General features: G+C 41.4%; 53 protein-coding genes and 2 pseudogenes (2 of these 55 running past the window's edge). 19 read left to right on the top strand and 36 right to left on the bottom strand.

From position 1 onward, the window contains the following. The 9 genes from NST39_RS04510 to NST39_RS04470 form a co-directional block, all read right to left on the bottom strand. Positions 1-484: the 5' portion of a hypothetical protein gene (locus NST39_RS04510; RefSeq protein WP_341027295.1), read on the bottom strand. It extends 83 nt beyond the left edge of the window; 484 of the gene's 567 nt are visible here — the first part of the coding sequence; its start codon is at positions 482-484; its stop codon lies beyond the left edge, outside the window. 248 nt (positions 485-732) lie between these two features. Further along, a complete protein-coding gene (locus NST39_RS04505; protein WP_341027294.1) occupies positions 733-1,917 on the bottom strand; it encodes a DUF1835 domain-containing protein in 1,185 nt (394 codons plus the stop codon). A 237-nt stretch (positions 1,918-2,154) separates the two neighbouring features. After that, on the bottom strand, positions 2,155-2,985 hold the full coding sequence (locus NST39_RS04500; RefSeq protein ID WP_341027292.1) for a DNA alkylation repair protein: 831 nt from the start codon (positions 2,983-2,985) through the stop codon (positions 2,155-2,157). A 137-nt stretch (positions 2,986-3,122) separates the two neighbouring features. After that, positions 3,123-4,310, bottom strand: a complete 1,188-nt coding sequence (locus NST39_RS04495; protein WP_341027290.1) for an MFS transporter — start codon at positions 4,308-4,310, stop codon at positions 3,123-3,125. A 26-nt stretch (positions 4,311-4,336) separates the two neighbouring features. Beyond that, positions 4,337-5,164 carry a MerR family transcriptional regulator gene (locus tag NST39_RS04490; RefSeq protein WP_106067571.1) on the bottom strand — a complete coding sequence of 276 codons (828 nt, stop codon included), beginning with the start codon at positions 5,162-5,164 and terminating at the stop codon, positions 4,337-4,339. A 139-nt stretch (positions 5,165-5,303) separates the two neighbouring features. After that, a complete protein-coding gene (locus NST39_RS04485; RefSeq protein WP_341027287.1) occupies positions 5,304-5,816 on the bottom strand; it encodes a hypothetical protein in 513 nt (170 codons plus the stop codon). A gap of 4 nt (positions 5,817-5,820) precedes the next feature. After that, on the bottom strand, positions 5,821-6,231 hold the full coding sequence (locus NST39_RS04480) for a DUF6508 domain-containing protein (protein WP_341027286.1): 411 nt from the start codon (positions 6,229-6,231) through the stop codon (positions 5,821-5,823). A gap of 112 nt (positions 6,232-6,343) precedes the next feature. Next, on the bottom strand, positions 6,344-7,729 hold the full coding sequence (gene rlmD, locus NST39_RS04475) for a 23S rRNA (uracil(1939)-C(5))-methyltransferase RlmD (RefSeq protein ID WP_341027284.1): 1,386 nt from the start codon (positions 7,727-7,729) through the stop codon (positions 6,344-6,346). Between the two features lie 98 nt (positions 7,730-7,827). Further along, positions 7,828-8,697 carry a DNA-3-methyladenine glycosylase family protein gene (locus NST39_RS04470; protein ID WP_341027283.1) on the bottom strand — a complete coding sequence of 290 codons (870 nt, stop codon included), beginning with the start codon at positions 8,695-8,697 and terminating at the stop codon, positions 7,828-7,830. A gap of 432 nt (positions 8,698-9,129) precedes the next feature. Here NST39_RS04470 and NST39_RS04465 point away from each other — a divergent pair, with 432 nt between their 5' ends. The 3 genes and pseudogenes from NST39_RS04465 (at position 9,130) to NST39_RS04455 (ending at position 11,257) form a co-directional block, all read left to right on the top strand. Further along, entirely contained in the window at positions 9,130-9,642 is a 513-nt protein-coding gene (locus tag NST39_RS04465; protein WP_044139727.1) for a hypothetical protein, read from the top strand. Between the two features lie 132 nt (positions 9,643-9,774). After that, positions 9,775-10,734 carry a magnesium/cobalt transporter CorA gene (gene corA / locus NST39_RS04460; protein ID WP_126741129.1) on the top strand — a complete coding sequence of 320 codons (960 nt, stop codon included), beginning with the start codon at positions 9,775-9,777 and terminating at the stop codon, positions 10,732-10,734. 116 nt (positions 10,735-10,850) lie between these two features. Then, positions 10,851-11,257: pseudogene (locus tag NST39_RS04455) on the top strand (DUF2716 domain-containing protein). 60 nt (positions 11,258-11,317) lie between these two features. Here NST39_RS04455 and NST39_RS04450 read toward each other — a convergent pair. From NST39_RS04450 to NST39_RS04440, 3 genes are all read right to left on the bottom strand, one after another. Next, positions 11,318-12,468, bottom strand: a protein-coding gene (locus NST39_RS04450; protein WP_341027282.1) for an IS3 family transposase whose coding sequence is annotated in 2 segments (ribosomal slippage) — positions 11,318-12,195 and positions 12,195-12,468 — 1,152 coding nt in all. Because the reading frame shifts where the segments join, the coding sequence is not laid out codon by codon here. 112 nt (positions 12,469-12,580) lie between these two features. Then, positions 12,581-13,372, bottom strand: coding sequence for a delta-lactam-biosynthetic de-N-acetylase (pdaA, locus tag NST39_RS04445; protein WP_341027280.1), 792 nt, complete (start codon positions 13,370-13,372; stop codon positions 12,581-12,583). Between the two features lie 101 nt (positions 13,373-13,473). Continuing rightward, positions 13,474-13,665 carry an SE1561 family protein gene (locus NST39_RS04440; protein WP_044139757.1) on the bottom strand — a complete coding sequence of 64 codons (192 nt, stop codon included), beginning with the start codon at positions 13,663-13,665 and terminating at the stop codon, positions 13,474-13,476. Positions 13,666-13,811: 146 nt separating this feature from the next. Between NST39_RS04440 and yfkAB the strand changes: the two genes are divergently transcribed. The 3 genes from yfkAB to NST39_RS04425 all read left to right on the top strand — a co-directional run bounded on the left by yfkAB (position 13,812) and on the right by NST39_RS04425 (position 16,753). Then, a complete protein-coding gene (yfkAB, locus tag NST39_RS04435) occupies positions 13,812-14,933 on the top strand; it encodes a radical SAM/CxCxxxxC motif protein YfkAB (RefSeq protein WP_044139731.1) in 1,122 nt (373 codons plus the stop codon). A gap of 7 nt (positions 14,934-14,940) precedes the next feature. After that, positions 14,941-15,777 (top strand): mechanosensitive ion channel family protein, encoded by an 837-nt coding sequence (locus NST39_RS04430; RefSeq protein WP_003218032.1) that lies wholly within the window; start codon positions 14,941-14,943, stop codon positions 15,775-15,777. 256 nt (positions 15,778-16,033) lie between these two features. Then, positions 16,034-16,753, top strand: a complete 720-nt coding sequence (locus NST39_RS04425; RefSeq protein ID WP_012009270.1) for a YebC/PmpR family DNA-binding transcriptional regulator — start codon at positions 16,034-16,036, stop codon at positions 16,751-16,753. 351 nt (positions 16,754-17,104) lie between these two features. Here NST39_RS04425 and NST39_RS04420 read toward each other — a convergent pair whose 3' ends face one another. From NST39_RS04420 to NST39_RS04410, 3 genes are all read right to left on the bottom strand, one after another. After that, positions 17,105-17,887, bottom strand: a complete 783-nt coding sequence (locus tag NST39_RS04420; protein ID WP_044139733.1) for a YfkD famly protein — start codon at positions 17,885-17,887, stop codon at positions 17,105-17,107. 67 nt (positions 17,888-17,954) lie between these two features. Next, positions 17,955-19,022: a calcium/proton exchanger gene (gene cax / locus NST39_RS04415; protein WP_044139734.1), complete on the bottom strand. Its 1,068-nt coding sequence runs from the start codon at positions 19,020-19,022 to the stop codon at positions 17,955-17,957. Positions 19,023-19,086: 64 nt separating this feature from the next. Continuing rightward, entirely contained in the window at positions 19,087-19,464 is a 378-nt protein-coding gene (locus NST39_RS04410; RefSeq protein ID WP_044139735.1) for an OsmC family protein, read from the bottom strand. A gap of 75 nt (positions 19,465-19,539) precedes the next feature. Between NST39_RS04410 and NST39_RS04405 the strand changes: the two genes are divergently transcribed. Beyond that, on the top strand, positions 19,540-20,703 hold the full coding sequence (locus NST39_RS04405) for an MFS transporter (RefSeq protein WP_003218010.1): 1,164 nt from the start codon (positions 19,540-19,542) through the stop codon (positions 20,701-20,703). Positions 20,704-20,719: 16 nt separating this feature from the next. Beyond that, complete coding sequence (locus tag NST39_RS04400) at positions 20,720-21,220, top strand: GNAT family N-acetyltransferase (protein ID WP_044139736.1); 501 nt, start codon at positions 20,720-20,722, stop codon at positions 21,218-21,220. A gap of 214 nt (positions 21,221-21,434) precedes the next feature. On the opposite strand, the gene NST39_RS04395 is transcribed toward NST39_RS04400, so the two are convergent. Genes NST39_RS04395 through NST39_RS04385 form a run of 3 tightly spaced genes read right to left on the bottom strand, consistent with a single transcriptional unit; the run spans position 21,435 to position 23,095 of the window. Further along, positions 21,435-22,253, bottom strand: coding sequence for a YihY/virulence factor BrkB family protein (locus NST39_RS04395; RefSeq protein WP_044139737.1), 819 nt, complete (start codon positions 22,251-22,253; stop codon positions 21,435-21,437). Positions 22,254-22,271: 18 nt separating this feature from the next. Then, complete coding sequence (locus tag NST39_RS04390; RefSeq protein WP_003218013.1) at positions 22,272-22,604, bottom strand: YtxH domain-containing protein; 333 nt, start codon at positions 22,602-22,604, stop codon at positions 22,272-22,274. Between the two features lie 20 nt (positions 22,605-22,624). Then, on the bottom strand, positions 22,625-23,095 hold the full coding sequence (locus NST39_RS04385) for a low molecular weight protein-tyrosine-phosphatase (protein WP_050944791.1): 471 nt from the start codon (positions 23,093-23,095) through the stop codon (positions 22,625-22,627). Positions 23,096-23,269: 174 nt separating this feature from the next. On the opposite strand from NST39_RS04385, the gene NST39_RS04380 reads away from it, so the two are divergent. After that, on the top strand, positions 23,270-24,625 hold the full coding sequence (locus tag NST39_RS04380; protein WP_065097474.1) for an alanine/glycine:cation symporter family protein: 1,356 nt from the start codon (positions 23,270-23,272) through the stop codon (positions 24,623-24,625). Between the two features lie 77 nt (positions 24,626-24,702). After that, positions 24,703-24,918: a DUF1128 domain-containing protein gene (locus NST39_RS04375; protein WP_003214000.1), complete on the top strand. Its 216-nt coding sequence runs from the start codon at positions 24,703-24,705 to the stop codon at positions 24,916-24,918. Between the two features lie 114 nt (positions 24,919-25,032). On the opposite strand, the gene NST39_RS04370 is transcribed toward NST39_RS04375, so the two are convergent. Continuing rightward, positions 25,033-25,551 carry a type 1 glutamine amidotransferase domain-containing protein gene (locus tag NST39_RS04370; RefSeq protein ID WP_003214211.1) on the bottom strand — a complete coding sequence of 173 codons (519 nt, stop codon included), beginning with the start codon at positions 25,549-25,551 and terminating at the stop codon, positions 25,033-25,035. Between the two features lie 254 nt (positions 25,552-25,805). On the opposite strand from NST39_RS04370, the gene NST39_RS04365 reads away from it, so the two are divergent. Further along, positions 25,806-30,086, top strand: a complete 4,281-nt coding sequence (locus NST39_RS04365) for a multifunctional 2',3'-cyclic-nucleotide 2'-phosphodiesterase/3'-nucleotidase/5'-nucleotidase (RefSeq protein WP_341027273.1) — start codon at positions 25,806-25,808, stop codon at positions 30,084-30,086. Positions 30,087-30,151: 65 nt separating this feature from the next. Here NST39_RS04365 and NST39_RS04360 read toward each other — a convergent pair whose 3' ends face one another. The 7 genes and pseudogenes from NST39_RS04360 to NST39_RS04330 form a co-directional block, all read right to left on the bottom strand. Beyond that, positions 30,152-31,144, bottom strand: a complete 993-nt coding sequence (locus tag NST39_RS04360; RefSeq protein ID WP_341027270.1) for a Two component regulator three Y domain-containing protein — start codon at positions 31,142-31,144, stop codon at positions 30,152-30,154. A gap of 458 nt (positions 31,145-31,602) precedes the next feature. After that, positions 31,603-32,331: a trehalose operon repressor gene (treR, locus tag NST39_RS04355; RefSeq protein WP_341027269.1), complete on the bottom strand. Its 729-nt coding sequence runs from the start codon at positions 32,329-32,331 to the stop codon at positions 31,603-31,605. A gap of 19 nt (positions 32,332-32,350) precedes the next feature. Beyond that, complete coding sequence (gene treC, locus NST39_RS04350; protein WP_341027267.1) at positions 32,351-34,051, bottom strand: alpha,alpha-phosphotrehalase; 1,701 nt, start codon at positions 34,049-34,051, stop codon at positions 32,351-32,353. 15 nt (positions 34,052-34,066) lie between these two features. Next, positions 34,067-35,503 carry a PTS system trehalose-specific EIIBC component gene (treP, locus tag NST39_RS04345; RefSeq protein WP_341027265.1) on the bottom strand — a complete coding sequence of 479 codons (1,437 nt, stop codon included), beginning with the start codon at positions 35,501-35,503 and terminating at the stop codon, positions 34,067-34,069. Between the two features lie 164 nt (positions 35,504-35,667). Then, positions 35,668-36,047 (bottom strand): annotated as a pseudogene (locus NST39_RS04340) (DnaJ family domain-containing protein). Positions 36,048-36,125: 78 nt separating this feature from the next. Then, entirely contained in the window at positions 36,126-37,850 is a 1,725-nt protein-coding gene (locus tag NST39_RS04335; protein WP_003214104.1) for a methyl-accepting chemotaxis protein, read from the bottom strand. Between the two features lie 31 nt (positions 37,851-37,881). Further along, positions 37,882-39,540 carry a pyridoxal phosphate-dependent decarboxylase family protein gene (locus NST39_RS04330; protein ID WP_003213862.1) on the bottom strand — a complete coding sequence of 553 codons (1,659 nt, stop codon included), beginning with the start codon at positions 39,538-39,540 and terminating at the stop codon, positions 37,882-37,884. A 578-nt stretch (positions 39,541-40,118) separates the two neighbouring features. On the opposite strand from NST39_RS04330, the gene NST39_RS04325 reads away from it, so the two are divergent. Both NST39_RS04325 and NST39_RS04320 read left to right on the top strand, forming a co-directional pair. Further along, positions 40,119-42,101 (top strand): LTA synthase family protein, encoded by a 1,983-nt coding sequence (locus NST39_RS04325; RefSeq protein ID WP_341027260.1) that lies wholly within the window; start codon positions 40,119-40,121, stop codon positions 42,099-42,101. 307 nt (positions 42,102-42,408) lie between these two features. Further along, on the top strand, positions 42,409-42,996 hold the full coding sequence (locus NST39_RS04320) for a YjgB family protein (RefSeq protein ID WP_341027258.1): 588 nt from the start codon (positions 42,409-42,411) through the stop codon (positions 42,994-42,996). Between the two features lie 46 nt (positions 42,997-43,042). Here NST39_RS04320 and NST39_RS04315 read toward each other — a convergent pair whose 3' ends face one another. Further along, on the bottom strand, positions 43,043-43,546 hold the full coding sequence (locus NST39_RS04315; RefSeq protein ID WP_003214123.1) for a DoxX family protein: 504 nt from the start codon (positions 43,544-43,546) through the stop codon (positions 43,043-43,045). A 194-nt stretch (positions 43,547-43,740) separates the two neighbouring features. Between NST39_RS04315 and NST39_RS04310 the strand changes: the two genes are divergently transcribed. Continuing rightward, complete coding sequence (locus NST39_RS04310; RefSeq protein WP_003214429.1) at positions 43,741-44,499, top strand: DUF817 domain-containing protein; 759 nt, start codon at positions 43,741-43,743, stop codon at positions 44,497-44,499. Between the two features lie 18 nt (positions 44,500-44,517). Here NST39_RS04310 and nagE read toward each other — a convergent pair whose 3' ends face one another. Further along, the gene (gene nagE, locus NST39_RS04305) at positions 44,518-45,882 is read right to left on the bottom strand and encodes an N-acetylglucosamine-specific PTS transporter subunit IIBC (protein ID WP_341027255.1); all 1,365 of its coding nucleotides are present in this window, start codon (positions 45,880-45,882) and stop codon (positions 44,518-44,520) included. A 187-nt stretch (positions 45,883-46,069) separates the two neighbouring features. Between nagE and map the strand changes: the two genes are divergently transcribed. From map to NST39_RS04290, 3 genes are all read left to right on the top strand, one after another. After that, entirely contained in the window at positions 46,070-46,819 is a 750-nt protein-coding gene (gene map / locus NST39_RS04300; RefSeq protein ID WP_044139748.1) for a type I methionyl aminopeptidase, read from the top strand. Positions 46,820-46,942: 123 nt separating this feature from the next. Further along, positions 46,943-47,104: a hypothetical protein gene (locus NST39_RS04295; RefSeq protein WP_003214360.1), complete on the top strand. Its 162-nt coding sequence runs from the start codon at positions 46,943-46,945 to the stop codon at positions 47,102-47,104. A gap of 134 nt (positions 47,105-47,238) precedes the next feature. Next, positions 47,239-47,376 carry a YflJ family protein gene (locus tag NST39_RS04290; RefSeq protein ID WP_003214303.1) on the top strand — a complete coding sequence of 46 codons (138 nt, stop codon included), beginning with the start codon at positions 47,239-47,241 and terminating at the stop codon, positions 47,374-47,376. Between the two features lie 44 nt (positions 47,377-47,420). Here the strand turns inward: NST39_RS04290 and NST39_RS04285 are convergent, their stop codons facing one another. Beyond that, a complete protein-coding gene (locus NST39_RS04285; RefSeq protein ID WP_044139749.1) occupies positions 47,421-48,071 on the bottom strand; it encodes an MOSC domain-containing protein in 651 nt (216 codons plus the stop codon). 122 nt (positions 48,072-48,193) lie between these two features. Here NST39_RS04285 and NST39_RS04280 point away from each other — a divergent pair, with 122 nt between their 5' ends. Next, complete coding sequence (locus NST39_RS04280; protein WP_044139758.1) at positions 48,194-48,463, top strand: acylphosphatase; 270 nt, start codon at positions 48,194-48,196, stop codon at positions 48,461-48,463. A 210-nt stretch (positions 48,464-48,673) separates the two neighbouring features. Here the strand turns inward: NST39_RS04280 and NST39_RS04275 are convergent, their stop codons facing one another. Then, the gene (locus NST39_RS04275) at positions 48,674-49,780 is read right to left on the bottom strand and encodes a nitric oxide synthase oxygenase (RefSeq protein ID WP_341027252.1); all 1,107 of its coding nucleotides are present in this window, start codon (positions 49,778-49,780) and stop codon (positions 48,674-48,676) included. Positions 49,781-49,884: 104 nt separating this feature from the next. Then, positions 49,885-50,442, bottom strand: a complete 558-nt coding sequence (locus NST39_RS04270; protein ID WP_341027250.1) for a PadR family transcriptional regulator — start codon at positions 50,440-50,442, stop codon at positions 49,885-49,887. Between the two features lie 112 nt (positions 50,443-50,554). Between NST39_RS04270 and NST39_RS04265 the strand changes: the two genes are divergently transcribed. Then, positions 50,555-51,040: a phenolic acid decarboxylase gene (locus tag NST39_RS04265; RefSeq protein WP_025206914.1), complete on the top strand. Its 486-nt coding sequence runs from the start codon at positions 50,555-50,557 to the stop codon at positions 51,038-51,040. Positions 51,041-51,184: 144 nt separating this feature from the next. Here the strand turns inward: NST39_RS04265 and NST39_RS04260 are convergent, their stop codons facing one another. From NST39_RS04260 to NST39_RS04240, 5 genes are all read right to left on the bottom strand, one after another. Beyond that, positions 51,185-52,816, bottom strand: a complete 1,632-nt coding sequence (locus tag NST39_RS04260; protein ID WP_341027247.1) for a M14 family metallopeptidase — start codon at positions 52,814-52,816, stop codon at positions 51,185-51,187. 179 nt (positions 52,817-52,995) lie between these two features. After that, positions 52,996-54,294: a citrate:proton symporter gene (locus NST39_RS04255; protein WP_111913146.1), complete on the bottom strand. Its 1,299-nt coding sequence runs from the start codon at positions 54,292-54,294 to the stop codon at positions 52,996-52,998. A 191-nt stretch (positions 54,295-54,485) separates the two neighbouring features. Continuing rightward, positions 54,486-55,466 (bottom strand): tripartite tricarboxylate transporter substrate-binding protein, encoded by a 981-nt coding sequence (locus NST39_RS04250; protein ID WP_341027245.1) that lies wholly within the window; start codon positions 55,464-55,466, stop codon positions 54,486-54,488. 3 nt (positions 55,467-55,469) lie between these two features. Further along, entirely contained in the window at positions 55,470-56,168 is a 699-nt protein-coding gene (locus NST39_RS04245) for a response regulator (protein ID WP_341027244.1), read from the bottom strand. Between the two features lie 3 nt (positions 56,169-56,171). After that, positions 56,172-57,671: the 3' portion of a sensor histidine kinase gene (locus tag NST39_RS04240; protein ID WP_335351824.1), read on the bottom strand. 96 nt of this gene lie beyond the right edge of the window; 1,500 of the gene's 1,596 nt are visible here — the last part of the coding sequence; its start codon lies beyond the right edge, outside the window — the gene reads right to left on this strand; the stop codon is at positions 56,172-56,174.

Below are 57,671 nucleotides of genomic sequence, written 5' to 3'. Positions count from 1 at the left end.
CTTTTGTGTAGCCTGTTAATTCACCTACAGTCGATCGGTCGATTTTTCTAAAGCGAAAAAGCACGCTTATATTTAAAATGGCTAGAACCATCAAAAACAAGAAAATGATCAATGCAGGATCGACGTCACTGAATGTATTATCCACATTTTGAAAAGTGAATGATTGAATGAACATAATGCCACTCAATATGACTTTCCAAACATTATCTAACCGTTTTTCTTTTTCCCACTCTTTCCCTAATTTCTCTTTTTCATAAATAGCTATCTGCTCGAAAATTGGAATGAAAGATTTTGTTGTTCCTTTTCTAATAAAGCCTAAAATGCCTTGGAGAAGCATTAAAATTCCTAAACAAAAAAGGAAATGTGTAAATTGGATTTTAACAATTTGAATCAACATAAAAAAAACGATGATCATAAGTCCGACAAATAAATTAGAGACAGCTATTTGTTTTGTCCTCATCTTTTTCAGTGCAGCTTGTTCCATGTCATAAACTCCTCCCCGTTTCAAATGTTTCTGTTGAACGCTCTATCTTTATTACGATTCCACCGAAAAAACGTTTCAATATTTTCCCTTTCTATTGTCAATTCGGCTTTTTTCGCAAATGAAAAGACGCCCATCATTCAATGAACGTCTTATCCTTTTTCATGAAATCAGCACATCATTTCTTGAGCAACTGTTCTGTCTTTTATTTGTTGAGCCGCCATGTGTTTAAAGTCATCTAAATTCATTCTTCAAATGAAATATTGCGTGTATTCACTTGGGCTGTATTCAATTTTAAACGCGGGAGATAGGGCTCGTTTCACTTCTTCAGTGATACGCTCTCCTTCTTGATTGAATTTCTTTTCCATGTCTGCACCATTTGGCAGCAAATCATCTGTCTCTTCGTCAAACCAGCGGCCATACTGTATGTTCCAATTCCAGATCTTCGAGAAAAGTGTATCGCTTATTGGTACATCGTCTCTTTCTAAATGACATTGACAATGCCCACAATGAAAAGGTTCATATCCATAATCTCCTTCAATTTTCACAAAAGGATGATCCTCATACTCTCGACAGCACACCCACTTTTTGAAGTTCTGACCGAATTCTGTCAGTTTAATTGAGTAATAACGCATAGAGGTGCGCCTTCCTATCATGTCAAAAATCCCTTGATCAATTAATGTCTTTAGCCGATACTCGATAAAATCATCACCGATATACTGTTCTAAATGACCGAGCACTTCCCCTATTAAACGTGGCGTTACGATGTACTCCTCTTCTGGATGGGACTGATGAAGCCGCTTAGCCATTTTCACTAAATAAGCATCAAATTCATCTTCTGATACGCTGATCGTTTTTCCTTTTTGCCATATTCGCAGCGTATGATTTTCTTTAGCAAATGAAAGCCATTCGTTTTGTAATCTCTCTCTTTCTTCTTTTGTCACTGAATGAATATGCTCTTTACTCACGTACAAAACCTTCAATTTTTCAGTTGTGATTTCACCGGCATGCCGAATATCCATTCGTCTTGTATTTGTATTGAACAGTTGATCAAATGCGGTCGTTGTATTGATGAGAGACAATTCAATGTTTTTCTCTTTTAATAAATAGATGGCATATCGTAAGCCAATTTGCTCATGGGCATTATTGCCTGTCCAGATGAGGATACTCGTACCATCTTTTATATCTTTTATTTGCTGAAACATTCTATGCTGATTGGTGATCATGTCATCAAAATAGCCATATTCATTTGACATCACGTGACGAAGCCACTCTATACGTTTCTCCTGTCCTTCTTGTTCATGCAATTGCCAAAGCGGGCCGATGGAATACGTATCATCAAACGTGATCACTTCTTCAAATCGTTTTCTTTTCATTTCAATTAGTGCTTGTTTTAAACTCCCGGCAGCTGAAGCGCCGAAAACAATATGAATCATGTTTGTCTCCTTTTGTCTTACAGTTATTTTCATTTTGACCTATTCCTAGTTCCCGCGTCAATTCTATTGAGTCAATTTCATTCAAAAGTATGACAATAAGAGAATAAGATATGTAGAAGGCAGAAACGAGGAGACTGGCTGTTTAAATACGAAAAGCCCCACGAAATGGCAATCTGTTTACTGATCGATTTAAGACTATCTAGATCCTTAAAAAGGAATTTCAGTTCAAGCCCTTATTCACAGATTTCCCTTCACAATCGTTCTCTTCGCTTTCTTGATAATTCTGCTATTCGCTTTTGTATCAGAATCCTTTGACCACTGTTCACAAAGGCTCACGACCCAATTGGGCTGTGTTTTACTCGCGTCATTGAGCCAGTTTCCTACAGAATCTTGAACATATGTGGATGGATCGGATTTGAGTAAATTTAGAATAGGCAGTGCCCTCTCTGGCTCCTGTTTTAATAACTCAATATGCTTTGTCCATACCCCTCTCGGACGGATTGCCTCTAAAGAGAACCGGCGAAGATTTTCATCCTCGCTTTTTGCCCATTCTGTTAAATGCTCTATACTTTGATCAAGCTGTAGACTTAGACTTTCTCTCACTGACATCCACGCAATTTCTCGAACACCAAAATGATGATCAGCTGCAAATGGCTGAATGTACGCAAGTTTCTCTTCCAGTGTTGATAAACTCTGTTTGTTCATATAAGCAGCCCAACAGCGAACGCTATCAGATACATGGTGAGCAAATACCTGTAGCACTTCCGTTTGTTTTTCTTCATTCTCTTCATATAGCACGTCATCTAACAATTGACCAATGAGCCGAATGGCTTTCATTCCTGATTCAGCTTTTTGTTTAGTGATCTCAGATGATACATCGACTAAACGATGCTCTAAACCAACGGACGGCAAAACATGCTGTATTAGCGTCATATGATTGACAGCCAGCCATTCAGTTAAATTCACACTTTCGATCTCTCCCTGATTCAAAAGGGTCAAGACGTCATGAGGGATATCAGTCCCCTTTCGAGCGCCTTTTCGATTGATCATTTCCTCACTTATTGGCATTCTGTATTCTCTCCTTGTCTAGCGGCTTGGATATTGACTCCTATTGTAGCAAATAAACAACTTCACTGGTGCATTCTTCAAATCAAAAAGGAACTACCCGAAATAAGTAGTTCCTTCCATACAAAATTGAATGTAAGTTAGCTTCCTTGCTCGATCATCTTCAAACTCTTACGCTGAGAAAACCGATCAAACGCTACCATTAGAATGGTCATGAGTAAAGCGAGAAAAACAGTGCCAGCACTGATCCAGCTTAGGTTTAATATAGTTGTTTCGCTTAGCACAATCCCTCCTACACCAGAGCCTAAGGCAAATCCGAATTGAATAAATGATGTATTGACACTTAAGGCGATATCAGGAGATTTTGGTACAAGTGTGACAAGATATAACTGCTGAGCTGGTGATGTGCTCCATGTAGCGATCATCCATATCATGATGACAGCTACCATGACCACGAGATTACCTGTGACAAATGATAGCAGCAAGAGCATGATGATTTGCAAAATGATTCCTGAGAAAATCGTGAATATTGGGCCTTTTTTATCTGCCGCCATCCCTCCAAGACTGGAACCCAAAAAGCTGCATATTCCTGCTAGTAACAAAATACCACTGATTTCTGTGATGCTAAGGTTTGCTGATGCTTGCAGGAAGGGCGTTAAATAGGTAAATAACGTGGAATATCCACCTACATAGAATAGCGTCACTGCCACCGCGAGTAATATTCGCTTATCTTTTAAAATAGATAACTGCATACGAAGCGTCACCGGTTCTTGTTCTTTCATAGAGGGGATTCGCCTATACACAACAATCAGCGGAATAAGCGTGATCAATCCAATGGCTGCGAATAACGCTTTCCATCCGATCATACTGCTTAAAAATGTCCCGATTGGAACGCCTAAAACCAAGGAGCTGCTGAGTCCCATTAAAATGATACCAATAGCTGTTCCTCTTTTTTCACGTTCTACGAGACGAGTCGCAACAGCCATTGCCACCACAATAGCCGTTCCCCCACTGATTCCTTGTAAAATCCTTGTCATCATCACCATTTCAAACGAATGGCTGACACTTGTGATGAAATTACTTAAAATAAAAATAATCAGCATCCATGACAGTATTTTTCTGCGGTCTATATTGATGGTCAGTGCAATGACAATCGGTGCGCCGATTGCCGCTGAGAGCGCTAAAGACGTGACCAATAATCCAGCGGCAGACGTCGTGACATGTAAATCATCTGCGACCATCTGGATAATGCCTGTAATGATATATTCGATTGTTCCGATTAAAAAGGCTGCTAATGCAAGTAAATAGACAACGGTTTTATTTTTCATCGTGACGTTTCTCCTTTGGGCAATGTTTACGATTTGATTTCATCTATAATAGGAATTTGAATTTCAATGAGTCTGCCTTCTTCATTTTCAGACAATGGGTAATAAATCTCTCGACCCGGCTGGTCTTCTTTCACGCGGTATCCATTATTTTCGATCCATGTCGCCAGGTCAATACAAGCTGTTTGTGCGGATGGAGAATGTGAATGAAATAATAGTGTCGCCATGGTTTCTTCAGCAGGTAACGTACGTATCTTGATTCCTTGAGGAAGAGTGCCCCTTAACGCTTTGACGGAATACCCCACCTCAAACTCGAACTCACTTTCTTTTTCGAATGATTCCCTCCATAGCACTACTTGTGGTCCAGAGATCGATTCTTGTTGATGTTTAAGTAATAAATGATGAAACATTTGAAAGAATGAAGGAATTTCGTCAACAGATCCGTTGGATTGAAAAGACATGATGCGTTTGCTTTCAACGGATTTGATGATGACCTCCTGTTCTTTTTCAACACATCCCTCTCGTTTGATGAGGTGCATCCGCTCCTTGATACGCGCTAATTTCTGTTGTTCTCTCTCGATCAATTGCTGAATTTCACTTTCTTTCAGCAGAAACATGCCCTGAATCTGCTCTACTGAGATATCTTCACGAAGAAGCTGAGCCATTTGCTTTAACGTAAAGCCCAATTCCTTGTACAGAAAAATTCGGTTGACCTCAAGCAGCTGTTCAGCTGAGTAATAACGGTATCCTGAATCTTGATCAATCTGCTTAGGCTTTAATAAATCAATTTGGTCATAATATCTTAACGTTTTAACAGGCACTTTACTTAACATAGAAAAATCGCCGATCTTGAACATCCTGCATCTCCTCCGTTTTGTTGATCTGATCAAAGTATAAACCTTTCAGTTAAGGGGAAGGTCAACATGAAGTTGAATAAATTTTTCAAAAGCGCGAAAAAACCTAGATTTCTCTAACATCTAGGTTTTGCTCATTATTCTAAAATTTCTCTAATAAGCCCATCTCTTCAACAATTTTTATATCATTTATAAACCGTTGCAAACTTACTTTGTTCTCTTTTTTCTGTAAATCCGAAGAATAACCTAAGCATAGATTAAAAATACAATCTAACCTTTCTCCGACTCCACTATAAAAATAATTCGTCAATATTCCATTATTTTCACTTGCAAGAACTACAACTGTAGCCATCTCTAATACATATTCTATATCTTCTTTAGAAATCGTTCGATCTTTTTTCTTAGCACTCATGAATTCATGACTATGAATAGAACGAATCCTGCCTTCAAGTAAATTGAGTATAGACTTTTTATAGATGACATACACACTGTGAATATCACTTTTATCAGAACAATAGGGATCTTGTAAAATGAATTTTATACGCTCATCTTCTTTTTCCATTTTTACTGCATCAAGATCATTTAATAAAATGTGATCGATTTCTTCTATTTTCATAGGAGGAAAAGTGTTGGCTGCATCTGTTTTACTTTTCATTTGATCACTCTAAACAATCCAATCTTTCTAGGCACTTTACAATAGCTCCGCTTTTAAAGAAATTGAGTATGGCACCCTCGCTAAATCGTTCGGCTCTCACAACCTCCATCATAAGAGCAAGCACACACTGCGCATTTAAATTTGAAATGTCCACATTCTCCATATCGTTCGGTCCACCTTCAATTCCATTTTCTTTGAGGATCTCTCTGTAGCGGGTAAGCTCCAGCTCTTGGTGTTGTTCTGCAAAAGTATAGACATCTTCAATAAAGCGTTGGACCGTTTCGGAATAATTTACAAAGGGCATCTGGATTGGGCGTTCAGCTGTTCCATCATTTTCTTGATTGATTACCCATTCTCCGATAGGATCTTCCTGAAGCAGCGGTATGTATTTTGTTACAATATCGAATTGGCTCATTCTCATCCTCCTCTATTTCATTCCTATGGATCAGTATATAAAAAAATCCGTGATCATCCTACCAGCTAGACACCAGTATTCAAATCACGGACAGTCTTATTCACTTCACTTTTTACACTCTTACCATTGATACAACGGTCTCCACATGCGCGGTATGCGGGAACATATCGACTGGCTGCATGTATTCGATTTTGTAGTCTTTTGACATGTATTCGAGGTCTTTTGCTAGTGTTGATGGGTTGCAAGAGACGTAGACAAGGCGTTTTGGCTTGACTTGTTTGACGGTGTCTAAGAAGGTGCTTTCGCAGCCTGTTCTTGGCGGGTCGACGACGATAACGTCAGGAAGGAAGCCTTCTTTGACCCATTTTGGCAGCCAGTGTTCGGCTGTTCCGGTTACATAGGTCGCGTTTTTCATGCCATGTTTTTTGGCATTTTTCTTGGCATCATCAATCGATTCTTTGATGACATCCATTCCTCGCACTTCTTTGGCGCCATCTGAAAGCCACATCCCAATCGTTCCAACGCCGCAATACGCATCGACAATTTTTTCTTTGCCAGTCAGTTTTGCCGCTTTTTTCGCTTCGTCGTAAAGCTTTAGCGTTTGCTTCGGATTCAATTGGAAGAAAGCACGTGCACTCAGTTCAAAGGAGACGTCTCCTAAAAATTCTTGAATGACCATGTTGCCAGCTAGGTGAGATGTCTTATGACCAAAGATGACCGACGTTTTTTCACCATTGATGTTGTGCATAATGGATGTCACTTCTGGCAGACGTTTTTGAATGGCTTCGGCAATTTCTTTTTTCTTTGGAAATTCAGGTTTTGATGTGACAAGAACAACTTGTACTTCACCTGTTTCAAAGCCAACTCGAACAACAATCGACCGCACGTCACCTTTTCTTGTCCGTTCATTGTAGACCGATACACCGAATTTCTCTAAAATTTTGCGGACAACGCCTGTTGTTTTGTTCGTTTTCGGATGCTGCACGATGCATTCCTTGATCGGTACAAGCTTATGAGAGTTCAGTCCGTATAGCCCAGCAATGATGTCACCGCTATGAGAACGCCCTACTTGGAACTGACTTTTATTCCGGTAGTGCCATGGATCTTCCATACCGATCGTTGGTCGGATATCTAGCTTTTCAACTGATAGTTTTGTATGACGTTCCATTGATTGAATGACAATATCTCGTTTTTCCTTTAGCTGCTGCTCGTACGCCAAATGCTGAAGCTGACAGCCGCCGCACTCTTCGTATACTGGGCATGGCGGTTTCACTCGATGCTCGGAGCGCTTTCTAACTTTTCTAACCGTACCTTCTGCATATTTTGCTTGGACATTCGTTGCTTCCACAACCACTTCTTCGCCTGGAAGCGCACCTGGGACAAAGACCACTTGCTTTTTAAAATAACCGACCCCTTCACCATTAATGCCAAGGCGTTTAATGGTAAGCGGAAACTGCTGTCCCTTTTGCAAAAGGGCACCTTGCTGTTTTTCCTTCACTTCATTCTCTCCGTTCTATCTGAACCCTTGATAGGTTGTCTTCATTTTATTCCATCTCATTAGTATACCATGACTTGGACAAAGAGAGAAAATCCCTTTCATTTATCTGTCTCAATGCTTCTCCATAAATATAAAGAAGCGTAGCTTAAATAAGGAGTCCAATCCTTGCTTAATGCTGCCATCTCTTCTTTTGTCGGCTTTGCAGGCAGGTCAAAGTGCCGTTTGATGGCGTTTTGAATCCCGATATCTGCCATCGGAAAGAGATTCGGTCTTCCAAGTCCATTCATGAGCACATTTTGAACTGTCCAAGGTCCAATCCCTCTAATCGGAAGCAGCCGTTCTTCCACCTCCAGATCAGTTAAATCATGTAATTCTTCTAAAGAAAGAGAGCCGCTCACAATTCGCTTTGAGACATCGATGACATATTCCGCTTTCCTCTGACTAAATTGGAGCTTTCTCAAATCCTCTGTTTCAAGTGAAGCGATGGCTTCTGGTAAAGGATCAAACCAAACCCCCTCTATTTGCTCGCCGTACGTATGAACAAACCGTTTCGTGAGTTCATAAGCAAACGCCAGATTGAGCTGCTGATGAATGATGCATTTCATCAAGCAATGATATAAGTGAAAATCCAGCATGAGCGGTGTTCCCTTATGACGCTCAAAAACGGGGGCTAGATTTGTTTGAGAAAAATGCTCATGCACAGCGTCTAATTGATGCTCCATGCCAAATATCCGCTTCACCTCACATATGAGAGGTTCCTCAGGACCATTTCCTTTCACCCGAAACGTGGGCGCTTCTTTTGTTCCGGTGGCTTGAACGACGACAACGTATGGTTTTTGTTCTAATCTGATTGGTACTTTGATTTCTCTTTTATTCAAATCGACTGCTTTTAATGGATCATTTGATAAGCGTCTTAGCACTTGATTGAAGTGATATGGCGGTTCAACGGTCAGCTCTTTTTCCCACATGTTTTCCTCTTCCTTTCTGCAAACACGCAGATGCGATTGTTTCACTTTGCATGAATGATTCTCTTGATTGAATACATTTAAACATAAAGAGTACAAGAATTTATCAGTTATATCTTCCTTATTTCCGGTCATTTTCCTTTTGGATGAAAGAACATTTTTAGTCGAATTCAGCTAAAATTCGACAGCACCCTTCAAGATTTTAGGCTCATTTTCCTTAAATTAGAAATAGAACCTCTGGGTGATATCTTCTATTCCAAAAATATTTGTATAATTATGACATATCAAGGAGGTGAACAAAGGAATTAGCTGATTAGGCAATCATTTGTTTTATCTTGCAGGAACATATTTTACCTCATTGATAACCGGCTTCACCTAGTTTCACATTTTACGAAAAAGAAGACCCAAAATTAAAAAACAAAGGAGATCCGACCAATGAAAAAAACCATTCTTTCTATTGCCCTTGCCACTGCTGTTTCTTCGACACTACCAGTATTCGCTGATGCTGCTGAGAAAAAAACATCAGCACCCGTCTCAACTACACTACAGCAAACTGTCTTAAACAAAGCGGCTGAAGGAAAAGCTGGAACGACTGCTAGTCCTAATGTTAACGTCAACTTCGATGTTCTTGGAATTGCCAATGCAATTGTTAACGCAGTAAACGCAAATGCCAACCGTTCTGGATTCGTTAAAAGCGTGATGGAAAGCACATTCTATGCTGCTGGTGGCAGATATAATGTCATGGTCTTTAACCTAAGCCAAAATTATGAAGACCGTTTTAACGGCGTGAAAACTTTCGCTACTGCTAATCTTGGTAACGTTGTTTACGGTATTTGGGTATTTGAAAGTGGTACCTTTAAAAACAACGGCGATGGCGGCTGGGATAACTGGGCGTTCAGAGGCTGGTTCGATCGTCAAGATAAATTTGTTACGTTCCATCGTCCTTAATTCTCGGTTTTATCCATCAATCATACACGCACATTGGACCGATCTCAGTGATGAGATCGGCTTTTTTATGGAGAAACTGTATAAGTTCACTGGCGTTGCTTCATGATATAATGCAAGTCTGGAGGGGTGTATATGCTGAAAAAACTTGCAGTGACAAAGAACGGAGACTTGATTGAACATGCAACATTGCAGCAGCTTTCAAGCCCCGATATCGCCTGGTATTGGATTGATTTTCATGCGCCTACGGAAAAGGAAGCAGCGCTTTTAAAGGAATACTTTCAGTTCCATCCGCTTGCGATTGAGGATTGCTTCCATTATTTACAGCGGCCGAAGCTTGATTTTTATGAAGGGTATTTATTTTTTGTGCTTCATGCCCTGAATCAAAAGACGCTTCGATCTGAGGAAATCGATCTGTTTGTTGGTGAGAATTATATTGTGACCTTTCATTTGAAGGAAGCACCATACATTGATCGTGTCATTCGAAAGCTCAAAGAATCTGACAAAACCCGAAATAGCGGACCTGAGCATATTGCTTATATGCTGATTGATCAGCTTACCGATGATTATTTCCCAATCATTTATCAAATTGAGGACAGGCTGAATGAAATCGAGGATGAAGAAGGTCATAAAACATATGGAACGCTGATGAACGAAGTATTTGGAATTCGATCCGATTTGCTCAAGCTGCGACGAACGATTATCCCGATGAGGGACCTTTTATATCGTATTGTAAACATGCACATGATGAAAAGCGATACAAATCGTCAAGCATATTTTAATGATATTTATGATCACTTATTGAAATTAACAGAGATTGTCGAGTCGAACCGAGAAATGACAGCAGATTTAAGAGACAGCTATCAGACGCTGAATTCCAATCGAATGAATGCGATCATGATGACGCTGACCATAGTGTCGACCATTTTTATCCCATTGACCTTTATTGTTGGAGTGTACGGAATGAACTTTGATAACATGCCTGAATTACACTGGAAGTATGGCTATTTTGGCGTACTGATTTTCATGGGTGCGCTCGTCTCGGGTATGCTTTTGTGGTTTAAGCATAAAGGATGGTTCCGCATATTCAAATAATGTGTGGAGAGAATGGCTGAGGAGGCGGTTAGATGAAAAACTGGATTCCATAGTCTCATCAAGAACTAAAGCTCGTATGGGAGACGCTCTATCGAGATTTCAAATTTAATCCGAGCATCTCTCGTTCCCTTCATTTCGCGTACCTTCTCCTTTCATTACATATGATATTTCTGCTTATTTTGAGGACTCTTCCCTTCTACATGCAGATGAAGACCTTGAAGAGAAAGCATTACTTGTTTTTCAGGAGCTTATCAGAACAGACGAATATATGCTGGCACTTGACTGGCAGCACGAATGCTACTGGATCACACCATACGGCTCATTTGAAAAAGATGAATTTGGAGAATGGACAGTGCCTGTGCTTCCTAACGGGGATTATTATTTCTTTTTATCAAAAGAGATGCATTGGGGCTTGCTAGGACATCCTTGGGAGCAAAGTACCACGATTTTCGGTGAGGGCTTGATTGACTCTTTCACGCGTCATCATCCGATTTTGTTTCAGCGTAAAATAAGAGAAGGATAAAGAAAAAGCTCGCAGGTCTTGGGACTGACCCCCGTTTTTGAGACAGGGATCAAAACACCTTTATTCAGCCAATTGCCGATAGTTTATCGGTGATTGGTTGTTTAGTTTCGTTTGAATACGAATGTTGTTATAATAATAAATGTATTCTTTGACAGTGCGTTCTACGATGCTGGTCGTAGTGCGGTCAATCCTGTTAAGATAGAACGTTTCAGACTTTAGTGAGGAATGAAACGATTCGATGGAGGCATTATCAGCGGGCGTCCCTTTACGGGACATGCTCATGGTAATGCCTTTTATATGAACAGCTTTCTGATACTCGTAAGATGTATACACAGAACCTTGATCGCTATGTAACACGCAATTCTCAGGCAGTGCTGGGAGCTGATTAAGTGTGTTTAAGATAAAGTCTGTGTCCTGCTTATCACCAATCGTAAAAGCAATCACTTCTCCATTATATAAATCCAATATACTGGAAAGGTACAATTGTTTCTGTCCATAAGGCAAATACGTGATGTCCGTTACTAGTTTTTCAAGAGGGCGATCAGACTGAAAGTTCCGATCCAGTATATTACCGGCCACGGCATAGGGCTGCCCATTCTTCTTACGCTTTTTCATTTTAACCCGGCATTGCCACTGGTTTTTCTGCATGATACGTTGAACAGTTTTATGGTTAATACGCATTCTCCTTTTTAGTATAGCTGTGATTTTTCGATAACCATATCGATATTTGTGCTTTCGGCACAACGTGCCGACCTGTTTCTCTAGTTGTCTTTTAGAATGATTCTGAGTCAGATCCTTTTTCCATCTATAATACGAAGTACGTAAGATGCCTAAATGGACACAGATGTCCTGTACCGTCATCGTTTTGCACAATTCTTCTACCAGTTTGATTGACGTTTCCTTATCAACTTCCTTTCCAATTCGTTGTACTTTTTTAAAACTTCATTCTGTTGACTCAAATAGCGATTTTCTGCCTGCAGTCTCTCTAATTCGGAAGAGTACTCGGGACCCTTTCCATAGGTATATTGTTTTCCAACAGGCTGTTCGAACCGGTGTGTATCCCCAGCCTTATGCCACCTCACCCATGTCTGAACCTGCGTCTTATTCTTGATATTCAATTTCTGCATGATCTCTTTCATAGGTACGCCTGCCAATCTCATTTCTACAGCCTTCTGTTTGACTTCAACCGGATAACTCACTCTTGTCCCCATAGAAAAAACACCTCCATGTTTTATTTCGGATCACAACGATCCATTTTCAAACTTGAAGGTGTTTTTTATTTGTCTCATCTTATGGGGTCAGTTCCCTTCTGCAAGCTTTTTTCTATAGCTGAGGCAGATGCCATACTTTTTCAAGCATGAGATCGTCTAGGCTTTTAAAGGAATAACCTTGTTTTTTCAGTGCCGTGATGGCATCATCCAATGCCTCGGCATTGTCTCTTGAGACGGTATGAAGTAAGTAAATGGCACCTGGATGCGCCTGCTTCATCATTTGATCGTAAGCATACTGTTTTCCTTTTTGATGATGAATATGCCAATCCACAAACGCCACTGACCAAAAAACGGTTTGGTAGCCTAGCTCTTTTGTTTCCTTCAGCACTCTTTCACTGAATACACCGCGCGGCGGACGAAGATAGAGGTTGTCTTGTTTTCCAGTGATTTTGTACACGGCTTCATTGACACGCCCCAGCTCTTCTTTGATTTCTTCCGTACTCTTTGTTGTTAAATCTGGATGGTGATAGGAATGGTTGCCGATGATATGACCTTCCTCTGCCATACGTTTGACGAGCTCAGGCTGATCCTTTACAAAGTGCCCTGTCACAAAAAAGGTGCCTGGTACTTGATGTTTTTTCAGCACATCTAAGATCTTCGGCGTGTACCCATTTTCATAGCCATTGTCGAAGGTAAAATAAATCTCTTTCTTTTTCGTATTTCCTAAATAGAAGGCATCATACTTTTTTAAAAGAGCGTTCAGTTCTTTACCCGCATCTGCTGGCTTGTGTTCTTTGCTTTTCGCAAATCCCCAATGGACGGGCTTATTAGATACGGCTTTCGCTTCTGAGAGAGGCATGGATACAAAAAGCGCACATAAACAGATGAGCATGTATTTTTTCATTTACGTCACTTCCCGGTTTTTCTTCTATTGTGCAGAATAAGACCGAGACTCATACACTGATTCACCTGCCAATTTAAAGAAAAAAGCCCGCACTGTGCGAGCTATTCTTCCTTCCAATCACTTTTAAACCGTTCATATTTCGCTTCTAGGTCGTCAATCATCTGGATCAGTCTGTCTATATCCTCAACATCTGTTGATTCAGGATCTAATGAATCAATCACATTCATAAACATATCTAATCGGTTCTTTAAATAGTCAACCTGCTGCTCTTTGCTGTCTGCTGCCTTACCCATAGATACACTCCCTTTAGCATTTGTTTCTAGCTTATCTTTTTTTCCCTTGTAAATCAATGAAACCCCACTTGCGTATAACGGTGATGGGGCTTAAAATTAACTGTTGGCGGGTCCACGTTTGCCCGAATGAAAAGGAGATAGATACCATGAACCAAAAAACAGCACTTCGTCCGATTACACCTGCATATGACCCTTGGGAAGCCTATCTCGATGTGCAGGATTACGGAGAGATGAAGCTGACAAATATTGAATTTACAACAACGACGTTGTGTAACATGAGATGTGAGCACTGCGCGGTCGGCTATACGTTGCAGCCAAAAGACCCGAATGCACTGCCGCTTGATTTACTGCTTCGCCGTTTAGATGAAGTTCCGCTTCTGCGCTCCATCAGTATTACAGGCGGAGAGCCGATGCTTTCTCTCAAATCTGTGCGGGAATATGTCGTCCCTTTATTAAAGTATGCCCATGAACGCGGCGTCCGTACACAGATCAATTCAAACTTAACACTTGATTTGGCGCGATATGAAGAAATTATTCCATACTTAGATGTTCTTCATATCTCACATAACTGGGGAACTGTCGAAGAGTTTGCAACGGTCGGTTTTGCGATGATGGACAGAAAACCAACCTTTGAGCAGCGCGAGAAATTATTTAACCGCATGATTGAGAATAGCCGGGCACTTGTCAAAGCAGGTGTTACCGTATCTGCTGAAACCATGCTTAATAAACGCACGCTTCCATATATTGAACACATCCACCGGCAAATTGTGGAGGAAATGAAATGCCAGCGCCACGAAGTTCACCCGATGTACCCAAGTGATTTTGCCAGCGCCCTTGAATCATTGACACTACCGCAAATGCGTGATGCGATTCATCAACTGCTTGATATTCGTGATCAAGACACATGGATGCTGTTTGGCACCCTGCCATTTTATTCTTGCAGTACAGATGAAGAAGACCAGCGCCTTCTCAAACGATTGCGTCAGGAGAAGCATGTCACGGTACGAAATGACCCTGACGGACGCTCACGGTTGAATGTGAATATTTTTGATGGGAATATTATTGTGACGGACTTTGGTGATACACCGCCGCTTGGAAATATTGCGACCGATACATTGCAATCAGCTTATACTCGCTGGATGGACACAAAATTAGCAAAAGAGCTGAATTGTCATTGTCCAAGCGTACAATGCCTCGGTCCGAATGTTCTTGTGAAAAACAGCTATTATCAAGATATTGATTTTACTTCTCGTACAGCCAGGGGGTAACCGATAGATGGACGATACATTTCTGACAGTGGTCAAGAACAAATACATTGAAATTCTAATTGTTGGACTTGTTCTTTGGCTTGCCGTCTTTATCATCAACAAAGCCCTTCAGATTTTCTTTAAACGAACGGAGTTTATTGAAGATAAGAAGAAGAAAACGATCGAGAGCTTGGTCAAATCTGTGACGAAGTACACAGCTTCAATTTGCTTTGTATTCTATGTCATTTCTCTCTTCTTTCATGATTTTGGAAAAATTCTTGCAGGTGCTGGTGTTGCTGGGATCGTCATCGGTTTTGGCGCCCAGACGCTAATTCGTGATATTTTAGCAGGCATCTTCCTGATCTATGAACGTCAGATTCATAAAGGGGATTATGTGACAGTGAATAACCTCTTTAATGGAACGATTGAAGAAATTGGTCTCCGTTCTTTGCAAATTAGAGAATGGAGCGGCAAGCTGTTAACCATTTCTAACGGAGACATCCGGCAAATTCAAAACTATAACATGCACTACATGCGGATTACGGAGTCTGTATTAATTAGTGCGAATCAAAACCCAGATACAGCCTTTCAAGCACTAGAAACGGCCTGTGACAATTTAAATCAAATGCATCATGATTTTCTTAAAAAAGATGAATTCCAGCATGCCATTGAACCGTTTCAAGTCCATGGCATTATGGGTCTGAACAAGCTGAACCGCGGGATTGAGATCACAGTGAAAGGAATGGTCGAAGACGAAAAATACTTCGATGCCGCCCTCGCTGTCCGAAAAGAAATGATCAAACAACTTCATCAGCATGATGTCAAATTGCTTGAAGATCTCGTTTATCCCCAGCCTGCAAAATAACCTCATTTGTGATGGGGTTATTTTTTATATCATTGGCCCTTATTTCTTTATTTATTAGGTGCGCCGAGCTGACTCGGGTTCTCGAAAAACATGAAACGCTTGAACAGCTTGGACACATCAGCTAAGAAATCTCTTCATTTCAGCCCTCTAACTTCTATCCTCTTGACTAATTCATGTATAATAGAAAACAGAATGATTTCATGCAGCATGGGGACCCTCATACTGTGTATTTTCTAAGTGAAAGAGAGTGAATAAGATGGGTCGTAAGTGGAACAACATTAAAGAAAAGAAAGCATCAAAGGATGCCAGTACAAGTCGTATTTACGCAAAATTCGGTCGTGAAATCTATGTGGCTGCCAAACAAGGTGAGCCAAACCCAGAATCAAACCAAGCACTTCGTTTTGTCCTAGAACGTGCAAAAACATATAGTGTCCCAAAACACATTGTAGACCGTGCCATTGAAAAAGCAAAAGGCGGTGCGGAAGAGAATTTCGATGAGCTGCGCTACGAAGGATTTGGTCCAAATGGATCAATGGTAATCGTTGATGCCCTTACCAATAACGTGAACCGTACAGCGTCAGATGTTCGTGCGGCATTCGGGAAAAACGGTGGAAACATGGGCGTAAGCGGCTCTGTTGCCTACATGTTTGACCAAACAGCTGTCATCGGTGTCGAAGGAAAAAGTGAAGAAGAAACGCTTGAGCTTTTAATGGAAGCAGACGTTGATGTACGTGACATCATGGAAGAAGATGAAACAGTGATTGTGTACGCTGAACCAGATCAATTCCATCAAGTACAAGAAGCATTCAAACAAGCCGGCGTAGAAGAATTTACTGTTGCTGAAATTACAATGCTTCCTCAAAATGAAGTGACATTAGATGATGAATCTAAAGAACAATTCGAGAAACTAATCGATGTATTAGAAGAGCTTGAAGATGTGCAGCAGGTTTATCATAATGTGGATTTAGGGGAATAAAAATTTAAGCCATAGTCGAGGTTGGGTTCATAACTGCTGCTATGGCTTTTTTATTTTCTCAAAACATGTAATATATAAATAAAATGTTAATTTCTACAACTCTTTAAGGAGCTGAGCTTCATTTTTAAAACATGGTGGTTTTCTTATTATGGATTTATGATCATTCCTATTCTTGGGCTAAGTTTAATTTTCAGCAACTTCATGATAGTAACAAAAATTTTCTTCTTTCTCTTCATCGCATGGTATTTATATACCATATTTGACTTTTACAAAAGTGAATTGAAAGGGAAAAATGATAAAACCAATTAGCAAAAAACAGTCATCTCCCCTTGATAAGAGGAGATGACTGTTTTAATTCATCCCTTGAAACCCAAACGTCAGGTGATCCTGAACAGGAATCCAAGCGCCGATTCCTTGTGAAGTCACGTTTTTCACGACGAGTTTGCGTTTATTTCCTTTAAGCACAAGGTATACTTCTCCGTATGTCACCTTTCCTTTTTCGTTAATGGCTGGTGCATAGGCATGAAGTGACGCTGCTTTTTTCGCAGAGACATGGTACGACTGATCTCGTTTTGTTCCTGCGCCAATGACTGTGTCAAATGCGAGGGGCAGCTTTGTTTTTTGAATAGCTTTTTGCATCATCAATGTTTTCACATCTTCCGGGTTTGGTACCTTTGCTGTGAGCCCGCCGCTTACTTTCACTTGCTGCTTTTGAACGTATTTGCCAATGGCTGTTTTGTTGCCGCCTCTGTTATCAATATGGTTCGTATTCACTTTTTTGTATTCCCAGTTGGCGACCGTTTCGTTTGAATCGTAGCTCAGTGCCCATCTGCCAAGGAAAATGGTCGCGCGGTAACCAACAGCTAATGGCGTCCCTGAAATGCTGGATTCATTTAGCATTTTGATCAAATGGGTATTCTCAATAGGAACATTCGTTGTTTTAAACAATTCTGCTGTCAGCTCGCTCGGTTGGAGCAATGGCTGATCCTGTGACGCATTCGGATACGTATTCTCCTTAGAAATACTGGCGACAGACGATGGCACCTTAAATGACTTCGCCGCCTCCGCTGGAAAGCTGTATAGAAAACTTAAGGATAAGAGAACAACAAACATGATGCGGGGCATCTTTTTCATATCATCACTCTTTCTCATTCATTTTTCCATAGTATTTTCCGCAAAGACGTCCCTTATCCACAAAAGATTATAAAAGGAAAAATCCAATCGCCATAATGAAATAGGCAGCAAGTAATGTGGCGCCTTCAAACCAATTGGTATCTCCGTCATTAGATAAAATGACTGTGAGTAACACAGCGGATGCCATCGCAATGAGCTCTGGTAAGGAGAAAATGAGTGGCATCTGCGTATTGAAAAAAAGCGAGCTGATGACAAGGATTGGTGCCACCATCATCGCAACCTGAAGTGTGGAACCAAAAGCAATTTCCACTGCGACATCCATTTTGTTTTTATACGCCATGATGACAGCTGAGGCATGTTCTGCGGCATTGCCGACGATGGCCACAATAATGACTCCGATAAACAGCTCACTCCAGCCAAATTGTTCCCCCACCGTATCAAATGTATGGACGAGGCGCTCTGAAATGTACGCAACGGCCATCGTTGCAAGCAGCAAAATCAAAGTGGCAAACTTACCAGACCATTCAGGTATTTCTTCTTCCGTCTCCGCCTCTCCGTCCATGCTCTCCTGCTTGGCAACATAGACACCTCGGTGGCTGACCAATTTGAAATAGAGTGCTGCAACATAAAGCAAAATCATCACAATGCTAATGCCAATACTTAAAACAAATTGCTTATCCTCAGCCATCTCCACCGAAAATACTTCTGGAATGACAAATGCCACAATAATGGCAAACATGAGCAAGCCCGAGTTGTGCCTTGCATCGTGGACATTGAACACTTGGCGCTTATATTTTAAACCGCCAACGAAAAAAGACAGCCCCGCCACGAGCAGTAAGTTTCCGATCACTGAGCCAGTTAACGATGCAAGGACGATGGCTGTCAGTCCTTGCTTTAATGCAAAAAACGAAATGATTAACTCCACCGCATTTCCAAATGTGGCATTTAAAAGCCCACCAATTCTTGGGCCCGCTATGATAGCTAGACTTTCTGTGGCTCTTCCCATAAAACTAGCAAGGCCAATAATGGCGATACAATACACAGCAAACATGATGACCTGCGGAAAATGAAGAAAACTGCCAATCACCGATAGCGGCACACCAATTGCGACAATCACAAGAAACAAACGATTCATACAGCCATTCTCCTTTACATATGTCTGACTGTTATTCTTTCGTGAGTGCCGGCTTCATATACATTTAGATTCTCTCGTGTGAGAAGGTGATTTCAATACTTCCTTTCACGGACTGCACCATCGCGCAATGCTTCAATGCAAGTGTAATGACTTTCTCTATTTGTTCAGCAGATGTACGGACGCCTTCAAATAAAATATGTAAATGAATACGGGAGATTTTGTTTACAGCGCCTGCTCTTGTCGTTTCAGGTGTAATCGTCAGTCCTTCACAGGATATTCGCTTTTTCCGGCATACATGAATGAGCATTTCTCCAAAACAGCCAGTAATAGCTGAGGTGAACAATTGAGAGGGTCTGTATCCCGTTTCTTCATTTGCTGATATATACAGCTCCCTTTCATCTATTCCCGCGATCCACCGGCCTGATTCGTATATCAGTTTCATTCCTTTTCCACCTTTCTATTGAAACCGCTATGGTTCCATTGTACGATGAAAATATGAACTTGTAAGGAGCTTCTTATGTCGAGAATTCACTTTATGATTTTAATTTTACTTGTATCTGTATCTGGTTTTTCGCAGGGAGCGTTATTGCCTGTCATTTCGATTATTTTTGAACATGCCGGGACTTCTCCTACGTTAAACGGACTGCATGCCACAGGCTTATATCTCGGCGTGCTGCTAGCATCTCCCTTTATGGAAGCGCCGCTTCGCCGATTTGGATTTAAGCCGTTAATTGTCATTGGAGGCGCCGCTGTCTTTTTAAGCTTGTTCAGCTTTGTGTTTTTTGAATCTTATGTTGTCTGGTTCTTCCTGCGGCTCATGATCGGGATTGGTGATCATATGCTGCATTTCTCTACACAGACTTGGGTGACCTATGCGTCGTCTTCAAGAAATCGCGGGCGAAATATTTCATTGTATGGGTTATCCTTTGGACTTGGTTTTGCCGCTGGACCTTTTTTAACACCACTCATCGAAATCAATCCATCTTTACCTTTCATTGTTTCCGGTGCTGTTAGCTTATGTATTTGGCTGCTTGTTTTTGTTTTGAAAAATACATATCCAGATACGGGCGAAGTACAGACGTCAGAGCAGACAAACAGTTTGAAGCGCTTTAAGAAAGCCTTTCAATTTGGCTGGGTCGCCTTTATGATGCCGTTTTGCTATGGCTTTTTAGAAACGACACTCAATAGCAACTTCCCTGTGTATGCACTCAGAAGCGGGGTGACCGTAGATGCAGTGGCGTTTATTTTACCTGCGTTTGCCATTGGAAGTATTGTCTTTCAGCTGCCTCTCGGGATGCTCAGCGACCGGTTTGGCAGGCGCCGCATCATTTTATGTGTGACTCTCGTTGGGTCTTTCTTTTTTCTACTAGCAGGGATTTTCATTCAATCGGTTTTAGCTGTTGCGATTTGTTTCTTTATTGCCGGAATGGCTGTAGGCTCCACCTTCTCACTTGGCATCAGTTATATGACCGACTTATTGCCAAAGCATCTGCTTCCTGCTGGAAATTTGATGTGCGGAATGGCATTTAGTGCGGGAAGTATTCTAGGGCCTGTTCTCGGTGGAATCTTTGTGCAAACGTTTGAAGGAATGAATTTACTTTACCTTGTCAGCATCGTGATATTGTTCGTATTTTTCTGCGTTCGATTTGGGCGAACGGCGGCAGTGGTGGAAAGTCATTAAAATGGAGGGTCGATCTTTGTTTTCATACGACGTCACGAATGAATTGACTTTAGCATCTCTACAATTAGATGATGCGGACACATTATTGGAGCTTATTCAAGAGAATCAGGCTCATTTAGGGGAATGGCTACCGTGGGTTCATCACTGCAAAAGCATAGAGGATGTCAAAACGTTTATTCAATCGACTCAAACCATCTACAATGAACAAAAAGGGTTGGAAGCTGGCATTAAGCTGAATGACCAATTGATCGGGGTGTTCCGCCTGACGTTTAATCAGAAAATAGGCAATATCGGTTATTGGATTCGTCAAGACGCACAAGGTCGAGGCATTGTGACAACGATCTTGAAATATATGACAGAAACATTTTCTTCAAAAGTCGATGGATTTGAAATTTTTTGTCCCGTAGGTCATGTTCGAAGTGAACGTGTAGCAATGAATGCCGGATTCGAGCTAGATCCTCACTATGAGTCAAAGCCTGATGCCGCTTTTATCCTTAAACGATATATACGATTGTGAATGAAAAACTCCCCTGCACACATGCAGAGGAGTTTTTTTCATTTAGTGATATCCATTTTGCCCGTTCGCACTGCCGCTTGTTTTGTGCTTAGGCTGATGGCCTTTGTTTTGTTTCGTATTGCTTCCGCCTTTTTTCGATTGTTTGGACATATGTGATTTCCCCCATCCATTCAGTTTGAACTTGATCGTTCTTCTTTAGGATGCCCGGATTTCTTTATAGTTTGCCTGGTACGATTTTACGCTTATGTAAAAGCGCATTGAGCTCGCCGCCAAGGATAATCATGATGCCGGTTAAATAAAACCAGATCATTAAAATAATGATTCCCCCAATGCTTCCGTACATCGCACTGTAGTTAGCAAATTCGCCTACGTAAAATGAAAATAGCATGCTGACCAAAATCCATCCAATCGATGCAAAAATGGCACCTGGCAGAACAAATTTTAATTTCAGCCTAATGTTTGGAGCAAAATAGTATAAGGATGTAAAAACAATCAATAAAATCAGCGGGCTAATGATCCATCTCATGGCAGTCCATACGGTGAGAAAGGCGTCTGACTGCCCAACTAATTTAGCGACAAATAAACCGAGTTCTTTGCCAAAGACAGGTAGCATCAGGGCAAATATTATGGTCAAAACCATCGCGATCGTTAAGATGATCGATGTTAAACGTACGAGAATGAAGGAACGATTCTCCTCAACTTCGTAAGCATGGTTAAATGCTCTGACGACGGCATTAATGCCGTTAGATGCTGACCAAAGGGCGGCAATAATCCCGAACGACAATAACCCGCCGTTCCGATTATTCAGCGTCTGTTCGGCAATGGATTCAATCATCGAAAGCGCTCCTTCTGGCGCATAGCCAGAAATGACGCTCAGAACATCCTTTGACGTCAGCGGCAAATACCCGACCAGCGTCAGCACGAAGATGAGAAACGGAAATAATGAAAGCAAAAAGAAATAGGCAAGCTCAGCAGATTTTGCCGGTCCTTCATGCAGCAAAAAGCGTTCAATTAACGCTTTAATAAAACCCATACGCCTCATCTCCAATGATCAATCTGTCTGTTTCGATTGAAAGTGATCCTTTGTTTCTTCAATAATTTCTAATACCCTTGGGGTTGTTTCCTTTAACTGATTGACCTGTTCATTTAAAAATGACAAATCATCTGAGACTGTTCGCATCAGCTGCTTCGTTTCTTCCATCTTTTCTTTCATGCAAGCCGATATTCTGCCTGGCTCCTCACGGTACTCATCAAGCTTTTGCTGGCAGTCATTCCATTTTTCTTTGAGTGCAATTCTTGTTGGCCGATGAAATAAAGTCAGCAATGCGCCGCAAGCTGCACCTAAGAGAGCTCCTCGGAGCACGATTTGATTTTTTTCTTCCATCTCGTCTGATCTCCTTTCAGTTAAAGGTGGTTCTCTTTCTTTACATACGTCAAAAAACGGTCAATTCCTGTTTCAATTAATTCATGGACTTCCTCAAAGTTCCCAGTGTAATAAGGATCTGGCACATCATCTCGATCGTCGTCTTCTACAAAATCAAGAAGACGGCCAATAAAGTGATGTTTCCCATAGCCGGCTATACTGCGAAGTGCCCCTACATTTTCAGCATCCATCGCAATGATATAGTCATATGTTGTGATGTCCTCATCCATGATTTGTCTTGCGGACATTCCTTCATAGCTGATGCCTTTTTCATCAAGCAGCTTTCGCGTTCCTTCATGCGGAGGACTGCCTTGATGCCAGCCGCCAATACCTGCTGAATCAATCACAAAGTGCTCGCTAAGCCCCTCATCTTCTACTTTTTTTCTAAATATGGCCTCTGCCATCGGTGACCTGCAAATATTGCCAAGACACACGAATAACACATGAATCATCCTTCATTCTCCTCCTATCTTTTCCCTAAGAGTTCTTTTCGAAAACCTTTTCTCTATCATATCAAGCCCTTTTTCTTTTGGAAACTTTGCAAGAAAAACTCTCATCGGCATTGACAAAATACACAAAAACAGGAGAAACTTTAGGAGAATTATACAAACAAAGGGGGATATTAGATGGGGATAATTGAGCAGTTTGTCACAACGATGAACAATTTTTTGTGGGGGCCTCCCCTGTTGATTTTAATTGTTGGTACTGGAATATACCTCACCTTTCGCGTTCTCTTCATTCAAATTAGATTACTTCCTTATTCTTTAAAGCTCGCTTTTTCAAAACAAGACAAAATATCAGAAGGGGATATTTCCCATTTCCAAGCGTTAATGACGGCTCTTGCTGCAACTGTCGGTACAGGAAATATCGTAGGTGTGGCCTCGGCTGTTATAGCGGGTGGTCCTGGTGCAGTATTCTGGATGTGGTTTGCTGCATTTTTCGGGATGGCCACCAAGTTTGCAGAAGCTGTTCTTGCTGTGAAATACAGGGTCAAAAACGAAAAAGGCGAAATGTCTGGAGGACCTATGTATTATTTAGAGCACGGGTTAAAGCAGAAATGGCTAGGGGTGCTATTTGCTGTTTTCGGTGCCAGTGCTGCCTTTGGGATCGGCAACCTGGTACAGTCTAATTCCATCTCAGGCGTTATGAATTCTACTTTTCAAATTCCAACATGGATAACAGGTATCATCATTACAGCTTTTACGGCACTTGTGATTTTAGGCGGAATTAAAAGCATTGGCCGGGTCACATCTATATTTGTACCGGTCATGGCTTTATTTTACGTCATTTGCGGTCTGATCATTCTTGTTATGAATGCTGATCTTGTTCCAGGCGCAGTCGGTCTTATTTTCTCAGATGCCTTTACCGGTCAAGCCGTGGCAGGTGGTGCAATTGGGACTGTCATTCGCTGGGGTGTGGCACGAGGAGTATTTTCCAATGAAGCAGGTCTTGGGTCAGCACCAATTGCTGCTGCGGCTGCGAAAACGGATATGCCTGCCCGTCAAGCTCTCGTCTCTATGACGCAAGTGTTTATCGATACAATCATTGTTTGTTCTATCACAGGCATTACCATTGTCATGGCAGATATGTATTTAACAGTGAAAAGTGATGCACTCACCTCGTTATCCTTTGCACATTTCCTCGGTCCAGTTGGCTCAACCATTGTGGCAATCGGCCTGCTCTTGTTTGCCTATTCCACCATCATTGGCTGGTCCTATTATGGCGAAAAATGCTTTACATATTTGGCGAAGGATTCTTACGTCATGTATTATCGCATCGTGTTTGTTATTGCTGTCTTTTTCGGTGCCGTGTTTAAAAATGACTTCGTCTGGGGTGTGGCAGATATGCTGAATGGACTGATGGCGATTCCAAACTTAATTGGGCTCATCGGTTTATCAGGGGTTGTCGTATTTGAATCCAAACGAATCATTGATAAGATGAAGCAGGAGAAAAAGGAGAAAAACATCTCCGTATCGTCTTAATAGCTCTTTTATTCTTTTGCTTTTCTGTTAAAATAGACATATTATTCAACACATATGCAGGAAAGGACGTGCCGCCCTTGTCAGAGCAAAAAGCGGCTGAAGTCAATCAGCTGATTGAAGACATTTCGCAAAAGTTAAATATGCTGAATATTGGAGTCATCAAAGCAGAAGACTTCAGTCCAGACAAGTACGAAGATATCGAATTTCTTCACCAAATGGTAATGAAAAAATCTTCATTCAGCCCAAGTGAAATGCAAGCCATCGCAAGCGAGCTAAAAAACTTAAGAAAATAATGGTGCAAAAGGAAACTGTTTTTATGGTCTACACGCAGTTTTCTTACATCATGCACACAAAAAGCCAGCACCCCGCAAGATGCTGGCTTTTTTATATCCTTTTACAACTGCGGTTTATTTCTCAAGCAGTTTTAATGATTCACGGTTAAAGGCTGGAATGTCATCAGGTGTACGGCTTGTCACAAGCTGATCCTGACAAACGACGACTTCTTCGTCTTTAAATTTAGCGCCTGCGTTTTCCATATCGACTTTGATGGATGTATACCCAGTCGCGCCTCTTCCTTCAAGCGCCTTCGCTGTAATGAGCAATTGCGGTCCGTGACAGATCGCAAATACTGGTTTTTTCTCATCCATAAATGCTTTAGTGAATTGGACGTAACGATCATCTGCACGCAGAATATCTGGTGAGAAACCGCCAGGAATGAGAAGTGCATCGAAGTCTTCAGGCTTCACGTTGTCAATAGACGCATCCACTCTCACTTCTGCCTCTCCTTGCTTCCCTTTCACTGTTTTTCCTTTTTCATTTTCAATGACTGTGATCTCATGACCTGCATCTTTAAAGGCTTTTGCAGGCTCGGTGAATTCAACATCCTCAAAGTAATCTGTTAATACAACTGCAATTTTCTTACCCATGTAGAAACCCTCCTGCTTGATTATCGTTTACACTACACACTATACCCGGGCATGTTGAAATCAAACATCCTATCCCTATCAGAAAACCCCTTATGATAAAAATAAGCATTTCGACTCATTCACATTCCCTCAACAAGGTAATTCGTATGATTTATGTTATCTTTACAATAATCTGCAAAAAATAACTACAAAAGTTAACGAAACATTTCTACAATAGGTATTGTGGTCAAAAAAATTAGAAAGGCGGAGATCAGGTGAAGAAGCAAGCACATAGGTCTAAACGAAGGAAAAACCTGTCTATTCTGCTCACTTCCATTATGATGATTAGTCTCATTCTCCCAGCAGTACCTACTCATGCAGAAACAGAAAACGGCAAAGCCGTAAAGGTCAGCATCTTAGCCACAACCGATGTTCATGCGAACATGATGAATTATGATTATTACAGCGACAAAGAAACAAATGAATTTGGTTTGGCAAAAACAGCCGAGCTCATTGACAAGCACCGATCACAAAACCCAAATACACTCCTTGTGGATAACGGAGACTTGATTCAAGGAACCCCTCTTGGAGAATACGTTTACAAACATGAGAAAGACAGCATCATCAATCAAACAAAGGTTCACCCTATTATTCATACACTCAACAAACTAAAATACGATGCAGGAACACTTGGCAATCATGAATTTAACTACGGATTATCCTTCCTTGACGGTACCATTGCGGGCGCCAACTTCCCGATTGTCAATGCGAACGTCAAAAAGCTAAATGGAGAACACCGTTTTACACCTTATGTGATCCAAGATAAAACCTTTAAAGATGCAAACGGAGCCTCACAAACTGTGAAAGTTGGTTACATAGGATTCGTTCCACCACAAATTATGACGTGGGATAAGAAGCATTTAGATGGACAAGTCCAAGTGCAGGACATCGTCGAATCTGCCAATGAAACCATTCCTGAAATGAAAGAGAAAGGCGCAGATGTCATTGTCGCTCTTGCTCATACAGGAATTGAAAAAACCGCTTCACCTAAAGGATCAGAAAATATGATCTTTGACCTTGCCACGAAAACAAAAGGCATCGATGCCATTGTATCAGGCCACCAGCATGGCACATTCCCAAGCGCTGAATATAACGGCGTCGACAAATTCAATGTCTCAAAAGGAACCATCAATGGCATCCCAGTCGTCATGTCAAAAAACTGGGGCAGCTACCTCGGGGTCATTGATTTAACACTAGAGCCTGACGGCAGCAACTGGAAGGTCACAGACGGAACAGGCAAGATCGAATCTGTTGCCGGAGTATCATCTCAAAACAGTACCGTAAAAGACGCCATTCAAACAACGCATCAAAACACACTTGATTACGTGAGAAAGCCTGTTGGCAAAACAGAAGCAGACATTAATAGCTTTTTTGCTCAAGTGATGGATGACCCTTCGATTCAAATTGTGACAGATGCCCAAAAATGGTATGCACAAGAAAAAATGAAGGACACATCGTATAAAAATTTACCGATTTTATCTGCAGGTGCTCCGTTTAAAGCCGGCGGCCGAAACGGTGTAAACTATTATACAAATATCGCAAAAGGAGATTTAGCGATTAAGAATATCGGCGATCTCTACCTTTACGATAACACTGTGCAGATTGTGAAACTGAAAGGCAGTGAAGTGAAAGACTGGTTAGAAATGTCTGCCGGTCAGTTTAATCAGATCAAACCGAACGATGCAAAAGAACAGCCGATTTTAAACGAGGAATACCGCTCGTATAACTTTGATGTAATTGATGGCGTGACATATCAAGTCGATGTGACGCAACCTGCTAAATACAGCACAACAGGCACACTTCTCAACGCCAATGCCAACCGCATCAAAAACCTGTCTTACAACGGGAAACCCGTCTCTGACAATCAAGAATTTTTAGTCGTAACAAATAACTATCGTGCTTCTGGCGGCGGAGGCTTCCCTCACCTGACGCAAGATAAAGTAGTGCTTGCCTCAGCAGATGAGAACCGTCAAGTACTGATGGATTATATTATCGAACAAAAAACGATCAACCCAAGTGCAGATCAAAACTGGTCTATTGCACCGATCAAAGGCGCAACAGTCACTTTTGAATCTTCTCTTTTAGCCAAACCGTTTGCTAAAGAATCAAGCAGCGTAGACTTTATTCGTAACGCAAGTACAGATGGTCTTGGTGTGTACAAGCTAGCCTTTAAAGACGATGGCACAACAGAACCGCCTACATCAGACAACTGGAATTTAACAGTGATGCATACGAACGATACACACGCACACCTTGATGATGCGGCAAGACGCGCAACAAAGATCAAAGAAGTCCGTGCTGAAAACAAGAACAATATTCTATTAGACGCTGGAGATGTCTTCTCTGGTGACCTGTACTTCACAAAGTGGCAAGGGCTTGCCGATCTGAAATTGATGAACTTAATGAAATACGATGCCATGACGTTTGGTAATCATGAATTTGACAAAGGTCCTTCTGTACTCCGTCAATTCCTGACAGGTGATGCATCAGATGTCGATCCGAAAAACCGTCATCAATTTGAAAAGCCTCGATTCCCGATCGTGTCATCAAACGTGGATGTCTCGAAGGAAAAACAATTGAGTGACTTAATGAAAAAACCAGCCTTATTTAAAGCTGGTGAGAAAAAAGAAGCCGGGATTTACCCTTACATCCTGCTCGATGTAAACGGTGAAAAGGTGGCCGTATTCGGTTTAACGACTGAAGACACAGCCATTACATCCAGCAGCGGTCCTAACATTCAATTTAAAGATGCGTACAAGAAAGCAAAAGAAACAGTCAACACCATTCAAACAGAAGAAAAAATCAATAAAATCATAGCGTTAACACACATTGGCTACAACCGTGATCTTGAGCTCGCTCAAAAAGTCGATGGGATTGATTTAATCATTGGCGGTCACACGCACACACTTGTAGAAAAATTAAAGGTCATCAATAAAAAAGAACCTACGATTGTCGCTCAAGTGAAAGATTATGGACAATTTTTAGGAAAAGTAGACGTAGCCTTTGACAAAAAAGGTGTCATCCAGCCAAAAGAATCTTCTTTTGACCTGATTCCGATCGATGACTCTGTCAAAGAAGATGCAGAGGCAAAAGCGATCCTTGATGGATACAAAGCAGATATTCAAGATTTAAAAACAGAAAAAGTCGGCCATACAGATGTTCTTTTAGATGGTCAACGTGAGCATGTCCGTGCGAAAGAAACGAATCTTGGGAACTTTATCGCCGACGGCATGCTGCAGAAAGCGCAAGAATCTGCTGGAGCTGACCTTGCCATCACAAACGGCGGCGGTATTCGTGGAAGCATCGAAAAAGGTGATATCACTTTAGGTGATATTTTAACGGTGATGCCTTTTGGAAATACACTTTATGTCGCAGATTTAAAAGGCAGTCAAATTAAGAAAGCTCTCGAACAAGGGCTGTCAGGCATTGAGGAAGGCGGTGGCGCATTCCCTCATGTAGCCGGCATTGAATATACGTTTACGCTCAGTAAACCAGCTGGCAGCAGACTAATTGATGTGAAACTGAAAGATCAAAAAGGTCAACTGACAGACATTGATGATGAGAAAACATACCGCGTAGCCACAAACGCATTTGTTGGCACAGGTGGCGACGGCTACAGCGTCTTTACAGAAGCCTCTCACGGTGAAGACTTAGGGTATGTCGACTATGAAATTTTCAAAGAGCAAATTGAAAAGGCAGACGGTCAAATTTCGCCTGTTATCGATCACAGGGTGAAAGAAGTATTCCTTCCTCGCGTGAAAGGAAAAGGCGCTTATGACATTCGAGATTACAAGAAATTCCAAACGTATGTACAGCATACAAACAAAGCATTGCTCTATCTAGACAAAGCAAGCAAAGCGAAAAACGTTCAATTGTCTCTATCAAAAGCACAAGTAGCCGAGCTGAAAAAAAGAGAGCAAGATCCAAACGTCACCATCTATCATGACAAAGTGGGGCTAGAATTACCGCTTTCCAATTTGTCAGAGAAAAGTGCAGATATACGGATGGCAAAAACAGATAAGGTGAAGAACGCATTAACCGGCACGTATGATTTCCAAATCAAACAAGATCAGAAAAATGTGTCTACCTTTAAAGATCCCGTCACACTGTTCTTTACATTAGACGCGCCTGAAAAAGCGAAGAAACCAGGTGTCTATTATGTCGATCGTGAGAAAAACCGCTATGCCAAAACAAGTAACGGTTCATTCGAAAACGGGATTGTCTCAGGTAAAACGGAGCACTTTAGTGAATACACCGTACTCAATCAAAGCGAAGCTGCTGGAACAGCTCCAGACCAAACTGGAGGAGACGGTGGAACTTCTGCTCCAGGCGGTTCGGATCCAAATCAGGATGGAAGCGGCTTACCAGGCGGCACACTGCCGAATACGGCAACGATGATGTATACAGCGGTATTGATTGGCTTACTCATGCTCGCCTCAGGCGGTATCCTTTATTACTACCAGCGCAAGCGCACACGAAACAAAGTATCATCTTAATAGAAAAGGACAGAGCCTAGGCTCTGTCCTTTTTTCATGCAATGATTTTGTCTTCCTTTAACTAATTACGACTGAATAGTTTGTTCCATTTGAATAATGATTGGCTCGGAAAATAAAGATACCTTTAGCCCTTTCTCATTTTGTGCAAATGCCTTAACTTTGTATTCCCCATGATTTGTTGTCTTTAAATCATAAAATTTGTCTAGTGAATAGTTTTTTACATCTATCTTTTTATTGTTTTGATAGACATACCAAGCAACTTTATTATCAGTCTCTGTTTTTGCAATAAATTTATAACTACCATCAACACTGTTTCTTTGAATCTCAATATCCAGACTTGGGTATCCTATATATTCCCTTATTTTCCCCTTTAATATTGGTGGAAATGCCTTTGCTACATCACTATGTTTATCATAATCTCCTAGGTCGAGATTATATTGTAATCCAGCATCATCTAGATCTTTCGTTAAAGGCAGTACATGTTTTTGATAATGCATTTCGCCTTTACCTAAATGTATCAAAATATTTGGCTTGTTGTGAGTTTTGATTATCATATTTTTCATTATCGTGTTTAAAAAAATATGATCTCCCTCTAAGTCATTTCCGGCCATAAATTTTACAACTTCGTTCGTTCTCGTTTGTTCTAGTAAATAGTCACCTAGTAAATATTGCGGAGAAGCAGAAATTATATAATCGAATCCGTATTTTATTCCATAATACATTGCAGCGTATCCACCTTTGCTAGATCCAGCAGATATGACTGTCTTTATGTCATTTTCTTCGATGATTTTCTTGATCAATTTTATTACCGAGCGTTCAATCGAAAAGTCCCTATTTTCACACAAATAATAAGAAGCCCTTGCCCCGAAATCATCTAATATGAACAATTTATTGCAATCAAACTCTTCTATCGTTCGAACATAGTTATAGCTAGGTGGTGAACCAATTTTTTGGAATGCAGAAAAGACAATGACAAGCGCATCTGTTTCTTTGAAAGATTTTCTAAATACATACTTTACACTCTTTTCACTATCGAAAGTTTTTTCATCCTTAAACATTCATTCACTCTCCACAAAATTTTTCATTATGTTATTTTCTTTTATATTTAGGAGGGACACTACTTCCTCGTTCTTACTTTCAATTTCTTGATCTTCTTTTAATGCACTTTTTTATAAAATAGAATACACCTATTCGATTTTCAAATTTTTCTTCTATTAGTACATCCTCCCTAAATTCTATATATATATTATCATTTCATTACAAAATAATATACAGAATTCGAGACCCAGCAACCTTTTTTTCTACTAATTTAATAGCAGAAACTCTTTTGCATACTGTCTTCATGTTCTAGAATAATTCATTTTCTGGAATAAGTATCAGACTGTGTAAAATGGTTTCCAAATCGGTGACTTCAGCTGATAACCACATTATCTTTTGATATCATTGGATTTTTACGTATCTTGAATGACTTTCAATACACGAATCAAGATGTCTTCTTAAAAGAAAAGGACAGAGCTTAGGCTCTGTCCACTTTTTCTCTTCTTGCAAAATCGACGAATCTGAAGCGGTCTAATCGGTGACGGCTTTCTGTGTATTGAAATAAACTTGTATCTTCTAAGAACACGTAATTCTTCACAACGACGACATGGTCAAACCCGTTCAAATCAAGATACTTGGCGTCCTCTTCTGTACATGGCTCTATCACAAATTCCTTTTGGGCATAGCTGATTGATACACCGAGCTCTCCTTCAATATACTCGTAGATGGATCCTTCGCATATGTCCTTCGACAAGACCGACACATGCTTTTGCAAAAAGTAATCCTTGTCTAAAATCACTTCTTCTCCGCTAATATTACGAGATCGAATGACTTCCCAGACATCCTCCTGCCCATTAATTTTCAGTTGAGACTGAATATACTGATCCGGTTTGATTAAACCAAATTCGTGAACCGTCGTAACGGTCTTTCGGCCAAGCGTTTGGGAAAGTTCTTTAAAGCTGACAAGACCCGAGACGGGGAATTGCATTTTCTCTCGATTCAGCAAGACAGAGCCTTTGCCGCGGATTTTTTGGATATAGCCATTTTGCACAAGGATATTTAATGCCTTTCTTACCGTCTCACGGGATGTGTCATACATCAAGGACAGCTCATGCTCTGATGGCAGAATGCCTTTATCCTGCCATTCACCTTGTTCAATTCGTTTTGCGAGCTGATCATAAATCACTCGAAACTTATTCTCTTTCATTTTCCCTCCGCCCCATTTTCTAGCGTTTGGTTAAATGATAAACGATTGACTCATATGGACGCAACGTAAATCCCTTCATACTTGCCGGTGCATCCTCATAATTGGATAACAGCACTTGCCCCTCCATCTCTTCTACAGCATGCATAAGCTCATCAGGAAGCGTAAAGTCCGTCTCTCCTGCATAAAAGTGATTGATCACAAGAAGCTTCTCCTCAACGCTTTCTCTCACATAAGCAAAAACCTTCGGGTCATCTGCTAAGAGTAAGGTGAAGCTTCCATATGTGATCACGTCAAATTCTTTACGCAGCCTGCAAAGGGCTTGATAGTGGTAGAAAATAGACGTCTGGTCTTTTAATGAAGTTTCGACCGAAATGTCGTTATTGGCTGGCTCAATCCAAGGTGTCCCTTTTGAAAAACCTGCGTTCTTTTCTGAGGTCCACTGCATCGGTGTTCTCGCATTATCTCTTGACTTGACCTGTAAGATGGCGAGCGCTTCTTCCTTTGATTTCCCTTTTTCAAGCATGGCTTCATACATATTGAGTGATTCGATATCACGGTAAGATGAGATGTCCTCAAACTGAGGATTCTTCATGCCAATCTCTTCACCTTGATAAATATATGGAGTCCCTTGCATGAGATGAATGGTGGTCGCCAGCATCTTCGCTGATTGCTGATGATATGTTTCATCATCACCGTATCTTGAGACGATACGCGGCTGATCATGATTGCACCAGAAAAGAGCATTCCAGCCGTCGCCCTCATGCATTTTCGTCTGCCACTCAGACAGAATCGACTTCAATTCCTGAAAATCAAACGGTGCGAGAGCCCATTTTTCTCCGTTTGGATAATCGACCTTTAAATGATGGAAATTAAACGTCATATCCAGCTCCTGCCGATCCGGTCTTGTATACCGAATGCAGTCTGCAATATTCGTTGAAGACATTTCTCCAACTGTCATGCTGTCATATTTCGAAAAAACCTCTTGGTTCATTTCGTGCAGAAACTCATGAATTCTTGGACCATCCGTATAATACATCCGGCCGTCTCCTTGCACAGACTGCCCGGCGTCATCTAAGAAGCGTTGATCCTTTGAGATGTTGTTGATGACATCCAGCCTGAATCCATCAATTCCTTTTTCAAACCAAAAATGCATGATGTCATATACTTGCCTGCGCACCTCATCCTTTTCCCAATTGAGATCCGCTTGGGTGACATCGTATAAATGAAGAAAATACTCTCCTGTTTCTTCATCTAGCTCCCATGCCGGACCGCCAAATTTTGACTGCCAATCATTCGGCGGTGATCCGTCCGCCTTGGGCTCCTTCCAAATATAATAATCTCGATAAGGATTATTCTTTGACTCGCGTGATGCTTGAAACCACTTATGGAAAATGGATGTATGATTGACGGCTAAATCCATGATGACTCGTATACCTCGATCATGGGCTTCTTTCAGCATGTGTTCAAAATCCGCCATTGTGCCGTACATGTCATGGATTTTTGTATAATCACTAATATCATAGCCGTTGTCATGCTGCGGGGACTCATACATTGGCGTGAGCCAAATACAGTCCGCCCCAAGCTGTTTGATATAATCGAGCTTTTTTGTCACACCATTGATATCGCCTGTACCTGAGCCCGTTGTATCTAAAAAGCTCTTCGGATAAATTTGGTAGACCACCGCTTTTTTCCACCACGGTTCGTTTGTTTGTTGTTTCAATTTCCTTCACCACCACTAGTTAAGTTCTTGTAATACATCTTTCTTCTTTTTCAACTTTGCATACAAAAGGGTTCCGATGAATGGGACGATGAGGACAATGACCATCCCTATCGCAAATGCACCCCAATATTTCGGGATAATAGAGAAGATTCCTGGAATGCCCCCAACACCAACTGAGCTTGCCAGCACCCCTTGAGAGGCGATAAACATACCGGCTAAACCAGAGCTAATGAGTGCGAAAATAAATGGGAATCGGTAGCGCAAGTTGACGCCAAACATTGCTGGCTCTGTAATTCCTAAGTAAGCAGAAATACTTGATGTGAGCGAGAGACCTTTTTGCTTTTCATCTTTCAAAACAAACATCATCGCAAGTGCGGCTGATCCTTGTGCAATATTAGACAGTGCGAGCATTGGCCATAGAAACGTGCCATGCAGTTTTGAATTAATCAATTGAATATCAACAGCAAGGAACGTATGATGCATTCCAGTAATGACTAACGCCGCATACAAACCGCCGTATAATAGACCACCTAGTGCTGCAAACTGCTGGAATACAGCGACAAGTCCAGATGTTAACACGTTGCCGATTGCAAATGTAATAGGTCCAATGACGATAAAGGATAAAAAGCCAATAACTAATAACGTAATCGGAGCAACCACTAATAGCTGAATGCTTTCAGGTGTCCGTTTTGTGATAAACAATTCGAGCTTCGCTAGTAAATACGAGGCGACGAGTATCGGAAGAACCTGTCCTTGATAGCCTACCTTTTGCACTTCAAGTCCAAACAAATTCCAGACAGGAATCTCACCGGACTTTTCAGCCGCTCCATAACCCCACGCATTTAATAAATCTGGGTGTACGAGCATCAGCCCAAGAACCATCCCTAAAAGTGGATTTCCTCCAAACCGCTTCACGGCTGACCAGCCGATTAATGCGGGCAGGAATGTGAAGGCAGTGCCTGCAATCAAGTTGATCATATTCGCTAAATCAGCCCATGCCGGATACACATCTACTATCGATTTTTGATCAAAGAAAATATCAGGAGCTGTTAAAATATTATGAATCCCCAATAATAAGCCGGCGGTGACGATGGCAGGAAGAATCGGAATAAAAATATCCGCAAGCGTTTTCACAGCACGCTGCAATGGATTTAATTTTTGATCAGAGGCACGCTTCACATCCTCTTTTGTGGCTTCCCCAATCCCCGTCTGTTTCACCATTTCGGCATATACCCGATTGACGACCCCTTGGCCGATCACCACTTGGTATTGACCGTTCGCTGAGAAAGATCCCTTCACTTCTTCTATTTGTTCAAGTGCTTTCTCATCAACCTTTCCTTCATCCTTCAGCACAAAGCGCAGCCTTGTCACACAATGTGTCGCTTGATCAATATTTTCTTTGCCGCCGATGGCTTTCACAATCTGATCTGCTGCTGCCTGGTAATCAGCCATGCTATCCCCTCCGAGATCGTTTTTTATAAGAAAAAAGAACCAAAAAACTTGTATATACATGTTTGATTATTATTTTATATTTGTATATACATGTAGTCAATAACAAAATGTAGCGCTTTCATAAAAAAAGCCCCCTCAATGTGCTCAGGAGAGGCAGCGTGTCATCATCTTTTTTTATGCGCCGTTAATTTTTCGTAGACCCTGTTTTTATAAAAGGAGGAGGCTGGACGGGCAAAAGTTTGGCGCTTAGATGTGAGTTCATCCAGTCGTTTTTGTTTTTCTTCACATATGAGAGAAAGCTTTTTTCTTTCCTCTCCGTCTATACTGGAGTGAAGCAGCTCTTTGACGGTCATGAGTTCTTTTTTCAGTGCTGTTTCTTCCCCAGCAAAGCCAGCATTTTTCATCATCCGGTAGCCCATTCTTAATTCTTCAGGTAAGCGCCATCTTTAGGCAGAGGTTTGCCAAAGCCAGATAATCCTTCAAAAGCCCCGTGATCTATCGCTTTTTTGATCCGTTCTTCTGATAATCTCTGCGCAAAATCCATGGCGCTCTCCTTTCGTTTGAAACGATTTGATTAAGCATAGCAAAAAAGCTGACTCTCTCACAAGAGTCAGCTTTCTCGTTATTTATTGTCGATTTTGAAAGTAGAAACCATATGTGCTAAGTCCTCTGACATATCAGAGAGCTGTTCAATCGCACTTGAAATTTGCTGCATGCCAGCACTTTGCTGTTCTGTTGCTGCCGCTACTTCTTGAGAGCTGGCTGCATGTTCTTCTGACACAACAGAAATTTGTTCAATCGATGTAGAAATCGTTTGATATGCTCGTTCTACCTGCTTAATGGATTGAAGCAAATTGTTCGTTCTGCTTGCAAATTGAGACACTCCGTCGTAAATACCAGTAAAGTTCTGTGACGTGCCTTTCATTTGCTCACGTCCTTCTTCCACTGCTTTACTGCTTTCCTCTACGCTTTCAAGAACGCGCTGACTGTTTTCCTGTGTGCCGATGACAAGGTCTGAAACGGTTTTAGCCGCATCCGCTGATTGCTCAGCTAACTTGCGCACCTCATCTGCCACAACAGCAAACCCTTTTCCTTCTTCTCCAACACGTGCCGCTTCAATTGAAGCATTCAGTGCAAGCAGATTCGTTTGGGCTGAAATGTCCGTAATGATCGAGATGACACTTTCAATCTCCGTTGAATGAGATTGTAATTCTTCTGCTGCCTGCTTTGAGTTGGTCATCTTATCATGTAGCATATTCAGATGATCAAGCACATGGTTCACTAATTTTTGACCAGATTCTGACTGCTCTTGTACGTCAGATGAAACAGATTTCATTTCATCGACTTCTTTTGTGACGCCTTCGATTTGAGTATCGATCTCAGCAACGGATGTCGTACAATCCGTAATATTTGCGACAGAATCATTGATTCCTTCACTCATATTCGTCATAGCTTCTGATACTTGCTGCGCACTTTGACTCGATTCGGTCGTCACCGTACGAAGCTGTGATGACATTTTAGACACTTCACTAGATGAGTGAGAGATTTTCGAAATAAGCTCTTTGATCCGCCCCTGCATCTTTTGGAAGGATGCGGCAAGCTGGCCGATCTCATCTTTACTTTCAACCTCTACCATACCAGTTAAATCACCGTCAGCAATTCGGTTCGCTGATTCCATCAAGGAACGTGCTGGTTTCGCAATTCTTCTTCCCATAAAGAATGAGAAGAGTAATCCACCGATGAGCACAATGGCAGAGGCCACTGTGATATAGATCGTCAGCTTCTTCGTTGTTTCTGGCACAACTGACGCATCTAAATCAATTCCTAAAATACCCGTCAGCTCACCGCCTGAATCTTTAATTGGTAAAAAGACTGATTTATGTGTTCCAAATGAATCTTTGTAAATATCACTTTTGACTATTTTATCTTCAGAAAGAGCTTGTTTCATCTCATCTGAAAATACATAATCTTGATCAAAATCATTTTCTTCCCCGGTTAATATAATAATTCTTTCTTTGCCGCCTTTATTAGATAGCACGTATAAGTTCTCAAGCGTATGATCTTCTTGAAGCTCTGTGAATTTCTTTTTGACCTCCACATAAAGGGGATCATCTTTCCCACTAATACCAAGGACGTTCCCATCCAGATTATCGATCTCTTTCTTCGCTGTATCAACATCTGTTGTTAATCGATAATCAAATTGCTTTAATAACTGGGATGATAAATCCTGGCTGACTAGATAAAATGTTAGAACGAATAGTGCAACGGTTGCGAGTAATGTTACGACAACGACTGACATGATTTTAGAGGATATCGTGAGTCCTCCAAATTTCCTTTGTTTCGCCATTTTTTCCTACATCTCCACTCTCAGATTTGATTTAAGCATGTACATGTTCAAATTGTCCACAAACAGATGCGATCACATCTTTTAAATAAGATACGATATGTGGGATATGCTCTGGTAACGTATAAGGTGAGATGACAAAAAACTTACTAACACTTAGATAGAATTCTTGTCCTTCTTTTGCATTTACAAGTAAGAACTTCGTTGTATCACCAAAGAACATTTCGTCTCGTTTCTCTCCAAGCTTTTCAAACAGCATTTTGTTCAATTCATTGTTCCGCTCAATTTCCATTGCCGTCGCTTCGCCTGAAATTTCTTCTTGAAAGCGTGGTGAGCCGTCTAGGTAAATTCTAAATAATGTAGCCATTCCGACGTTGTCATCATTTACGACTTCTGCTTGCGGAATTTCTTGACTGAGTGCTTCTCTGAAGGCAAGGTTCACTTCTAAGAATTGACCGAGCAAGCGCTGGTAGCCTTCAACTCCAAACGTTAACAGCACACTCAGCATACTGATCGAGCTTCCCATTCTTGAGCATTCCAGCGTATAACCTGTATGGTATTCGCCGTAGCCTCTATGACCAACGTATGGTGTCTCTTGTTCTTCCAGATCTAAACGCTTTAGGTCTGCCGCGTTTTTCACTAAGAATAAACTAGATGTGTAAGGTGTTTGGCCGAGCTTTTGAAAGTCAAAGCACATCGTGTCAGCAAGAGAAAGATGCTGGAATTTCGCTTTGATTTCTTTTAGCATACGAAGAACACCGTCTGAGAATTGCAGCGGGTTTTCAGCTAGATCATACTCATTAAAGAAAGCAAAGAATCCGCCGAGCGCTGAATCCGCATGAATATGCGGCACCTTTAGACCATACTCCTCAGCAATGGCTTCTGCTGTTTCACGTACCCCTTTTACATCATCAATTGCAATGGCATCTGTTGTTCCGGTTGTTGCGACAATATAAACGGGAATTCCGCCATTTTGTGCAACACGTTCCATTTGACAACGCAAATCTTCCATATCCATCGAATGATCTTTATTCGTTTTAATTCTGATCAAGTTGTCTGTGCCAAGTCCTGTTGCTTCCATTGACTTAAATAAGCTGTAATGTGCCGCATCAGAACAAAACGCATAAAGGTTTTGTGGAACACCTTTTCGCAGTGACTCCGGCGCAACTTTTGCAATCGCTAAACGCAGTCCTGAGAAAATGGCTCCTTGACCTCCCCATGTTGTATATCCCCCGCTCACACTTGGATCATATCCGATGAGCTTAGACATCATTGAGACCACTCTGACCTCAGCCTCCGCTCCTGCTGGTCCATACACATCCCATAGGTTGTTTCCATTTACCAGCATCGCCGTCAGCATGCCTAGAATTCCTGGTGTACTTGCCATCGGCAAAATGTTCGTGAAGAAATACTTTGTGTGGTAAGGATGGTTATGTAAAAGCTTCAGTAATTCTTCATTCACAAGTTCCGCTTGTTGGCCGTTCAACGGAATTTGACTTGTTTCAGTGAGCTTTTGGTAAAAATCCTCCTCGCGATTCTTTTCACCCTTTAGGTGTGCACGGTTCGGATCTTTCAGGTGATCGACCCCTGAAACAATCTGCTCCATCAATTTGATGAGTTCTTTACGCTCTGCTGCATTTCCGTCCTCACTCGGAAACCAGTTCTGAACGAGGTTGTTTGCTCGTACAGTCATATACTATCAATCCTTTCAATGGAAGATTTCCTGTCAAAGTCTATATCGACCCCAATTCAAAAGTTTATAGTCTCGAAATGTCCACTTAAGTATATTTAGATAATTTGTTCATTCATCAAAACAAATAAAACCCTTACAAAACACATCGAAACCATTTTGTTGATGAAACAAAAAATATATCAATATAACTTATATCAGGAAATTTCATCCATGTCCTTTCCCCATTCTTCTTCTCATTTTTTTTACTTAACCTGCATAAACATTAAGAAACACTGGAAATACTCTCTAAATCATCATTGTAGAAACCAAATTAATTCTTTAGACTCGTGCCTTTTTACCTGTTTTATTGATATAGCAACTGGAAAATACCTGAATTTTCTGTCAATAATAGGGTGAATTTCACAAAAAGTTTTTCGAAGAGTGAATATTTTCGTTTTCTTCCCTTTTATTGCTCGGACAGGCTGCTAGACACTCTTCGCCGGTTATCACTTTTCTATTTGATCATTTCATGGTATATTCTAATGGTTCGTTTTCTTTCGTTCCGCCTCTTCCGTGTATCGGAGAAAAGGAGTGTTTTTATGAAAACATTTATTCAAAAACGAGGCCTCGGCTTCTTTGTTATTGCAGTCATCTTACTGTGGCTCAAAACGTATTCAGCGTATTTAATTGAATTTAAACTTGGTATATCAAATGTGCTTCAGCATATTTTGCTTTTCGTGAATCCTATTAGCTCCAGCTTGTTCTTTCTTGGCTTTGCTTTATTGTTCAAGAAAAAATGGCAGCCTGCCGCTATCATTGTGATTCATTTTTTCATGTCTTTTTTACTATACGCAAACATCGTGTACTATCGATTCTTCAATGACTTTATCACGCTGCCTACCGTGATGCAGGCAGGAACGAATGGCGGACAATTAGGTGATAGTGCATTTTCACTCATGCGTTGGACTGATATGTTTTACTTTATGGATACCATCATTTTGATCGTACTCGCAGTCCGCATGAAAAAGAAGCAGCAAGCAAGTACAGCTACTGTACCTGTTCAAAAGTCAAAATCGTTTAGACTCGTCCTTGTGTCCTCTGTTGTCATCTTTGTGATGAATTTAGTCGCTGCAGAGATTGATCGTCCAGAGCTTTTATCAAGAGCATTTGACCGCAATTATTTAGTGAAATATTTAGGTGCTTATAACTTTACTGTGTTTGATGCCATTCAAAATGTGAAGTCAAACAGCCAGCGTGCACTGGCAAATTCAAATGACGTCACAGATGTAGAGAACTATTTAAAAGCGAACAGCGCTGATCCTAACCCGGCTTATTACGGGAAAGCAAAAGGCATGAACGTGATTACGATTTCTCTTGAATCTCTGCAAAACTTTGTCATTGATTACAAAGTGAACGGAAAAGAAGTAACGCCATTCCTTAATTCATTGGCACACGACAACAAAACGTTTTACTTTGATAACTTCTTCCATCAAACAGGACAAGGAAAGACGTCTGATGCTGAATTTATGATGGATACTGGGCTATTCCCATTATCACAAGGCTCTGTTTTTATTAACAAAGCGCAAAACACGTATCAAGCACTTCCTGGCATTCTGAAGAAGGATCAATACACGTCAGCAGAATTCCACGGCAATACGAAAACCTTCTGGAACCGTAATGAAATGTTTAAGTCATTTGGATATGACAGGTTTTACGATTCTGAGTATTACGATATGAACGAGCAAGATACGAAGAACTATGGGCTGAAAGACAAACCATTCTTCAAAGAATCTATGCCAATGCTTGAAAACTTGAAGCAGCCGTTTTATTCGAAATTCATTACGTTATCGAACCATTTCCCATTTGGAATGGATGAAGGGGATACCGATTTCGAACCTGGTGACTTCGGAGACTCTGTCGTCAATAACTATTTCCAATCGGCTCATTATTTAGATGAAGCGATTGAACAGTTCTTCAACGACCTGAAGAAGTCTGGACTCTATGATAATACAGTCGTCATTATGTACGGAGACCATTACGGCATTTCTGAAAACCACAATGAAGCGATGGAAAAAGTGACAGGACAAAAAATCGGAGATTATGAAAATGCGCAACTCATGCGCGTACCGCTCTTTATTCATGTACCAGGCGTCAAAGGCGGACAGATTCATAAATACTCTGGTGAAGTCGATGTCGCACCAACCCTTCTGCACCTGCTTGGTGATGATACGAAGAACTATTTAATGTCTGGTTCTGATATCTTATCGAAGAACTTCAAAGAGCTTGTGCCATTTAGAAATGGTGACTTCGTCTCTAAGGATTACACAAAAGTAGGCAATAACTATTACAGCAACAAAACAGGCGAGAAAATCGAGTCGACTGATAAGGCATCACAAGAAAATGAAACGGTGAAAAAGATGCTTGAGACATCTGATAAGATCGTCACCGAAGATTTACTCCGTTTCTACAAGCCTAAAGGCTTTACACCGATTGACCGCAATCAATATGACTATACAAAGAAAGTACAGGATGAAGAAGATTCCTCTTCCGCCAAAGATAAATCCGGCACTTCATCAAAATAACTTTCTCATTTTAAGAACCAGCCGATCCATGATCGACTGGTTCTCAGATTGTTGACAAAGGGCTAAAATGATCTTGATTTTAGCCCTTTGTCTTCTTTTCAGCTTGATAGAAAACCTTTGAAGTCTAGGAAGGACGAGTACTGGCGCGGAGCGAATTTGACATTCGTGAGCACCAGCACGCAGGACTGACAACGAATGCGAGGGTTTGTCTACATGCTGAAGAACCAGCCGATCCATGATCGGCTGGTTCTTTTTACGTTTGACCCCTATTGCACCGGGTATAGAAAGAAGAAGGAGGGATTTTAATATGAAGAAAACAACCGCTTTTGTCATGACTGCTTCACTCGCTACGTCCGCCCTCATTGGATTCAGTCCTGCAGTCTCAGCACACGCCATGACCAAAACAGCAGTCGAACAATCCGTTCCTCAAGATCCGAAAACCGCACTAAACAACATTTATGAGCTGGCACATAATGGACAAATGCCGTATTATGCAAAAGGTCTTAAAATTGGAGTTCAAACAAAGATGGATGTCCATCATAAACTAGGAAATCCATATCCAGAAACAGGTCAAAGCAGCTTTGATTTGTATCATGCTGAAATGGGGAATCCGGGATTTGCTTTTCATTATGATGCAAAAGGCAAAATTGACGAAATCCGTTATTTCGGTACAAATGTAGAAAAAGAAACGAATATCGGCGGAATGACCCCTTCCCTATTAAAGAAACAACTTGGACAAGCAGATTCGGTCAGCACCATTCCACAGACAAAAGAGAAAAAATACGTGTATCGTACTGGAGATTATGAGCTGGAATTTATCGCCGGAAATGACCCAGATATAAATCAGCAGAAGCTCACCGTCCTGCATATTAATCTGGTGAAAGCTGATTCCTAAATAAAAAAAGCATCCTTGAGCAGAAGCTAAGGATGCTTTTTCTTTATTATGAAGCCACTTCTAAATGCGGCTTTCTTTTCATTGTTCGTTTCAAGACTGGACCTGCGACATAATCAAGTCCAAATTTGCCTGCATTTCCTTTCGCAGCCATGATGACGATGGCAATGAGCAGAAGAAGCGGGTTGACAGAGACGGTACCAGCTAGTAAGAAAGAGACATTCATCATGCTTCCGAAAAAGGCTGCAGTTGTTGTGAATAATCCAACAATTAATCCTAGACCTACTAAAATTTCGCCCCACATGACCATGGCACTAAATAGTCCAGCATTCGGCAAAGCGACATTTTCTAAAAACCATACATAGAACGGATACACGAGGTTTCCATCTTTGACAACAGGTTCAGCTATTGCAAATTGTAAATATCCTGATGCATCGAATCCGCCTGTTAGTTTTCCTATACCAGATGTGAGCCAAGTCCAACCGATATAAAGTCTTGCTGCCAAAAGGATAACCGCTGCCCATACATTCGTTTGTAAGAATTTTGTAAACATGATGATGCCTCCCTTTAATTTATGTGAATTTCTTCACATTTTCTTTATGATCTTATTATACTACGTTAAAACTAGTTTGTGATCTTTTTCACATACGTATTCACAAATTGTTCATGAATATATAGTTCAGGTAACTTTTCCCTTGCTAAATCCGTCTTAGTCATTTCAGACAATGAAAAGAGGTTTCATTTTGTATGAAAACATTATTCCAGTTTGCTTACTTACAGGCGATGTCGTGTCTATTCCCCGTCATGATCTTTGCGGCGCTTGCCCTATCAAAGATAGTGACGATTCCTTTTCTACACCGGTATGATTTCATTCTACTACTTTGCCTTCTTGCCCAGATGCTCATGCTGACGCTTCGGCTGGAGACATTGAATGAATTGAAGGTGATCTGTCTATTTCACATAATAGGTATTGGCTTAGAAATGTATAAAGTTCATATGGGTTCTTGGTCCTATCCTGAAGAGGCTTATACGAAGGTCTTTGGGGTTCCGCTCTATAGCGGATTTATGTATGCGAGTGTAGCAAGCTATATTTATCAGGCACTGTCCCGGCTTCACGTGCAGGTCAGTTCATGGCCCCATCCGTTTCTTTCAATTGGGATTAGCTTGTGTATTTATCTCAATTTTTTTACGCATCACTGGCTCTATGATCTGAGATGGTGGCTGACATTACTGCTTGTTGTCATATTTCGAAAAACGTCCGTCTCGTTTCAGGTTGGCTCTTCTACCTTTCGAATGCCGCTTGTCATCTCTTTCTTGCTGATTGGTTTCTTCATTTGGATTGCCGAAAATGTCACCACCTTTTTAGGGGCATGGCAATATCCAAATCAACAGCACGCTTGGTCTCTCGTACATCTTGGGAAAATCAGTTCTTGGTTTTTACTTGTTGTGATCAGTATTGTGCTCGTCATCGAACAGCGCAAACAAAAAAACGTTCAGCCCATTTGACCTGGCTGAACGCTTTTTTTAATCTCGATCGACTTCCTTGCGGAGATCATCTGCGACAAATTCTACATTCGTTCCAATGATGATTTGTACGGAGGTTTTCCCTGAAGTCAGTACCCCTTTGGCACCTGCTTTTTTCAATGTGCCTTCATTTAATAAATGTGTATCTTCTACTGTTAAACGCAGGCGGGTGGCACAATGATCAATGGCGGTGATATTGTCTTTGCCGCCAAGTCCCTCTAAAAGTATACTCGCACCTGACGTCTGCGTATCATCGGCTGCAATATCTTCAATGTCTTCATCTTCTCTGCCCGGTGTTTTGAGCTTTAACAGTTTAATGAGGAAATAGAAAACGAAAAAGTACACAATGCCATAAAGCACACCAACCCCAAGCAGCATGAGTGGTTTTTGTGCAATGCCAAAGCTTAAAACGTAATCAATCGCTCCTGCTGAAAAAGCGAAGCCGCTATGAATCCCGAGAATGTTCACAATAAAGAGTGAAAGACCCGTTAGTACAGCATGGACACCATATAAGAGTGGAGATAAAAACATAAATGAAAATTCAATTGGTTCAGTGATCCCTGTAATAAATGACGTAAGCGCCATCCCAATCATCAGGCCAGCCGTTGCTTTTCGCTTTTCAGGCTTTGCGGTCACAATCATGGCTAGACATGCCGCTGGCAGACCGAACATCATCACTGGGAAGAAACCAGTCATAAAGACACCCGCGCTTGGATCTCCTTTAAAGAATCGCGCTAGATCTCCTGTTGCCCCGCTGAATTCCCCGAATTGAAACCAAAATAAGTTATTCAGCACATGATGAAGCCCTAATGGAATGAGCAAGCGGTTAAAGAAACCAAACAGCCCTGCACCCGTTGCACCAAGACTTAAAATCCATTCCCCTAATCCATTGATCCCGCTTTGAATCGGAGGCCATACAAATCCGAAAACGGCTGCTAATAAAATGGTGAAAAGTGCGGTCATAATTGGCACAAGCTGTCTTCCGCTAAAGAAACCTAAATATTCTGGTAGCTTCGTATCCTTGAAGCGATTGTACACATAACCTGCCAATAGCCCGCATAAAATACCGCCCAATACCCCCATATTGTTCGTTGAATTAATCGACGTTGTACCAGCTGATAAAATAAAATAAGAGATCGCTCCTGATAATGCCGCTGCCCCGTTACCATCCTTTGCAATGCCGATCGCTATCCCCATTGCAAAAATTAAAGCCAAGTTTGCAAAAATGGCATTTCCAGCCGCATGAATAAACGGGATATCGAATACATCCTCCCGCCCAATAGCCAAAATAATCCCTGCTGCTGGAAGTACAGCGATTGGAAGCATAAAAGATTTGCCTAGCTTTTGAAAAAACTGAAACACCATTTGTCTTCTCCCCCTTTGTCATCATCATGACTAAACGTCCATGATGCTCATAAAAAATATATCATATGCACATCTAGTTATCTATACCAATTTGTCCACATTCATTTGAATTCCGCTCTTTACTCTTTTTGCGTAAAATGTGGTAAGCTATTGAATAGAATGAAGTTATAGAAAGCGGGAATGAACAGTGATTGTCAAACATGATCATGAGTTAGAAGCCTTAAAAAAAGTCGGCCGAATTGTCGCTTTGGCAAGAGAAGAAATGAAAAGCCAAGCGAAACCAGGCATGTCTACAAAAGAACTAGATTTGATTGGAAAAAAAATATTAGAAGAGCATGGGGCGAATTCAGCACCCGAAAAGGAATATGACTTCCCTGGGACGACTTGTATCAGCGTGAACGATGAAGTTGCTCACGGTATTCCAAGTGAAAAAACCATTTTACAAGAGGGTGACCTCATCAATATTGATATTTCAGCAGAGCTGGACGGCTATTATTCCGATACCGGTATTTCATTCGTATTAGGTACAGGTGATGCTCGTCTTGAAGCATTATGCCAGTGTGCAGAGGATGCATTCCTTGAAGGATTAAAGCATGCAAAAGCCGGTAAAAGACAAAACCAAATTGGCCGTGCGGTCTACAATACAGCAAAAGAACAAGGATTTACTGTCATTAAAAACCTGACAGGACATGGCATTGGGAAAAGTCTACATGAAGCACCTAACCATATTTTAAACTATTATGATCCTTTCGATAATGCTTTGTTTAAGAATGGCACCGTGATCGCCTTCGAACCTTTTATTTCAACAAATGCTGAATCGATTTATCAAACTGATGACGGCTGGACATTTAAAACACCAGATAAAAGCCTCGTCGCACAGATTGAACATACCATTGTCATCACAAAAGACGAACCGATTATATTAACGAAGCTATAAGCCAGCTGATCCCCTTCTTCATTGGAGGGGATCTTTTCGTTTCCCTTTCACGAATCTGTCACGACTAAACAAAAATGCCTGTGGTAAAATAGGCAAAGATATGCGAAAGGGGTCTTATTTGATATGTGGTTCATCATCATCGGCGTTATCTTTTTGATTGAAAGTATTATCTTAACGGTTGTAGGTATTAAGAAAAAACAATCCATGATGACTTATCTTGGTATTGTCATCATGATTATGACGGTCGGCATGATCATCGTTACCCTCAACCCGCCAAATTCATAAATGATTATTTCCAGCATATACATGGATCATAGGAAGATAGAATCAGTTTTCATTTATTCATACCTGCACACTTTTCACGTCCTTTTTTGTGATGTTACAATGCAGGCAGTTTCAATTGAAAGGAGTTTTCTATCATGCATTATGGTAGCAAAGGCTGGTATGTCGAAGAATTAAAGAAGCTTGGTGTGACCAAGCATGAAGGAAGAAAGCTTCAAAGCTTAAAAACATATTTCCTTGCAAATCTTCTTGAGCAAAAGAAACCTAGCTCATAAGCGCTTAAAAGCCGTACATCTCTTATGCTGATGTACGGCTTTTTTTAAATGGGCTGAATTCGTTTTTCTAAAGACTTCCTCACGACATCTGCTAAGGCATCTACTTTAAGAACGGCTTTTAGCCTCTCTGGACTTGTTTGACGATATTTGACCTCGTTCACTTCATGGACTGTAATGTGATGAGATGCTTTTTCTACTAATACTAGAGAAGCATCAGCAGGCACTAAGCCTTCTTTCAGCACTCGTAAATAAAAACCGGTATACCCCGTTTGTTGCACTTCTTTTACAAGCTTCATGTTACCATGCTTAAAAGATAGTTTCACACACGGCTGTCTTGGCTGGCTCACTTCAACAAGTGCTTCTCCAAGCTGAAATACATCGCCAATCCGCACTTCTGTTTCAACTAGTTGGTGCACGGTTACATTCTCGCCGAAGGCAGCTTCCTGTAACGGAACCCCTAAAAACTGCTCAAAATAAGCATAATGATCGTATGGAAAGACGCAGACGGCTTTATCATATCCTCCATGATGAACCAAATCACCTTGACCATCTCCCTCAAAATTGACCTTACTCAAATAGACAGGCTCATGAATTCGCTTTTTGTTGATGGCTGTTTTGATTTCTTTTCCGTTTGCATAGGTCGTGATGGGTTGTCCTACTTGAATTCCTACTATGTCGTATCTCTTCTGTCCCACGTTGACCATCTCCTTTGGTTGTCTCATGGCTATTATTTTACATCGTTAGACAATGAAATCATAGTCGATGCGTGAAGGTCAGTTACATGCTATGGTACGATGAGAAAAAAGGAGAGATGACATTGATTCATTATCATGCCATTGTCACAGGACGGGTGCAGGGAGTCGGTTTTCGCTATTTTGTACAAGGAGAAGCCGTCAATCGCGGGATGAAAGGCTGGGTACGCAACACAGATGAAGGGCATGTTGAGTTAAAGGTAGAGGGTGAGCAGCAGGAAGTGCTTGATTTCTTAAAGACTGTCCGGAAAGGAAGCCCTTTTTCAAAGGTCACAGATATACAGATGGAGCCGCTCACTGAGTTCGCTCATTATCAGGATTTTCGCATAAGGTAATAAAAGAGCTAGGCTTTTCTCAGATTGTTGACAAAGGGCTAAAATGATGTTTATTTTAGCTCTTTGTCTTCTTTTCAGCGTGATAGAAAACCTTTGCAGCCCTAGGAAGGACAGCTACTTTTGCGGAGCGAATTTGTGATTCGTGAGCACCAGCGCACAGGACTGCGGGCGAATGCGAGGGTTTGGCTACACGCTGAAACCTAGCTCTCGCTAGGCTTTTTCTGTTCCATGATAGGGCTTTTCCTGATAAAAATAATTCGGCTTCAGAGTGGTATTGTCGTAATGCTTGTGGAAGATGTGGGTAGCAGCTGGTGATACCGGCGGAATCAACCAAGTCCAGTCCCCAGTCAGCTTGCGGTCAGCCTTTTCTTCCTGCTTTTCAAATTGTTTAAATTGATGTGCTGCTGTATGGTGATCAACAATGGTCACCCCTGCTTCTCGGTAAGAATGAAGAACCGCCACATTCAACTCAACAATGGCTTTGTCCTTCCAAAGCGACGCATTCTTTGTCGTGTCCAGTCCTAAAATCGAAGCGACTTTTTTCAGCATATTGTAGCGATTCTCATCGGCTAGGTTACGTGCGCCAATTTCTGTGCCCATATACCAGCCATTGAACGGTGCTGCATTGTAATGAATACCACCAATCTCCAATTTCATATCAGCAATAATCGGTACCGCATACCATTTCAGTCCTAAATCACGAAATCCTTCATACTCAGGATGGATGATCTCGACTTCTTGGACGATTTCTTTCGGAAGCTCATACAGAACGGGCGGCTGATCCTTTAGCTGAAACATGAGAGGCAGAATATCAAAGTGCGTGCCCTCCCCTTTCCAGCCATGGGCTTCACACAACTTAGTTAATTCAAGAGAAGCCTCGTCGCCGATGATGCCATACTCCGTCTCATAGCCTGCATAACGAACGAGCTGATGATTATAAATGACGACTTCCTTTTGCGAATGATTTTCTGGAGGAAAGATCGTAATGGATGGTTTGATTTTCCCATCATTTGTCGCATACTCAATATGATGAAAGAGTGCCTCTTTCACCTCTTCTTCTGTCTTCACGTGACGGCAGTCGTGAACATGCAGGGTTGACCAAAATAAACGGCCAATGCAGCGGTTGCTGTTGCGCCATGCCATTTTCGCCCCGTGCGCCAATTCCTCTTGTGTGTGAGTATACGTCCCTTTAGAGTTAATTTCTTGTTTTATTTCATGCAGACGTGCTGCTTTCTCTTCATTTGACTTGCCCAATTCTTCATAGCATACAGAAATAAAAGCTTCTGCTTCATTCCACAACGCTTCTTGATTACTCAAACATACTCGCCTCACTTTAATACGAATATATCCATTGTAGCGGTTTCTATTTATAAATTCACTAGTTTCAAACCATTTTTTATCATATCATCCGACCATTGTCCTTAGAGCGTGGATGAATCAATCCGTTTAAGGGTTTGCTCGAGCCAGCGGACATAGCCTTTTTCTCTTTCAATTGCCCTTGTCAGCACTAAGTAATGCCCAAATTGCGCTGAATGAAGCGATTCAGCCCCACGATCTTCCTCTATTAACGCGTGCAGCTTCTGCTTTAGCATGTCTACTTTCTTCGTGCGCTCTAGCAGTTGATGTGTAAACAGATCAGCCGCTTCTTTTTTGTCCATGGAGGAGATGAAAAATGTTTTGAGCATGAATTCATCCTTTGTTGTTTCTGGGATCGGGTCTTTTGTCCTTAACCACTGATGCAATGCCGCTTGCCCTGCCTCTGTGATTTGATAAACCTTCTTCTCTAGCTTCTTTCCTTGTATACGAACATCAAATTCAATAAACCCTTCTTCTGTGAGCCGTTTTAGCTCAGGGTAAATTTGGCTATGCTTCGCGCTCCAAAACTGTCCAAGGGATCCCTTAAAATGTTTGGTGATATCGTATCCAGTCAGCTCACACTGATCTAGTAAACCAAGAATGGCATATTTCAAAACTCTCATGATGTGCCTCCAACGTTTATTCTTTGACAATATTATACCACAGGCTTTAAAATAAACATGTAAATCACGACATGTTTGAAACAACATCATTCTAATGAAAGAAGGAATAAACATGGATCAATTCGTTGGACTTCATATGATTTATACGTATGAAAATGGCTGGGAATATGAGATTTACATTAAAAACGATCACACCATTGATTACCGCATTCATAGCGGAATGGTTGGAGGCCGCTGGGTCCGTGATCAAGAAGTGAATATTGTGAAGCTAACAAAAGGCGTTTACAAAGTTTCTTGGACAGAACCAACTGGGACAGACGTCTCTCTGAACTTTATGCCTGAAGAAAAACGCATGCATGGCGTCATCTTCTTCCCAAAATGGGTCCATGAACGTCCAGATATCACAGTTTGCTATCAAAATGACTACATCGATCTCATGAAAGAATCTCGTGAAAAGTACGAAACATATCCGAAATATGTTGTTCCAGAATTTGCGGACATTACGTATATTCATCATGCGGGTGTAAATGACGAAACCATTATCGCCGAAGCGCCATATGAAGGCTTGACTGATGAAATAAGAGCAGGACGAAAATAAAAAAGCAGCACACACTGTGCCGCTTCTAGATTGTGGACAAAGGGCTAAAATGATGTTTATTTTAGCCCTTTGTCTTCTTTTCAGTGTGATAGAAAATCTTTGCAGTATAGGACACGCTGAGGGCTAAATCATTTTAGCCCTTTTTTATTTAATGCCTAACGTCCTTTTAGATAGCAAGAACCGGTACACTGGCAGTTCATCGCCTACTTTTGACGCAATAAATCCAGATGACATGTAGCTGTCTTTTGATTCTGGCTCAAGGGCAAGTGACAACAAATTCGTTTGCGGCTGCGCCGTGAAATATACCTTTGTCCCTTTTGGTAGCTGACGTTTCTTTTGGGTGAGTTCTGTTTCAAGCTGAATATCTGTTTTGCTCTTTTCGTCTCGTTTTGTTACTTGATAGGCTTGTACCGGTACTTTTACACTGGCAGGCAATGTGATACTTTTTAACCCTAAGGTTTGAAGCTTCCGTTCTACCCCTTCATGTCCAGGTAAAACAAGATAAGCTGTCGGTCGTTCTCTCGATATGACAGGAATAGCATCGCTCGCACTGTGAAAGCGTACAGGGACATTGATGGTCTGTCCTTTTTCAATATCTACCATTTCAAGCGAATCATCCACCGGTGCTTTGAAATCATCTTGAATGACCACTTGATCGTCATCATTCGATTGGAGACCTTTTTTCACCAGCTTCAAACGCTCCGTCACCATTTGCTGCTTCACCTGCTTTGCATGTTTCACCGTTGTTTCAATGATTTTTTCATGAGTGGTGACTTGTGCTGCGACGCGGCGGGTAAAGTCCTCTCTTCCAATTCCAATCCCTCTGCTTTCTACAAGAAAGGATAGCGCTGGGGAGAGCGCCAGAGCATTTCGACCAATTCGTGCATCCGTTCCGCCTTCATAGAGATCGATCTTTCCATCCTTTCCTCTTGTGCTTGTATAATATAAATCATTTGAAAATCCTTGATTTGTTAGCGTTTCACGGACGCCGTTCACGTATAATTCATTTGACGTGAGCCGGATGCTTTCTGGAATATTCAAGTTCTTCCCTGATAAGATCAGTAAATCGTGATATTTGAGTGCACCCGCTGATCCGATATCATCAAACTGTTTTTGTCCCACATCGTATTCATGGGCATCAATGACCACTTCTGGTGCATACCGATTAAATTCTTGATGCAGGGCTGTGAGCTCTGGAGATTCTAATGTCATATGATCACGGTTTCCATCCATTCCGTTTGCAAGCCTGCGCTCAAACGCATAAGCACCATCAGGATTGATTCTCGGGACAATGATCATATTCACATGATTGAGTATACGCTCTCCTTCTTCACCAGCTAATCGTTTTGCGATGACGAGAGCAGATTCACCGGAGGCTGGTTCATTTCCGTGTATTTGTGCTTGAAGCCAGATCGTTGGCTTTTTTGAAAGTGGAGAAATATGACGATCCTTTGTAAAGTAGAGGGCTGGAATGGACCGTCCTTCAATGGATGTTCCAATCTGCTTCTGCGTAGCGTAAGGACTTTTGCGGACAATATCACGTAAGAATGGTTGAAGCTCTTCTTGTGTGGTGAAGGCTTCTCCTTTTTTCTGAAATGCGGGGGTATCGAACGTCTCGTCAGGCTCATGGTATAGCTTCTTCACTGAGGCTGGCTGTTCATAACTCTTTCCATAATAAGGGGTATCTGCATGAGCTGAATCTGGACTCACCATCGACAAACTTCCTGCTATGAGGCATACAGCAGCAAAAAGAATCGTGCCTTTTCGTTTGGACATGCTATCCTCTCCCTTCGTTGATTTGCATTATAAAGAAAAAAACAGTAAAAGTATCAGTATTTTTCAAAAATATATCTTTTGGAGGAACAGGCATGTTTTTTGTATAGGGCAAATGAATTGAGCTGCTCGGCAATATGACCTAAAAAAAGTGCCTGCTCACGTAGCAGACACTCTTTTATTTACCAAATGGAAATGGCCCCAATGAGTACCGACATGACCGTCATGGCGACAACTGCAAGCACAGCCCATTTCATGCCAAACTTCTGATGCTGATCCAGTGATACACCAACAAGTCCAACAAGTAAATGAGTGGATGGAACAAGTGGGCTTAACATATGAATCGGCTGGCCAATAATAGAGGCTCTCGCGATTTCAATTTTATCAACACCGTATGCTGCCGCTGTTTCTGATAGGATCGGCAGGACCCCATAAAAGTATGCATCATTCGGCATAAAGAACGTAAATATTCCGCTCGTTAACGCAACAATGACTGGAATAAAGCCGCCAAGCTGCTCTGGAATGGCAGATACAATCGAAATCGCCATTTCATCGACCATTTTTGTGCCTGTTAAGATGCCTGTAAAAACCCCTGCCGCAAATATCATGGAAGCAATCGCTAAAACGTTGGTTGAATGAGCCGCAATCCGCTCACGCTGCTGTTCAAGGTTCGGATAGTTCACGATAATCGCCACACAGAATGCAAGAACAAATAATACCGTTAAGCTGACTTTTCCAGAGACGAGAAGGAGCACCAATAACAACGTAAGCGACAGGTTAAACCACCAAAGTTTCGGTCGCTTGATGTCATCCTGTAGTGCCGCTGCCATTTCATTTGCATGAATCGGCTGTTCGAGCTCAATGACACCAAGACGCTTTCTTTCAGACTTCCCAAGAAAGTATGCCACCACAATCATGCTCAAAACCCCTGCACCAATGACTGGTATCATCGGACCAAATAAAAGTGATGGATCAACGCCAAGTGCACTCGCCGCTCTAGGTGTGGCTCCTCCCCATGGAATCGTATTCATAATCCCCATGCCAACTCCGGCAATCCCCGCTAAAATAATCGGCCGGATGCCAAGCAGCGTAAATAATGGAAGCATCGCTGTTGTTGTAATCATGTACGTTGTTGTCCCATCACCATCAAGTGCAACAAGCATGGTCAGGACAGCTGTTCCGACGACAATTTTTAATGGATCGCCTTTGACAATGTTTAAAATTTTCGCCACCATCGGATCAAATAAACCCGCATCAATCATAATGCCAAAGTACAAAATCGCAAACATGATCATGACCGCTGTCGGTGCGACTTGCTGTACACCTTTGACAATCATGTCTGAAATTTCAGTAAAATGAAAACCTGCAATAAGAGCAAAAGCAATTGGTGTTAATACCAATGCCGTTAAAACAGACATACGTTTCGTCATAATCAAAACCATAAATACAACCATCATAAGAAATCCTAAGATTGCTAGCACTTTGTTCACCCCTTATGTTGTATACGCTTTCATTAAATGCTGGTATCCCATTTCCAACCCTTTCTGTCATGATATCTGACGCCTAAATTGAAGTAAATATTATGAATTTTAATTCTTTTTTGGTCGATAAATGCTTTTTGTTCATTTTGTTCAAACCTTGGTTTTGATGAATTCCATGAAAAAAAGCGATCTCATTCGACCGCTTGTTCCCCTTGGATAAACTGCTCATATCGCCTTAATTGCTCTTCCATAAAGATCTTTGCCTCTTTACTGTTCATATAGCGACCTGTCCAGCCCTTTTGCTTTAATTGTTTTTTCCAGGACTTAGTCTGTGTCATTTTTTGAAGAAGCTGATCCAATTCACGAATCTCGTGCTGATTCATTTGTTTGGGTCCCATGACACCACGCCAATGAGAAAAGATGAGCGGGATTCCTTGCTCTTTCCAAGTAGGCACATCTTCAAATCCCTCTAAACGCTGATTGGTTGTGGTCGCTATGAGTTTTAGCCTCTTCTTTTCATAATCATGACGAACCTCTGTAATCGTTGTTGTTGCTGCATCCACCTCATGGTCAATGAGCGCCTGAAATAAATCATCTGCACTGTCAAACTTCAAAAATTGAATGCGGTATGGATCAATCCCTGCCATTTCTGCCGCTCGTGCGAATGAGATTTGATCATCATTTCCAAAGTCTGGGGCAAATCCAATTTTTAAGGAATCCGGTTTCTTCTTTAGTGTATTTAATAGCTCCTTCCCATTTGAAAAGGGAGAATCCACTGGGACTGCGACGACCTGCCACTCTTCCGCAAGAATCGCAAGTGGCGTGACATCATTCATTGTCATGTTACTGCTACCAAGCAAATTACGGCTTAACAATAAACTTGAATTCAAACTAATATAGTTGGTATCTCGCTCCAGCATATATGTCCATCCTTTATCCACCGTTCCGCCTCTTTGATAAAGGATATTCACCGACCGCTTCACCAGCTTTTCCTTCTCGAGCACTGATTTCATCACTTGAGCTGTTTGGTCAAATCCGCCGTCAGGGACACCAGACACCACGATATATAATGGGCTGTGCTGCAGGAAAGAGTCACCTCCCTTTTTTTCATTAAAGGTGAGCGTCATACAAAGACATATTATGATCACGACAAGGCATATTGCTTTTTTCATCATTTAAGACTCCGCTTGCTTTTTGGCAGGATAATATTTTCGCTCTGGTCTGCCAATGATTCCGTACGCAAGCTCTGCCCGGCATTCTCCTGTTGTCACGAGATACTCAACATATCGTCTCGCTGTTGTACGTGATGCCCCCATCTTTTCTCCTAGTTCTTCTGCTGTAATTCCATTATTCTCTGGTGCCATCAATGTTTTCACCTTGTCCAAAGTCAGCGAATTGATGCCTGTAGGCAGGTCTCTGTCATCCTTTTCCTTCGGCTCTTCTTGCATCTGTCCAAAAAACAAATCAATCATCGTTTGATTGACTTCATCCTTGGAATTGATGATGTCTTTCTTCTCTTTATATTCGGTTAAAACTTGCGCAAACTTTTGTGCGGTCACTGGTTTGATTAAATAATGAACCACTCCGTATTGAAGGGCATCTCTTAAAAGTGTCGTTTCCGTAGCCGCAGTGATAATAATCACATCTATTTCTGGATAGCGTTCTCTTAAAAGCGGCAACAGGTTTGTGCCGAGCTCATCGGGCATATACACATCAAGCAAGATGAGGTCGACTTGTTCCTTTTGAAGCGCATCCCACATATCCTTTGCACTCTTTGCCTTTCCGGCGACTTGAAATCCTTCTATTTGTTGTATATAAGATGCATGAATGGCTGCGATTCGAAAATCATCCTCCGCAATGAGTACCTTCATCACAATCTATTCCCCCTTTGTGCCTTTCGGTATGTATGCAGTGAAGATGGCACCGCCTTCTTTTTGGTTCGTCACTTCAATCCAGCCCCCAAGTTCGTCCAATACTTCTTTCACATTCGCTAGTCCATAGCCTCGCCCTTCTCCCTTTGACGAATGACCCCTTGTAAAAATGTGTGACAATTCCTTATCATTGATGCCATCACCTGAATCAGAAACTTCTATAATAATATCAAATCCAATATCTGTGATAAACAGACCTACTTCTCGCTTCTCTTTGTTTAATACGGCCTCAAAGGCATTGTCTACGAGATTGCCAATAATGGTGATAAAGTGAGATAAACTTAAATGAGCGGGAAGCGGCTCCAATGAACTATTTTCATCAATCTGGAAATGAACCTTTTTCTCAGATGCCTTTCCTAATTTCCCTAGTAAAATAGCTTGAATTTTAGGAGAACGAATTTGCTTCATGAGTAAATCATGCTGACGATTTTGCAGCGTATATTCTTCCTTAATTAAGTCGATCGCTTCATCCACTTGTTTCAGCTCAAGCAAGCCTAAAATGGCGTACAGCTTATTTGAAAACTCATGTGTTTGCGCTCTAAGGTCTTCTGAATATTGGCTTACCTCTGTTAATGTATCCAGCAGCTTCGTCAGCTCTGTTTTCTCCCTGAAGCTCACAATTCCGCCGAACACTCTATTGTCCTGCTTAACTTTTTTCACGTTTAACACAAAGGTTTTATTATTGACGACGATTTCTATGTTAGGCTCAATCGTCTCTACCGTTAAATAGGATAGAAGATTAGCATTTGGCAAGACTTGGTCAATATGAAGGGGTCGCTTTGAAGAAACGCGCAGCATGTGTTCAGCTGACGTATTCATCATCGTCATCGCACCTTTGCGGTCAAACGCAATAATCCCCTCTTTAATAGCGAGCAGCATCGCTTCTCTTTCTCGGTATAATGATGCAATCTCATGTGGTTCAAGCCCCAATGTATCTTTTCGAATACTCCTTGTTAAAAAAATCGCTCCGAATAGGCCAGGCAAGAGCACAAGAAGGGCAATATAACTCAACTTGAATAGTTGATGAGCTGTCGCTTGGTCGATTTCTCTTTTTAAAAATTCGACAGTAACTGTCCCAATAATTTCTTCATGCTGTCCTGTTTCTTTCATAATCGGCGCACTGCCTCTGACAACGGTTTCACCGTCAGAATCACCAGTCGATATGGAGGTTCCTCCAAACAGCAAAGTACTCCTTCCTTCCGATACACTGATGGTTTTACCTACATCCTCATGATTCGTATGAAAAAGGACCTTTCCTTTTTGATTGGTGATGAAGATAGCATGTCCTCTTACTTGCTCCTTCATTTGCTCAAGCACTGCCTGTTCTTCATTTTGGGATGCTGATGTGGCCACCGATGTTTTAATGGGCGGCATATATGAGATTGTTCTAGCGGTTTGCACCGCCAGTTGTTCTGCTTGCCGCTGCCTTTCTGAGGTCTGCAAAAA

The organism is Bacillus sp. FSL W8-0645 (assembly GCF_038007905.1).
GTDB lineage: Bacteria > Bacillota > Bacilli > Bacillales > Bacillaceae > Bacillus > Bacillus pumilus.
Note: the sequence above shows the minus strand (reverse complement) of the source record. Positions and strands in the feature narration are given on the sequence as shown.

Excerpts from the sequence above, each read along its gene's own strand:
- NST39_RS04505 (WP_341027294.1), bottom strand. The coding sequence starts at position 1,917 with ATGATTCATATTGTTTTCGGCGCTTCAGCTGCCGGGAGTTTAAAACAA.
- NST39_RS04500 (WP_341027292.1), bottom strand. The coding sequence starts at position 2,985 with ATGCCAATAAGTGAGGAAATGATCAATCGAAAAGGCGCTCGAAAGGGG.
- NST39_RS04495 (WP_341027290.1), bottom strand. The coding sequence starts at position 4,310 with ATGAAAAATAAAACCGTTGTCTATTTACTTGCATTAGCAGCCTTTTTA.
- NST39_RS04490 (WP_106067571.1), bottom strand. The coding sequence starts at position 5,164 with ATGTTCAAGATCGGCGATTTTTCTATGTTAAGTAAAGTGCCTGTTAAA.
- NST39_RS04485 (WP_341027287.1), bottom strand. The coding sequence starts at position 5,816 with ATGAAAAGTAAAACAGATGCAGCCAACACTTTTCCTCCTATGAAAATA.
- NST39_RS04480 (WP_341027286.1), bottom strand. The coding sequence starts at position 6,231 with ATGAGCCAATTCGATATTGTAACAAAATACATACCGCTGCTTCAGGAA.
- NST39_RS04470 (WP_341027283.1), bottom strand. The coding sequence starts at position 8,697 with ATGTGGGAAAAAGAGCTGACCGTTGAACCGCCATATCACTTCAATCAA.
- NST39_RS04465 (WP_044139727.1), top strand. The coding sequence starts at position 9,130 with ATGAAAAAAACCATTCTTTCTATTGCCCTTGCCACTGCTGTTTCTTCG.
- corA (WP_126741129.1), top strand. The coding sequence starts at position 9,775 with ATGCTGAAAAAACTTGCAGTGACAAAGAACGGAGACTTGATTGAACAT.
- pdaA (WP_341027280.1), bottom strand. The coding sequence starts at position 13,372 with ATGAAAAAATACATGCTCATCTGTTTATGTGCGCTTTTTGTATCCATG.
- NST39_RS04440 (WP_044139757.1), bottom strand. The coding sequence starts at position 13,665 with ATGGGTAAGGCAGCAGACAGCAAAGAGCAGCAGGTTGACTATTTAAAG.
- yfkAB (WP_044139731.1), top strand. The coding sequence starts at position 13,812 with ATGAACCAAAAAACAGCACTTCGTCCGATTACACCTGCATATGACCCT.
- NST39_RS04430 (WP_003218032.1), top strand. The coding sequence starts at position 14,941 with ATGGACGATACATTTCTGACAGTGGTCAAGAACAAATACATTGAAATT.
- NST39_RS04425 (WP_012009270.1), top strand. The coding sequence starts at position 16,034 with ATGGGTCGTAAGTGGAACAACATTAAAGAAAAGAAAGCATCAAAGGAT.
- NST39_RS04420 (WP_044139733.1), bottom strand. The coding sequence starts at position 17,887 with ATGAAAAAGATGCCCCGCATCATGTTTGTTGTTCTCTTATCCTTAAGT.
- cax (WP_044139734.1), bottom strand. The coding sequence starts at position 19,022 with ATGAATCGTTTGTTTCTTGTGATTGTCGCAATTGGTGTGCCGCTATCG.
- NST39_RS04410 (WP_044139735.1), bottom strand. The coding sequence starts at position 19,464 with ATGAAACTGATATACGAATCAGGCCGGTGGATCGCGGGAATAGATGAA.
- NST39_RS04405 (WP_003218010.1), top strand. The coding sequence starts at position 19,540 with ATGTCGAGAATTCACTTTATGATTTTAATTTTACTTGTATCTGTATCT.
- NST39_RS04395 (WP_044139737.1), bottom strand. The coding sequence starts at position 22,253 with ATGGGTTTTATTAAAGCGTTAATTGAACGCTTTTTGCTGCATGAAGGA.
- NST39_RS04390 (WP_003218013.1), bottom strand. The coding sequence starts at position 22,604 with ATGGAAGAAAAAAATCAAATCGTGCTCCGAGGAGCTCTCTTAGGTGCA.
- NST39_RS04385 (WP_050944791.1), bottom strand. The coding sequence starts at position 23,095 with ATGATTCATGTGTTATTCGTGTGTCTTGGCAATATTTGCAGGTCACCG.
- NST39_RS04380 (WP_065097474.1), top strand. The coding sequence starts at position 23,270 with ATGGGGATAATTGAGCAGTTTGTCACAACGATGAACAATTTTTTGTGG.
- NST39_RS04370 (WP_003214211.1), bottom strand. The coding sequence starts at position 25,551 with ATGGGTAAGAAAATTGCAGTTGTATTAACAGATTACTTTGAGGATGTT.
- NST39_RS04360 (WP_341027270.1), bottom strand. The coding sequence starts at position 31,144 with ATGTTTAAGGATGAAAAAACTTTCGATAGTGAAAAGAGTGTAAAGTAT.
- treR (WP_341027269.1), bottom strand. The coding sequence starts at position 32,331 with ATGAAAGAGAATAAGTTTCGAGTGATTTATGATCAGCTCGCAAAACGA.
- treP (WP_341027265.1), bottom strand. The coding sequence starts at position 35,503 with ATGGCTGATTACCAGGCAGCAGCAGATCAGATTGTGAAAGCCATCGGC.
- NST39_RS04335 (WP_003214104.1), bottom strand. The coding sequence starts at position 37,850 with ATGGCGAAACAAAGGAAATTTGGAGGACTCACGATATCCTCTAAAATC.
- NST39_RS04330 (WP_003213862.1), bottom strand. The coding sequence starts at position 39,540 with ATGACTGTACGAGCAAACAACCTCGTTCAGAACTGGTTTCCGAGTGAG.
- NST39_RS04325 (WP_341027260.1), top strand. The coding sequence starts at position 40,119 with ATGAAAACATTTATTCAAAAACGAGGCCTCGGCTTCTTTGTTATTGCA.
- NST39_RS04320 (WP_341027258.1), top strand. The coding sequence starts at position 42,409 with ATGAAGAAAACAACCGCTTTTGTCATGACTGCTTCACTCGCTACGTCC.
- NST39_RS04315 (WP_003214123.1), bottom strand. The coding sequence starts at position 43,546 with ATGTTTACAAAATTCTTACAAACGAATGTATGGGCAGCGGTTATCCTT.
- NST39_RS04310 (WP_003214429.1), top strand. The coding sequence starts at position 43,741 with ATGAAAACATTATTCCAGTTTGCTTACTTACAGGCGATGTCGTGTCTA.
- nagE (WP_341027255.1), bottom strand. The coding sequence starts at position 45,882 with ATGGTGTTTCAGTTTTTTCAAAAGCTAGGCAAATCTTTTATGCTTCCA.
- NST39_RS04295 (WP_003214360.1), top strand. The coding sequence starts at position 46,943 with ATGTGGTTCATCATCATCGGCGTTATCTTTTTGATTGAAAGTATTATC.
- NST39_RS04290 (WP_003214303.1), top strand. The coding sequence starts at position 47,239 with ATGCATTATGGTAGCAAAGGCTGGTATGTCGAAGAATTAAAGAAGCTT.
- NST39_RS04270 (WP_341027250.1), bottom strand. The coding sequence starts at position 50,442 with ATGAGAGTTTTGAAATATGCCATTCTTGGTTTACTAGATCAGTGTGAG.
- NST39_RS04265 (WP_025206914.1), top strand. The coding sequence starts at position 50,555 with ATGGATCAATTCGTTGGACTTCATATGATTTATACGTATGAAAATGGC.
- NST39_RS04260 (WP_341027247.1), bottom strand. The coding sequence starts at position 52,816 with ATGTCCAAACGAAAAGGCACGATTCTTTTTGCTGCTGTATGCCTCATA.
- NST39_RS04250 (WP_341027245.1), bottom strand. The coding sequence starts at position 55,466 with ATGAAAAAAGCAATATGCCTTGTCGTGATCATAATATGTCTTTGTATG.